The organism is uncultured Lutibacter sp., assembly GCF_947495725.1.
In the GTDB taxonomy this organism is placed as follows: Bacteria; Bacteroidota; Bacteroidia; order Flavobacteriales; family Flavobacteriaceae; genus Lutibacter.
Genome location: NZ_CANLZZ010000006.1, coordinates 1 through 57,671, shown reverse-complemented (window position 1 = coordinate 57,671; position 57,671 = coordinate 1). Strand labels below are relative to the sequence as shown.

The following is a 57,671-nucleotide window of genomic DNA, read 5'->3' as shown; positions in this document are numbered from 1 at the left end:
TTACCGTTCCGTCATGATTGCTGTAATCAAACCCTTTTAGTTTTGTGTATTTAAATTTGGTGTACAACTCATTATCTGCTGGGTGAATGGCACTATAATTATTAAAGCTACGCTTCATTGCAGCACTCATTTCAATATTTGCAGTTTGCTCTGTTACAGTATACGGAAATGGTTTAATCTCTTTTTTCTTTGTATTTTTTTCATTGGAGCAAGATGCTATTACAATTAATAAAACACTTGCTATATATGGTAAAGTGGTTTTCATTAGTATTTTTTAATTTAAGTTAATCTTGCCACTCTTTATAAACTTCTTGGAGTTGATAATAAGCTTTCTTTTTATTGCGTTTTTCATCAACAATTCCCCATTCTCTAAACCCAGATTCTGGAGTACCTTTATAATTGCTTCTATAATCATTATAACTCCAAATAGAAATCCCTGTTACGTATGGATAGTTTTTTAGATTCTTCATAAAATCAATCAAATCTTCTTGTAATTGCGCATCAGGTGCTGGCCCTATTTGCCCTCTTCCTATTTCAGAAATAAAAATGGGTTTATTAGGGAATTTCTCATAAACATTTTCTATTATTTTTATAGCATTTCCATAGCTATTTACACATAGAAAATCTAGATTTTCATAAGGTTCATTGCCTATTTCACCTCCTTGATATGAGGTATTACTTACATAGGTTTTAAGCCTCGAATTATCTAAAGAACTTGTATAATCAATCATTTCATTTACATACTCATATTGATCATTTGTAAGGTGTTGCATTCCCCATTTAGGCTCTGTAGTTCTTAATTCATTTCCAACACTCCACGCTACAACACTTGGGTGATTGTAATCTCGCTCAATCATTTCTTTCATCCATTTTTTTGTTAACGGATTATTAGGAATGGATTGAGGGTCATTTTCTCCCCAAACAGGAATTTCTTCAACCAATAAAAAACCAATACTATCGCAAAATTTCAATATATTTTTTGAAAGCGGAGCGTGCATTAATCGTGAAAAATTACAACCTAAATTATTTTTAATGTCTAACAAATCACTTTTTATTAAATGGTCTGGTTCTGTATTTCCATAATCTGGATGGTCGTGAACACGATTTACTCCATTCATTCTAACGGCTTCATTATTTAAGAAAAATTGCTCTCCATGAACTTCAAATTTTCGAACGCCAAATTTGTCAGAAACCGAATCTACTTTATTATTTTCAACTTTTACAATACTATTTAATTCATATAAATATGGATTATTAAAATGCCAAAGTTTTACATCTGTCAATTCTTTTTGAAATTTTATTGATGAAATAGCATTTGATTTCGCTTTAATTAACATTTCTAAAGAATCAACTTCTACACCATTAATATTGGAATAAACTTTTGCTGAAACTTCTTTATCTCCGTTATTTTCGAGTTTATATTTAATTGTATAATTTACTTTTTTATTAACGAAATCTGGTTCAGAAGTTATATGCTGATAAATTATTCTTACCTCTTCAGATGCAAATAAATTAACATCTCTACTTATACCTCCCCAAGCCCACCAAGCTCCACGTTTATAAGAATTATCTGCCATAACAACCATAGAATTTGAATTACCAGCAGTTACTTTATCAGTAATATTAAATTCAAAAGGTGTGTAACCACCAACATGTTTCCCTAAAAATTCTCCGTTTAACCAAACCTTAGCAGTTTCATAAACAGCATTAAATTTTAGATGAATCTGTTTTTTTTCCCAATTAGTAGGCACTTTAAACTGTTTATAATAATATCCCTTTCCTTCATATTCTGAATATCGCTTACGAGTATCCCAATTTCCAGGAACATGTATCGTGTCCCATTGAATATCCTTATTTTTTACAATGGAGTTTTCATTCAATTTATTAGATGCAATAAACTGCCAAGTACCATTTAATGATAGCTGATTATTAGAATTCTCTTCTTGAGAACTAGTACAAGCCGTAACTAAAAAAAGTAGTATGAGAATGTTAAAAAGTGCCTTCATAATTAAAATTTATTCTTTAGTAACTTTTAAAGGAATTTGAATGTTAAATGAATTTCTAACTTTATTCACTAACGTATCTGCTGCACACATTAAAGCAATTGCTTCTCCATTTTCAACCACAACTTGTGGACGTTCTAAATGTGTAAACTGTTGCTCTCTTCCATTTTCCCAAGTAACAATTCTATCAGAAATTTCATGGTATTTTGATGGTTTCCAATCCAATCCATCTTTTGAATCATATTGAACTAAAGAAAATACACGCTTTTTACCAACATGCTTAATTCTTTTTACAATAGCTCTGTATTTGCCATCTTGATGCCAGATATATGGATCTTCAGCTGGAAAACGTTCTCCTTTAATTTCAAAAGCTAATTTTTCTTGCTTTACAAACGGACCTGTTGGGCTATCAGCAATTGCAACCATATGAACAACCGGACCTCCTTGAGGTAATGGAAATTTTTTACCTACTGCTTTATAAACCATTAAAACTCTACCATCAGTCATTTGACAAACAGACGGGTTTGAAGTCATTAAAGCATCAGGAGCATCATCATTATTATACGTAATATCTAAAACTGGCTTATCGAAACGTTTCCAAGGTCCATTTGGAGAATCTGCAACAGCAACTCCAATACGTTGATTGTTACGGTGCATCCAGTTTATTTTAGCTTTTCCAGGAACACTTACAATTTTTTTATCGCCAAAATTACCCATATAGTACAAGTAATATTTTCCGTTCATTTTATGAACTGTAGGATTGTGTGTTGCCGAACCATCCCAAAATTTTTCTCCACGTTCGTCTAAAGCAATATCTACATGTTTAAATGGTCCGAAAGGTGATTTTGATGTTGCGTGTGCAACTTCAGAATAGTTTACCCATTCCCAACCTATTTTTTTTGGCCAACGTGCATATAACATATGGTACAAACCATCTTCTCCTTTTACTACCGAACCTCCCCAAATGCTTATTGAATCTCCACCGCTAAAAACTGACTTTGGAGATACTTTTCCAAACTCAATTTTAAAATCAACTTCCTTTTGAGGAACATCTTTTTCAACTGTTTTTTTAGATTTCTCTCCACAAGAAACTAAAACAATTAAAGCCACCAGTACTGTTGCTAATTTTTTCATGTTTTTACTTTTTATTTTTTCCTATTGCTTCTCTCTTTTTTCTTAAATTACCCAGACCTTGTTTAAAATAAACTTCTGGTCTGTGCCAAACACCCGTACTTTTTAACCAAGGTTCGTGAACATCTAAACTCAAATCACAATCAAAACGAGCAATTATAGAATGCTTTTTATCTTTTGATTGTGCTGCGTTTATAAAATGACAAACTCCCCAGGTAATTCCTTTTCCGAATGAAGTATTTGTAAATGCATCTGGTGTATAAGCTCCTGCTGCTGTTGGTGTTAATTCAACTGTTGCCGCAATTTCAAAGTTTGCACCGTCTTTTGCATATTGCATTGTTTGTGCTTCGTTCCCATCTTTTATTGCTAAGGCTGCAATTCCTTCTTTAAAAGGAAAATAGGTTGTTTCATGACCAGAATTCAATACAGGATTTAACGGATGTTTTTCAAATGGACCGAAAGGATCTTCGGCAATTGCTAGTCCGTGAGCCACTGCATATTTATCTCGTTTATCTGGCCATTTATTATAGGCTGCTTTATAATATAAATAGATTTTCCCTTTATAAACAATTGGATGTGGGTCTTGAGTTTGGTCTTGATCCCATTCACCTTTTTTACCGAATGGAACAACAGATTTTCCAACGTGAGTCCACGGACCGTTAGGAGAATCGGCATACGCCATAGAAATTGGGCACCAATCACCACGTGTTCCACTTGGCTCGTTAAACGCCTGGAAATACAAATGGTATTTCCCTTTCCAAATTAAAATATCTGGTGTAGCTACTGAACGCCAACCTAGTGCAGGCTTTTTAGGTCTTGGAACGGCAATTCCTTGTTCTTCCCATTTAAAACCATCTTCACTGGTTGCATACCAAATATCACACAAATCCCAATCGGTTGAAGGAATTTCATCAGTAGCTTCGTTTGCTCTATTCCACCCAATTGGTGGTACTTTTGTATGGCGTTTTGTATACCACATATAGTATTTCCCATCAATTAAAACAGGTCTTGATGGATCTCTACGTGTAATTGTTCCATCTCCACCATTATAATCCAATCCTTCTAAACGCGTATATTTAAATTGTGAAAACAATTCGTTATCCTGAACTCTTGGTGCTGGATAATTAAACATACGTTCCGCAGCTGAACTTAATGGATATTCCGGTTTTTCTGTTGGCATTTTATGCGGAAAAACTTGATTTTCTACTTCAGCTGTTTTTTTAACTGATTTCTCTTGAGTTTCATTACAAGAAACCAACAAAAACACTGTTAATACAATTGATAATAAATATTTCATTCTGTCTAAATTAAAGTAATTATATACTATTATTTGGTACGTTATACATTTTTTGAAGCTTGTTTAATTCCTTTTTTAAACGTGCTATTTCTTTTTTATATGTTGAATTTTTATATTCATTTTTCATTTCTGAAGGATCTTTCTTTAAATCATAAAATTCCCATTCACCAATTTCATAAAAGTATATTAGTTTATATCTTTTGGTTACAACACCTTGATGTTTATGAATATCGTGTCCTCCAGGATAATCGTAATATTGATAATACAAACTCTTTCTCCAATTTTTGGCTTTTACTTTATTTAGAATTGGCACCAAACTTTCTCCTTGCATATCTTCAGGAATTTCAACTCCTGCAAAATCTAAAATAGTTGGTGCGTAATCTATATTTTGAACCAATTGTTTACTAACTGTTCCTTTAGTTCGTATTGAAGGACAAGAAACAATAAGTGGTGTTCTAAATGCTTCTTCATACATCATACGTTTGTCATACCAACCGTGTTCTCCTAAAAATAATCCTTGATCCGAAACATAAATAACCAACGTATTTTCTTCCAAACCAGCAGTTTTTACATACTCCATTAATCTACCAACATTATCATCAACAGATTTTACACAACCTAAATAGTTTTTCATAATTCGCTGATATTTCCAACGAATTAAATCTTCTCCTTTTAAATTAGTCTTTAAAAAAGCTTCATTTTTTGGATTGAAAACTTTATCAAAACTTGCTTTTTCTTCATTACTTAATCTTCCATAAGCACGCTTCCAAAGTGTGCCTCCAAAATCTTCATATCTGTTTGGTTTCTCTTTCATTTCAGACCAAAGTTGACAATACCAACCCATTGGCATTTCTTCAATAGTCATATCTGTTTCTTTTACTCCTAACCCATTTCCTGAATGATCATCAAATAAATTGGTTGGTTCTGGAATTTCAACAGCATCAAATGTGGTTAAATATTTTACAGGCGGCAACCAATTTGCGTGCGGTGCTTTATGCCCAACAATCATCATAAAAGGTTTCTCTTTTTCTCTTTCAGCATTTAACCAATTTATTGCTTTATCAGTAATTACATCGGTTACATAACCTTCACTTCTGGTTATGCCATCTTTTGTTTTAAAATCTGAATTGTAATAATCTCCTTGTCCAATTAAAACATCCCAATTAGAAAAACCTTCTGGTTCATTTTTCAAATGCCATTTACCAAAAAAAGAAGTTTCGTATCCATTTTTTTGAAGAATATTAGCAATTGTTGGCTGACTTCCATCAAACTTTTCTTTTAAAGTTTTTATACCATTTAAATGACTGTGTTTTCCTGTAAGCATTGTTGCTCTAGATGGCGCACAAATAGAATTCCCTACATAACTTCTATCAAAACGAACTCCACTATTGGCCAATTTGTCAATATTTGGTGTTGGAGCAATGTTAGCCAAACGATTATTATAAGCACTAATTGCTTGGTAAGCGTGATCATCGGTTATAATAAGAATTATATTTTTTTGAGAGTTACTCTGACTTATTCCTAAAAAAGAGAAAGCGTAAAAAACAATTAACAAACTATATTTTAATATTCTTGTTTTCATTTATTCAATTTAATTTTTGCTATCCGCTTTATTGTTTTCTTCTTGAATTCTTTCAATTTGTTTTTTACTCAATCCCCAACGAAAATAATCTTCAGGGTTCCATCTATTATTGTGATGCTTCATTTCAGGATCATCAACATCAAGACTTAAATCACAATCAAATCTATATAATTCTGAATGCCATTTATCACTATTTTTCCCTTTAAAATTGATAAAGTGACCAATTCCCCAAGTAATTCCTCGTCCGTTTTTATTATCCAAAAAGGCATCTGGTATATAAGCATTTGGTCCAATTGGCATCATTTCAGTTATTGACATTATTTCAAAATTAACCCAGTCTTTAGCATATTGAATTGTAAAGTGCTCGGATCCATCACGAATTGTCATCGAAGCCAAGCCTTCTTTCCAAGGGAAAAAACAAATTTCGTGACCTGAATTCTGAACTGGATTTAATTCGTGTTTCTTAAACGGTCCTAACGGATCATCTGCTATTGCTAATCCTATTCCACTCCAAACAGTTCCTGGACGATTAAAGGCTGCTTTATAATACACATATATTTTTCCGTTATGAACCAAAGGTGTTGGAGCTTGTATCGCAAATTGATCCCATTCTCCTTTTGCTCCAGTTGGAATTACGGCTTTATTAACGTGTGTCCAAGGTCCATCAGGTGAATCTGAAAACGCTACACTAACAGGGCAATAATCTCCTCGTTTACCACTTGCTTCTGTAAAAGCCTGGTAATAGATATAATATTTCCCTTTGAATTTTAACACATCTGCAGTTGCTACTGCTCTCCAACCTGGAGTTGGATATGCAGGACGTGTAACTGCAACACTTTGTTCTTCCCAATGAAAACCATCTTTACTTGTAGCATACCAAATTTCAGCTAAATCCCAGTCTGTGGAAGGAATTTTATCAGTTGCTAAATGTGCATTTCTAGCTCCAACTGGTGGAGTTTTTGTATCTCGCTTGGTATACCAAACATAATATTTCCCATTTTCTTTAATTATTTTTGAAGGATCTCTACGCGTAATAGTTGCATCTCCATCATTATAATCGAACCCAGTAAGTTTTGTGTATTTAAACTGACTGTACAACTCATTTTCAGCATTAACATGTGACGGATATTGGTTAAAACTTCTATCCAAAGCAGCACTTAATTTTCGTTCCTTAGAATATTTTGTTACCTGATAAGGAAAAACGTTTGTACTTGATTTTGGTGTTTTTAAAGGAATTACTAACGAATATGATATTTCACTGTCTTTAGGTAAAATGGCAATAATTAATGCTTTTGGAATTCCATTATCCATATAAAACTTTGGCATATCCGCAGTACGTGCTGTTTTTGTAGTAGTACCATCTGTCCATTTAATTTCACCTGCTTTTAAAACTAAAAAGTTTTTGGCTGGTTTCCACTTTAATCCCAAATCATCACCTTCAAACAACATTGTTGAACCATTAGGGTAATCGCTCCAAGCACCACGTGAATCTTTTGCAATGCAATAGTAATTTCCGTTGTAAACCCATTCTAAATGATCATCTATTGCAAAACTTGCTGTTGGGTGCGTAATAAAAGGAACTCCCGTATCTACAAAAGGTCCCATTGGTGAATTAGAAAGAGAAGTTACGTGAACAACCTTTCCATTTTTAAATTTTTCGTTTGGTTCTACATATTTATATGCTAACAAAAACTTACCATCAGTACGTTTTGAAATAGTTGGTGTTGAAGTCATCATTCTATTACCTGTAACATCAATTAATGGTTTATCAAAACGTTGCCATTCACCATTTAAATCGTCAGCAACAGCTAATCCAACACGTTGATTATTTCTATTTATCCACCATTCTTTATCTGTATATTTTGGCATAACTGAGTCTGAAGTTTTATCCCAAAAACCACTTCCTTTGTTTCCCATATGATATAAATAATACTTCCCATTGTGCTCCAATACGTGAGGATTATGAGTACAGTCACCATCCCAATATTTTTTACCTCTAGGCGGTAATACTAAATTTTTAAATTTATAAGGACCTGTTAAATTATCGGAAACGGCGTGTGCAATTTCAGAATGTGTAACCCAACCTAAATGCCCTCTAGATTTTAACCAACGTGAATAAATTGCGTGGTATTTACCATCTTTTCCTTTTAAAATATTTGTTCCCCAAACATTATAATCTTCTTCTTCAATAATATTTGCTTTGTCAAATTTTTCAGGAAGCAACTCTTTAAAATCAAAATCTGCTTGTGCAAACCCAATAAAGGTTACAAAAAATGAAAAAACAGAAATTACTCCACTTTTAAGATTCATAATTTATTAATTTTTAGTAGCTTGAATTGGAGAAAAATCTTTCTTAATTTTTCCTCCTCCTTGTTTTACTCCATTTTCCCAATTCCAATCAATATCTCTAGTACTTTTATGGCGGTAATACCTAAAGAAATCAAAATCTACAGATAAATCGTTCATAGTATAAGTATTGGTTCCATTTTCAACTTTAGCTAATACATGTTTCGCAACAATATTTCCTAAATACCAAAACATTGGTTGTCTTGCTTTTTTTCCAATGGTACATATAGTGTATTTTCTTTCTGGGTTTGCTTCGGATTCTTCAACAAATTTTACAACTCTTTTCCCCATATGAACCCATTCTCCATTTTTCCATTCCCACAATTTTATATATTCTGGTGTATACTCTAAGCCAATAGTTTGCCAAACAGGGGCGTAGGTTTGAAAAGGACCTTTGGTCATAATTGCTTTTTCAGCGCCTTTTCCTTGAGTTACAACTTTACGTTTTTTCCCCTTGCTGTCTCTTATTCGAGAAGGAGCATCGCTACTCCAACCATTTGCTTTATTTTCCCACTCCATAAAATCAATTTCTGTCCAAAAAGCACTATTTTTTACAGAAGATTTTTTCTTTTCACCAGTATAATTCCCAATAGCACTCCAAACAGAAGGATGCCATACAGAACTTTTCTCTTTTACATCATCAGTATCAAAACCTCTAAATCTAAATTTCACTGTATAAAACCCATAAAAAGCTGACGCATTACTAACTAAACCAGCTGTTTTTGGGGAACCTTTTTCCGTAGTTCCTTTTATAGAAACAAACTTGGTTGTTACACCTTTATTAGTTTCCTTTTCCATTACAACTAAAGATTTGTCTGCAACATAATTTTCTATTGATGCTCCTCCAGTATTTCTTCTTCCCCATTTATTAGTATTCAATTTTTTACTATTAAATTCATCTGAAATACTATTATCTCTATAAGTTTCATACTGATTTCCATTTTTAGGAAGTTGCTGTGGTGTTTGAGCATTGGAAACTTGCCAAATACTTAAAAAAGCAATCAATATTTTTATAGAATTTTTCATTATTGTTTAGTTTTAATTGGAATTTGAACATTAAAAGATTGAAGAACACCCTTACTATTTTTTACATCTGAAGCACATACAAGAACTTTTGGAATTCCATTTTCTAAATAAACTTGGGGGCGTTCTAAATTAGCTACTTTTTGAACCGTTCCATCTTCCCATTTAATTTCTAATGTTGAAACCAATGCATTTTTAGATAATGTCCAATCAAATCCATCTTCAGATTCAAATAAAACCAACGCCATACCTGCATCTGTAAATGCTCCGTGCATATCTTTTAAAATAGCTCTATATTTTCCAGCTTCATACCAAATAAAAGGATCTTCAGCAGGAAAATCATGTCCTTCTGCTAAAAATACTGGTTTTCCATATTTAACAAACGGTCCTGTTGGACTGTCTGAAGTTGCGACACAATGTACCACAGGTCCTCCCCAAATTCCTTTTTTCTTTTTCCCAACAGCCTTGTAAACCATTAAATAACCACCATCTGGTCTTTTGGTAATTGATGGATTATTCACCAATAGCGCGTCAATAGCTGTGCTATCCTTACTCACATCAATTAATGGTTTATCAAAACGTTTCCAAGGTCCGTTTGGATTATCCGCAACTGCTACACCTATTCTCGCATTATTTCTATGAATAGGGTTTAGTTTTATTGTTCCGGGCTCTCCAAATACTTTTCCGTCACCCGTATTCCCCATATAATACAAGTAATATTTATTGCCGTATTTGTGAACTGTAGGATTGTGTGTACATAAACCATCCCACAATTTTGAATCTCGAATTCCCAAAGCAATATCTTTAAACTTAAATGGTCCAAAAGGACTTTCAGCAACTGCGTGTGCTATTTCAGAATGTGTAGCCCAAGCCCAACCTAAATCTTTTTTCCATCTAGAATAAAACATATGATACAAACCATCATCTCCTTTTGTAATGGAACCTCCCCAAACACTCATTGTATCACTTTCAAATTTAGACTGAAGCTTAACTTCTCCTAATTCAATTTTATAATCTGATTTTTTTATTTCTACAGTTTTTTTTGGCTGTTCTTTACAAGAAATTAACGCCATTAACAATATTAAACAATACCTCATAATTTTATTATTATTTTATAGATTTAATTGGAATTTGAACATTAAAGGATTGAAGAACACCTTTACTATCTTTTACGTCAGAAGCACAAACAAGTACTTTTGGAATTCCATTTTCTAAATAAACTTGGGGGCGTTCTAAATTAGCTACTTTTTGAACCGTTCCATCTTCCCATTTAATTTCTAATGTTGAAACCAATGCATTTTTAGATAATGTCCAATCAAATCCATCTTCAGATTCAAATAAAACCAACGCCATACCTGCATCTGTAAATGCTCCATGCATATCTTTTAAAATTGCTCTATATTTTCCAGCTTCATACCAAATAAAAGGATCTTCAGCAGGAAAATCGTGTCCTTTAGCTAGAAAAATTGGTTTATCGTATTTTATAAATGGACCCGTTGGGCTGTCTGAAGTTGCTACACAATGCACTACCGGACCTCCCCAAAGTCCTTTTTTCTTTTTACCTACTGCCTTATATACCATTAAATAACCACCATCTGGTCTTTTAGTAATTGATGGGTTACTCACCATCAATGCATCAATAGCTGTACTATCTTTACTCACATCAATTAATGGTTTATCAAAACGTGCCCAAGGTCCGTTTGGGCTATCCGAAACTGCTACACCAATTCGCTGATTATTTCTATGAATAGGGTTTAGTTTTATTACTCCTGGCTCTCCAAATACTTTTCCATCACCAGTATTTCCCATATAATACAAGTAATATTTATTGCCGTATTTGTGAACTGTAGGATTGTGTGTACATAAACCGTCCCATAATTTTGAATCTCGAATTCCCAAAGCAACATCTTTAAACTTAAATGGTCCAAAAGGACTTTCTGCAACTGCGTGTGCAATTTCAGAATGTGTTACCCAAGCCCAACCTAAATCTTTTTTCCATCTAGAATAAAACATATGGTACAATCCATCATCTCCTTTAGTAATGGAGCCTCCCCAAATACTCATTGTATCGCTTTCAAATTTGGACTGAAGCGTAACTTCTCCTAATTCAATTTTATAATCTATGTTTAAATCCTCTAAGTTTTTTTTAGATTCTTTTTTACAAGAACTTAAAAGAGTAACTGTTATTAAAAATAGTGTTAGAAATCTCATTTTGTGCTTTTTAATTAATGTAAATTTAAATTCTTATTGCTTCTTTTTATAATATCTCACATAATCTACCTTCATAGATTTTCCATCTATTTCGTCGGTAACTGAACCAGACCATTTTATAATGGCAAGACTTAACCAAATAGGAGTTTCACTAAAACAAAATGTATTTTTTTCTCTTCTAATTTCTTCTCCATTAAAATAAAATACAATCTCGTTTTCATTCCATTCTAAACCATACGTTTGATATTCTTTAGCAAAATTGCTGCTTTTCTCAACATCTAAAGTTGCAACATCTTTCCATTCACCATTATTAAAATATTGTAATTTATAATTGGATAATAAATCGTGCCAATTTCCCTTACTATTCCAACCATTAATAAATTGAATGCAACCAATTGTAATGTTTTCTTTCCATTCAAATTCAATCCACTTGTCTCCTTTTATTTGTGAAATCCAAGAAGTTTCAATTTTACCATCAGCTAAACCATATTCAGATTTTTGATTTTTAAATGAACCACTTGAAGTTATTTTCACATCATCACTTCTAACATAATTAACCAAACCATCCACATCATTATCTGCAGATTTAGACAGTGTTTCAGGAAAAGTTTCTGTTTGAGTTCCGTAAACTCTAAATTCTCTAATATGAAATTTTGAGTTGCTTTTAGAAATCAATCTAACTTTTTTTGTTTCAATAGGAATTTCTAATTGAAATGAATAATCTGGCTTTGCTCCATATGAAAATCCTTTATGGCTTGAAGGATGCGTTTTTTTACCATCTTGATTGTAAGTAAAATCTGACCAATTATGAATATTTGTGTTTACTTCATTGGGAAAATGTCCTTCGTTTATATCAATTTCAAATCTTTTTCCTTCAGTTGGCTCACCTCCTCTTGTCATTAACCAAAAAGAATTATTGGTTGCCGTTGCTCCTGCATACTTATATCGACATTCAAAATATCCATATTTGAATTTCTTTTTACTCCAAATATTACCTGCGGTCCATTCCTGTCCTCCTCTGTTTTCTTTTCGTGCCTGTAACTCTAAAACACCATTTTTCACCACTGCATTTTCTCTCCACCTACTGCATAAAATATGTCCACTTGGACCATTTTGAGATTCCCAATTTTTATCAAGTTTTTTATTACTATAATCAAACTCATCTTGCCAAACTAAATCCCATTTAGAATAGTCAAACCCTTCATTTTTTTGCGCTTCTGATTTCAAAATAAAAAACACACTAATTAAACTAAATACGATATACTTTATATTCATTTTTTTGAATTTATTTTTTTTGATAATATTTAACATAATCAACTTTCATACTTGTTCCGTCAATGGCGTCTGTTACTTCACCTGCATGTTCTAAAATGGCTAGACTCAACCATATATTTAAATCATCTGTACATTCTGTGTTAGGAAGTGTTCTAATTAATTTATTATCAAAATAAAATTTTACATTTTCAACATTCCAATCTACACCATACACATGATATTCTTCCGCATAATTATGTTTCGTCTCTACATCAAAATTAGCAAGTTCAACCCATTCTCCATTAACTTCTGCTTCAATCTTATAATCGGTAATAAATGCGTGCCAAACAGCATCTTTTTGCCACCCATTTATAAATTGAATGTGACCTATAGATTGTTCTGACGGCCAACTAAACTCCAACCATTTTTCTCCAGTTTTTTGTGACACCCAACTACTACTTAAACTTCCATCAGCTACAGAGTTTACTTTAAATTCATCTCTAAGCACACCGCTAGCAGTTATTTCAACATTGCCTTCAAGTGCAAGATTTTTTAATCCCGAAACAGAACTATCAGCATTATCTGAAAGTAAATTAGTAGGATAACAGTTGTTATTAGTTTCATAGATACGAAACTCTCTTAAATGAAAATGCGTTGAATTATTTGAAGAAAAACGTATACGTTTTGTTTTAATTGAATTATTAAACGAATGCGCATAAGCTGGTGACAATCCTTCAGTATAACCAAGCTGACCGTTATATGACCCACCACTTTGATGATGATGACGATCTGTGTTTACTTCATTAGGAAAATGCCCTTCATTAATATCAAGTTCGCAAACAATTTCTTCGGTATTTAAATTTACTCCTTGAGGCATTAACCAAAATGAATTGTTTGTTCCTGCTGCACCTGCATATTTGTATCTACTCTCAAAATACCCATAACCAAACCTTCTTTTTGTCCAAATATTACCAGCAGTCCATTCTTGTCCTCCTCTGTTTTCTTTTCGTGCCTGTAACTCTAAAACACCATTTTTAACAACGGCATTTTCTCTCCATCTACTGCATAAAATATGTCCACTTGGACCATTTTGAGATTCCCAATTTTGATCTAGTTTTTTATTACTGTAATCAAACTCATCTTGCCATACTAAATTCCATTCATTTAAATTGATTTTATTAGCTGTTTGTTGAGCTTTAAGTTGCAAAAAACTAAAAACTAATATAATTGAAACTATTACAGATTTTAAGTTCATACTAATTTACTTTAATTATTGCAGACCAATTTCCTTTTTGACCTTTAATTTCGCGTTGAATTTGAAAATAAATTTCACTTTCATTCTCTAAATCAATGGTCATCATTCCTCTTACATTAGATCTAAATTCCTTATCTAAATTATCTTTCGATGTCCCGTATTTTACTACGTAAAAATCGTCTTGTTTTTCACTGGTATAACCAATTACAATTTTGTTATCTTCAATAAAAGATTTCCAAACTTTTGGTGCTAACGGCTTTCCATTTGGTGTTCCTGAAATTGAATTTGGTTGTTTACTTTCCCCTTTAGCATTTAAGGATATTACACTAAAAATATACTCCTTATTATTTGATAAACTATCTATTTCGATAGCATTGGTAATGGTTTTAAATGATTCTACAGTTTTACCTTCATCATTTTTATAACGTACAACATATTCAGTAGCTCCAGGTACTTTTTCAAATAATACTCTTACCAATGTATCTCCTAAATTGATTCCCGTAATAGTTGGAGATTTTGGAGCTGCAAAAGGTATTACCTTTTCATATCTCACATAACCTGTTGGACTCACTAATTGAAGTCTCAAATCCAATAATTCAGTAGGTAATTTACCCCAAGAAATTTCACCTTTCCAAACTTTATCTGCGGGATTAATAATTGGTAAATCTTGAGATTTCTCTTCAATTACAGTTCCATCTAAACCTCTAAAATTCCATTTTAATTTATAACCTGTTAAACTATAACTTGGATAATCATCTAAACCTCTTATTGGTATAATTACTTCAGCTTTGTTGTTTGAAAGTTTTAAGTTTTTAACTTCAATATCCTTAATTGGGCTAAATTCTTTGGCTACTCTTTCAAACATTCTACGTTTTTGCCTCCAAACATTTATCAATCCCCAAACTCTATTTTCTTCTTGAGAAGTTGCCGCGTAACCACTTCTGTAATCGTTAAAAGTCCATAATGAACCTCCAATAACAAACTCATTTTTACCACGCCAATGCTCGTTCCAATCTGAAAATATTTGCTGATCGCCATCTAGAGAAGTTGTTGGGTAAGGATCAAAACCATATTCCGAAATAAATATTGGTTTTTCTGGCCATTCACTTCTTAACTTATCAATAATAACTTGTGGTTCTCCTTGCCAACGATACATATTATGCATAATAATATCTACCTCTGTATTTGGGTCAGTTTTACGATTAGAAAAACTTTTTTGACCACTATTACTTACACAAGTAACCAATCTGTTTGGATCCATTTCTCGCACATAGTCCATCGTAGTTTTTGCGTATTGGTAATGATCCGAAAGTTCATTTCCAACGCTCCAACCAATAATACTTGGATGATTCCAATCACGCTCCACCATTCCTTTAATCCAATACTTTGCTAAAGGATATTCTGGTGCTGTAAATTCAGGATTTGCTAAATCGCGAATATTTGCTTCTTCAAAAATTAGAATTCCTTTTTTATCGCATAACTCAATCAATTTTTCGTTTTGGGTTCCGTGCATAATTCGCATAAAATTAGCTCCAGCTTCTTTCATTAAATCAACGTCTTCTTCCAAAACTTCCAACGGTTCTGAAGATCCCCAATATCTATGTTCGCTAACACGATTAAATCCTCCTAAACGAACCGGCTCACCATTCAACAACAATTTAGAATCTGTAACCTCAACTTTTCTAATACCAAAATCATTTTGCTTGCTATCAATTTTCAATTCACCTTCTGAAATTGTAGTTTCTAAACTATATAATTCAGGATGATCAAAATGCCATAATTTTACATTTTTTGCTTCTAAATTACTTTCTAAAACAACTTCTGAAATTTTATTTGCTGCTACTTCAACAGTTTTATTTAATTCAGAGATTTTCCCTTCTTTTGAAATAATAGATTTAATTGAAATACTTTTCGCTTTATCCGAGTTGTTTTCAACTTTCACCTTCAACTTTAAAGCAGCTGTTCCATTTTCTAAATCCGGTGTTGCGTGAATATATTGGTTGTTAATTCTAACGTTATTATTCTTAACCAAATAAACATCTCTAATTATTCCACCCCAATTCCAAGTAGCACCAACTTTGTTTCTATTATCAACTTCAACAGCAATTACATTACTACCGTTAAAATTTAATTGATTTTCTACTTCAAAATCAAAAGGTGTAAAACCTCCACGGTGTTCTCCAATAAATTTTCCGTTTAAATACACTTTTGAAACGTGATAAACACCATCAAACTTTAGTCTAATTTTCTCGTTAGAATTTTCTTTCCAGCCTTCTGGCAATTGAAACTCTTTTCTATACCAGCCTAAACCATTGTAGTTTGAGTATGAGTTTATCATTCCCCAATGACCAGGAACTTTTAAATTATGCCAATCAGAATCGTTGTAATCAGTTAAATAAACTTGTTTTGGTTGTTCTTTAGCTTCGGTATATTTTTCTTCAGAAATTGGTCTAAATAACACAGCATCTGCAGCTACTTGACTTTCAGTAATAGCAGTTACTTCCACATAATTATTTTCTGAAGCATTAAATTTAAATATCCCCAAACTAATCCATTGTCCGCAATTAGTTCTTTGGCTCACATATTTTGAAGTTTTTCCATCTGCACTATTAATATTTATTTGTGCTGTTAAATGAGAAGCAAAAGGATAAATAACTAAAGCCTCATAATAACCCGTTTCATTTATTGTTGGCATAAAACGCACATAGCTATTTGCGGCTTCATTTTTCCCGAAATTATGAGTTAAATAATCTTTTCCATAAAAAACAGAACCTCTTCCTCCAACTTTTTTTGTTTGCCATTTTCCTTTTATTTCAACCTTTGTTTTATCGTTATTATCTATAACAATATCGTTAGGTTGTACGTGGATATTTAAAGGATTTGAACCCATACCGTAAATGGTATTGAACTTCCAATTTCCACTTAAAATTGCTGTATTTCCTTCGGAAGAAGTTTCTAGTACTTCTACATTTTTATCAGCATTACAAGCTATTAAACTACATATGATTACTATTGAAATGAATATTTTTTTCATAATTAACTACAGATTACTTCAAATATAGATGCAGGAACATTTCCTGATGGATGTTCGGCTTCTATAATTATTCCTTTTGTTTTTATTTTCGAATCCAATTTCCACGTATTTATGGTTTGGTAATTTCCTTCTTTTTGAACTAAAATTGTTCCGTTTAAATCTTTTATAGTATAATTTCTTACACAAAATGGAGCAACCTCTTCTGGATGTCCCATTAATGTACATTCTAACGGATGATCGTAATCTGGATCTAAAAACAATTTAATTTCTGAAAGTTCTTTTTCTGAATCCCACTCAATTTTTAATGTAGGATTTTTATCCTCTAAACTTGCACTCCAAGCGTTTACCGTTCCCCAAGGACGCACATATCCGTTTCCAATATTTGAACTATCAAAAGCTTCAATTGCAGGAGAAATTTCCATTGCTATATTAAAACCTTCTGGTCTTCTCTGCGGAATCCAAAATTCAAAAGTATCAACCCCAATTCCATCTGGTGGTGTTTGCTTTCCATTATTTGAAACCGCTTTGTTAACTCCGTTAAACACTGATAAAATACCTGAATAACGTTTGTTACTATTTTTTAAATACACTTTTTCGTTCGACATAAAAGTCACAAAAGCATACTTATTTTTAGTTACGGAACCTACAAATTCAAACTCAACTTCTTGTTCGCCCTTTTTAAGGTTAATTATTTGTTTTTCAATAATAACCTCTGGTGTATAATTTTTAGATCTTTTTGAAGTTCTTAACTGAACTTCAATTCTAGTATCTTCATCAGCAATCACTTGCACTTTAAACTTGTAATTTTCATTTGCTATAAAAGGCAATAATTGGGCAGCCGAAGTTGCTAAATTTGTCCATTCTCCATCAAAAGGAATTTCACTTAAATTTAGATTTGAAGAACTTGTAATTGTAGCTTCATTCACTAAATTACTTTCCGTTTGAATAGGAATATTTGGAATACTTTGACCCGTTAAATTCAATTCATTTTGAAGTGTTTTTATTAAACCGTTCTGTAAAATTTCAGCAGGTTTTACATCATTTTCAATACAAACAGCAGCGGCCATACCAACAGCTTGAGCACATAAACCCGTTGTTGCCATAACTCTTGTAGAACCAAAAGCAACGTGCGTAGCACTTATAATTCTTCCTGCCAAAAACAGGTTGTCAATATCTTTGCTTACAAACGAGCGATAAGGAATTTGGTACACACCTTTTGAATGCCATTGTGTACAACCAGACAATTTACTATAAACACCTTCTGCCGGATGTAAATCAATTGCCCAACCACCATGTGCTATGGCATCTTCAAAAATAGCCTGACCAATTACGTCTTGTTGCTTCATCATATACAATCCTTCAAAACGGCGACTTTCACGCTTTCCAGGAACTGTTCCAACCCATTCCAAGGTCATATTATCTACATCTTCAAATTCTCCTGAATTTTTTATATAATCCCAAACTCCATAAATTACTTTCCACAATTCGTATTTGATTTGTTCAGTATCATGAATGGTATCTCCATCTCCACCATATTCAAACCACCAAAAACGACACCCTTTATCGTCTTTTCCAATTGCTTTGTAACGAGGGATTTTTTTGATGTCTTTTAATGCAAAATCAGGAGCTACATACTTTACTGGCTTATCTGTATTCTTGCTATAAAAATACATTGAGTGCCCCAATAATTCTCCGTACGATTTATCTGGCGCAAATAATTCTCCAAATTCTCCTTTACTTTCTGCTCCCATTCTAAAAGAAGCTCCAGCTTTAAAAGCTACAATTCCATCACCTGATGCATCACAAAACAACGGTGCATTTATAACATACTCGGTTGAATTTTGAGGGTTAAAAGCCTTAACCGATTCAATTTTGGTATCACTCGATTTTGAAACATCGTACACACTTGTGTTTAGTAAAAGTGTGATGTTTTCTTCATTTAATACTTTTTCAAGTAAAACAGTATCGAAAATAACTGCGTTACCTTCTTTATTTCTATATAGGTTTTCAACTAAAATTTCATCCATTACACCACCTTCACGAGACCAACGATTGTTGTTTCCTAAATGTGACGTTGCTCCCAATATCCATAATCTAACTTCAGAAGAAGCATTTCCACCTAATACTGGTCTGTCTTGAACTAACACCGTTTTTGTTCCTTTTCTTGCTGCTGTTATAGCTGCACAAACTCCTGCTGTTCCTCCACCAACAACAACTAACTCACTTTGTAATTCTACAACCTTGTTAGATCTTACTTCTTTGTTAAAATCCTTAATTAACATTTATTTCTTTTTTTGAATTTTTTAAAATAATATAACTACCTAGCGCTAAAACTAACGCTCCCATTCCTGTAACTAATAGTGTTGGTTTTCCTTCTAAAAAGGAAATTATTACAACTAACAATCCTGTTAAAGCAACACCAATTCCTATAACTCTACCTCCTTTTTTATTTCCACCTTTTGATTCTTCTATATCTTGAGGCACTTTTGATTCCACTTTTTCTAAATAACTTGTATATTGAGAAGTATCTGTTTTTCTTGTTCTAAAATACACTTCAAAAATGATTAATAACAAAATTGGAATTCCAACACCTGCAGTCATCTCCATCGCTCTATTTAAACTATAGTCGAACATTGAAGGCATTACAAATTTGAAAAATGAATTGATAACCAACGAAACTATAGTTACAACCAATACACTTCTACCTGTTTGATATTTTGAAAATAATGCAACCAAAGGAGGTAAAAACATTGCTCCACCAGTTATGGCTGCTAAACTCATAACAACCTCAACAATTCCGCCCATATATGGCACTAATAATGCTACCACAATAGTAATTAAACCTAATATTATGGTTGAAATCCTTCCAACTTTCACTAATTTATCTCCTGAAGTTTCAGGAAAGAAATGTTTATAAACGTCATTCGACAGCACACCAGCAGAAATATTTAATGTAGTATTTACAGAGCTTGAAGTTGCGAAAATCATACCTCCCAGCATTAAACCGAGCATACCAACAGGTAAAACTTCTTTACACATTAATAAATACGCTCCTTCATCTGCTAAACCACCTAAATCTGGATTTAATACTTTATATATCATTGGTGGTAACATCCAAATTAGCGGACTAATTGTATATAACCCTCCAAATAACCAACCTACTTTTTTAGCATCTCTAGGTGTGGCAACACTTGTATAACGTTGAATATAAGCCCAGTTTCCTGCAATAAAAAACAAATTATATAAACCAAAAGTTACCATAAACTCCCATGAATATTCTGCATTGGTAAAATTGAAAAAGTTATCTGGTGCTTGAGAAATAAAATTGTCGATTCCTCCAATTTTATCAAATGATAACGGAACCACAATTAAAACGGCTGCGGTTAACACCACAAATTGCAACACATCGGTTACAATTACAGCCCATAAACCACCAACAGCTGTATAAATTAAAATTAAAACTCCTAAAAATATGATACTTGCTGAAATTGGAATTCCTGTTGAAACTTCCACAATTTTAGCTACAGGATATAAAAATGCTCCTGTTGTAAATACTGAAATTAAAAGAAATAAATAGGTGTATATTTTTTGAGTATTGTATCCCAATCTATCGGTAATAAATTCTGCCGCAGTTAAAGCTTTTGTTTTTTGCCATTTTGGAGCAATTACAAAACCTATAATTAAACCTGCAATACACATTGTCCATTGAATAGTAACGGCAACCCAACCGCTACTGTAGGCAATTGACCCCCAAACAACAAATGTTCCTGCCGAGAAAAAACTCATAAATAAGGATAAACCACTCATCCACCAAGGTAATGCTCCACCTGCGGCAAAAAAGGATTTCATATTTTTTCCAGACTTTGCAAAGCTCAATCCGCAAATAAAAACTAATAATGTAAAAATTAGAATTGTACCAATATCAATAGTGCTCATAATTTGTTTGTTTTCTTACAAAGTAAATTTAAGCAATACTTATTCTGGATTTAATTTTAATTATGGAAACACCCAACTAAAACGTTTTCGTTAGTGTTAATTTTTTTCGAGAACGTTCTCGAAATTTAGGGTTTATTCATACATTTGCTATTGTTAACATTCTTTCAATGAAATACATAACCATAAAAGACATAGCTAAAAAATTAAACACCTCTGTTTCAACAGTTTCAAGAGCATTTAATGATAAATCTGATATTAATGTAAAAACAAAAGAGCTTGTTTTAAAAACTGCGAAAGAGATGGGATATCGCCAAAATAGAATGGCAAAAAATTTAGTCCAAAAAAGATCTTTTAATATTGGCATTGTAGTTCCTGAATTTGTAAATAGTTTTTTTCCTGAAGTGATAATGGGAGCTCAAGAAATTTTATTTGAAAAAGGATATCAGGTATTAATTACTCAATCTAATGAATGTTATACAACAGAGTTAAAAAATGTACAATCGTTAGAAAATAGTATGGTTGATGGATTACTGATTTCTTTATCTTCAGAAACGGATAATATAGACTATTATCAAGATTTAGTAAAAAGTGGATTTCCTATCATTTTTTTTAACAGAACATATAAAGAAATTAATGCTTCAAAAGTATTATTTAACGATTATAAATGGGCTATGTTTGCAACTGAACACCTTATTAGACAAGGATATAAAAATATATATCACTTTCAAGGAATAAAAACACTAACACTTTCTAGAGAAAGACGAAGAGGATTTATGGACGCTCATAGAAAGCATAAATTAATAGTAGAACCACATCAAGTAATTACTTCTGGATTTTTTATGGAAGATGGAGAAAATATTGCAAAAAAATTGATTGAAAACAATACCATTCCTGATGCCATATTTGCGGCTAACGACCAACTTGCGATTGGCGCAATGAATATTTTTAAAAAAAATGGATATAAAGTTCCTAAGGATGTCGCTTTTATTGGCTTTTCAGAATCTAAAATGGGAAGTATTGTTGAACCACCTCTTTCTTCAGTAAAACAGCCTACTTTCGAAATTGGAAAAAAGGCTGCTCAATTACTATTAGATCACATTGAAAGCGGCAAAAACTACATACCACAAACAATTGTTTTAGACGGTCAATTGAACATTAGGGCATCTTCTCAAAAAATATAATCCAAGAGCTATATTTTTTGCATCTTACAGAATTGTATACCCAACTAAAAAAGATAAATTGCTATAATCTAACCTACTTTCAAAATTAACTATTTTCCAAGTGAGATTTGTTTTTATACCATATCTTATTTCTGCCGAAAACTTATCGTTGTACTTAAAACCTGCCCCTAAAACTGAATAGCTTATATTTCCAAACTTATACTCTTGATTTTTGAATTTTAGATTTGAATCACCCACAAAATCAAATAAATATATGTAGTTAAAATACAATTTCGATTTATTATTTAAATTTAAATAATGTCTTACTCCCATTGATAGTTCAACAGATGAATAATTCACAACCGCATCATTATATATTGGTAAATCTTCATAACCTCCTCTATATTCTTTAATTGAAGCTTCTGCATCGAATTTATGAAATGACGGCTCTACAATCATTGCCCATTTCCCATTATTAAATGGAAATACAAATTCCAATTCTACACCAACTTTTGTTGATAAATCAGCATCTAATGTGTGTTCTTTAAACTTTAGCATATTGCTTTTAACTCCAATTTTAGGTGTTAAATGAAATATGTATTTATTTGGTAATGCAACATAATTGGCATCCATACATTGATTATAATCGTCAAAAATATGTATAAGTGTATTATTATATAATTGATTTTCTAATCGTATAAGAGTTATGGCATCGCATTTTAAATTTAGCGATAATTGTTGTCTAAAATGATTATTATAAGAAACTGTTTTATGTTCTTTAGTATACATTTTATACACTAACTGCTCAATTTTCTGCTGCTGAGAAGTACTAAAAAAATACCTTTTTAGGTTTTTGTATTCATAATAATACAAATTGGCATCTCCATCTGCCAAAACTTTTAAATATAACGTATCTTTTACAAAATTCGGTTTTGAAGAAGTATCTAATAATTCAATATTATCAATTGTTTTATCAATATCAACAACTGCTCTAATAAACCTTAGATTTTCATTTACACCAAACTCTTTGAAGTTTTCAATACTCCCGTTTTCAACCTTTCCATCTTGTGTTCTTTTATATTCAAATTCTTTAGGAATATTTTTAAAATCTATATCTTTAATTAGACAGGAAATCTTTTCATTATTATTGTCAATTACATATCCTTTTATAAAAGAAACTTGAGCTTTAACGGTAAATAAAGCCAATAAACAGAAGGTAAGCGCACTAATCTTTTTCATTAAATATTTTTTTTAATTCTTAATAAATGTATTAATATTTAATGAGTGAGACTACTTATTTATTAGTTTTTTATTCAGAAAAATATTACTCTTAAACCCATCAATTACATCCTCAAAAACAATTGGTTTTCTTTCATCATTTGTAATAGTATTTAAATGAAAATTACTGATTGTTAACCCTTTAATATGACGTGCATAAATTCCCGATGCTGGCAACGTTTTTACCAAATAAAATTCGGGCCACCATTTACCAAGAACATCCAACGTATATTCTTTAATTTCTTTTGAAGCATCTTCTTTTGTACCTCCACCAGCAACTGTCATTTGAACATTATTAATTTGAATATCATTAATATAATGATTAGGCATTCCTGTTAAAAAGAAAGATGAATCCTTATCCAATTCTCTATTATCCACAATAAAATCACTAAAAATAAAACTATGCATTGCTTTCATTGGTAACATTTCCATTGGAGCATCAACTCCTGCTCGTTGTTGGCAGAAAGTCATAAACACCGGTCTTGGTACGTTACGCATAACTATATTTGTAAACGACATATTTTTCATTTCTGCTCCTTCATTCATTTGAATTTTGAACCCAGAATCTTGAATATCATGAAACGTACAATTTGAAACCGTTACCGAATCAAAATCTCCACGAGAAGACAATCCTATTCTTAAAGCTGCCCATTTACTTGTAAACACACAATTTGTTACTACAATATCTTTACAAGGCTTATCTGGTCTTGAAGTTTGTAAACAAATAGAATCGTCGCTTGTATCAAATGAACAATTTGCAACACGAACATTGGTACAACCATCAAAATCTAAACCATCACCATTACCATTTACTCTACTATGAATTTTAATCCCATCAACTACAATTTCATCGCAATACAACCAAGCCGAAGTCCAAGCTGCTGGATTAATCAATGTAATATCATTCATATGAATTTTCTTACAATTCAAAAAACGCATCATCATTGGTCTTCCAGTTTTTTTATTGAAATTCTTCATATGCCCATTTCCATCAATAGTACCATAACCTTCAAAAGCAAATGACTTAGCATCCTTCGCAAAAATTAAACAACGATCCATATGAGGCTCGTTTTTATACATATTTTTATGCGTATCTGTTGTATAATCTTCAATATCTGGACTTCCTAATAAAACTGCTCCATTTTCAATATGAAGTGTTACAAAATCCTTCATATAAATGGTTCCAATCATTACCGTTTTACCAGCAGGAATGATAACTTTTCCACCTCCATTTTTTGTACAGGCATCAATTGCTGCTTGTACAGCTTTCGTGTCTTTTGTAACTCCATCTGCTTTTGCTCCGTAATCTATAACGTTAAAATCGGTTGCGAAAACTTGCAACTGAAACCCGATTACCAATAAGAAAATTATTTTTTTCATTTTGTTTAATTTTTATTTATATAAAAGTATCTTATTCTACAAGCGTTCCCTTCACTTCTAGCATCTTTATTTTCTGAAATTTTAATTTCAAGTGTATGCTTTTCGTTGGATAATTCACTAGCTAATGTATAATACCAAGGTAAATGAACTTGCCCACTCCATTTGGTAAATAAGTTTTGTGTTTTCCAATCTCCTTTATCTATTCTGTATTCAATGATTCCAGCATCTTTACCGGCAGCAATTGCAATTCCAACTGTATTCCCTTCAAACTTAAATTTTAAAACTTTGCTTGCTTTATCACCAATTAACATTGGAACATCTACATAATTTGGTCTTGTTCTTTTACCATCATTCGGATTCCAAGAGGAATTAATAAACCAACCTTTTGGTAATTTTATGGTTGAAATATCTACAAGCTCACCATTTTCATATGAAAACTCATTTATTTTTTCTGGTAAGTCATAAGAGAAAACCTTATCATCTGCATCTAAGTGTTTTGAATATGAATTCTCTAAAAATTGAAGCATTGAATGCGAGTAAATACCTTGTCCAAAAGGCGATGGATGTAAATTCTTGAAATCTTTCTCCCAAGTAAACTCTCCATTATCAATTCTATCTGTTACTTCTTTGGCTAAATTTATGGTTGAAATTCCATAATGATTAGCAATTACATTATGATTTGTAATAACTTCTGGTACAACTCCTTTTCTGTAGTCTTCCATGTTATCCGGATCTACAAAATGCATCATAACTATATCCATTTCCGGATTCGTTTTTCTTAAATGCCTCACAATTCCTTCCATTCCTCTAATTTGCTCTTCTAAGGTTCTTTCGTTTGTGGAATCATTAACCGCAGCTTCTTCAAACAACAAATCTATTTTTCCTTTAGACAAAACATCTCTTTGCAACCTAAATGCGCCCGGCGTACTTCCCATTGAAGGAATACCGGCTGCAACAAATTCAAATTTAGTTTGTGGAAATCGTTTTACTAGAAAAGCTGAAATACTATCTCTCCAACCTGGATTATATGTTATTGAACCTCCTAAAAATGCTACTCTTCCTACTTTTTCTCTTTCAAACTTGATGTAACTGTTAGCAATTCCTTTTCTTTTTAAATGATAATTAGATGAATTTAATTTCCCTTTTTGAATAGAATTGTACTTAATAAAATCGATAACCAATTGAGGGTTGTCAATTTCATAATGATGCCCTTTTAACTTTTGAATTCCTTTAGAACATGGTAAAATAGAAGCTGGCGCACCTAATTCAATATATCTTTGAATCAGTTTTAACGAGTTTTCGTTTGGAGGGACAATTTTATCTTGGTTACTTATGGAGTGTAAAATAGGAACTCTGTTTTTAGCTAATTCATCTAAATTATCAATGGGATTATTTAAATAAGCTATAGCCTCTTCATCATTTTTAAAACCATATACTTGTTTCAAAAGTTTCCATTCATTCTTACTTCCATCGCCAGCGCCAAATCCGGCTGGCCAACTTTTAAAATCGCACACAATTGCATCAGCATAAATACAAGCAACTTTTTCTGGATTAACTTTCGCCCAATTGTATGCAAACAAACCTCCTCGACTATGACAATGAATAGCTACTTTTTTTTGAAGCTTATAATTTTTTACTAAATATTTATAAAACTTATTCCAAATTTTAACAGCGTTTGGACTTCCAAATTTATTATCTGTATTTATGTATGCAATATGAAATCCTTCGGCTACTAAAACACTATCTATCTCGTTATGATACTCTGGAAAACGAGCTCTCCAAACCCAAGGATTTCCATTTAATGACTTTTTTGGAATTACCAACCTAGCATTACAATTTTCCACTTCAAAATTTATTCTTTTAAAACCTTTCCACTCTGATTGCACTAACTTTTGAGCTGAAACGTCTACCACAAAAAATAGTATAAAAACTGAAACAATAAATACGACAAATTTTATTTTCATTTTAAAAATTTCCAGAAATTTTAACCGTATCACCTACTTTTTGCTGCCAATCTTTTAATTGGTTTAGTAATTTTTTCACTTCGGAAGTTGATGATTTTTTATTCACTAAATTAGTAGTTTCCCAAGGATCTTTATCCAAATTATAATATTCTATATCGCCCGTTTTAGGATATACAATTAGTTTTTTATTCCCAGAAACCACTCCTCTTTGATCATCAAACATTGCCAAGTAAATAGACTCTCTTCCTTTCACTTCTTTATTAATTAAAGGTGTTAAACTTTGAAAATCGATATTTTTTGGACCATCTAGCCCTAACAAATCAAACAACGTAGGGTTTACATCTTGTAAATAAACACGTTCTTTAATTTTAGTATTCGGTTTAATTTTTGGAGCTTTAATAATTAATGGAGCTGTTACACTTGGCTCATACAAACATACTTTACCTGCAACGCCGTTTTCACCAAAATTAATTCCGTGATCAGACATAAATACAATAATTGTGTTATCATAAACACCTTTTTGTTTCAACGCCTTAATAATATCACCTACTCTATCATCCATATGTGTAACCATTGCATTGTTCTGTTGAACTCTAGATTGCATTGTTTTAGAACTTAAAGGATCGTTTGTGTATTGATATTTTACATTTTTATTTAATGGTTTTCCATTTACAACACTTGGCGGCAACACCATATCTTTTGCAGGATATAAATCGTAATAATTTTGAGTGGTTTGTCTTGGTACATGAGGAGCGTTAAAAGCTACATACATAAAAAACGGCTTCTCACTTTTGTAATTATTTATATAATCCACAGCTTCATTACCTGTAATATCAGTTACATGTCCGCCAGTTGTATTGTATGTTTTTAATTGTCCTGGTTGAATACTTCCTAATTCATCAAAAATATTTTTTGGATTTTTCCCCCAAGCGTGCCATTTACCAGTCATAAATGTCGAATAACCGTTTTCTCTTAAAATTTCAGGAAATGCAATTGGGGCATTTTTACTAGTTATTTTTTGAGATTTCCAAATATGTTGCCCGTAAAACAACATTGTTCTACTTGGAATACAAACCGCAGGAGACCAACAACCCATATTATAAGCTGCAGTAAACGATACTCCTTCTTTTGCTAAAGCATCTATATTTGGAGTAACCATTGCCGAGTTTCCATAAGCACCGACTGCTTGATTACTTTGATCGTCAGATTCTATAAAAACAATATTTGTTTGAGCGTTTATTTGAACACCCAAACAAATTTGTAGTACTATAAATAGTAGTTTTTTCATTGGTATAAAATTTATTTACTTCAATAAGTGCTTCGACTCCGCTCAGCAACCGGTCATTAAGCGGAGTCGAAATGCTGGTTCTCATTAAATTAGTAACCATTAGAATGAGATTCTGAAACAAGTTCAGAATGACGGATTTAATATTTGAATGAATGAAAGGAAATGAAGAACCTCTATTTTTTAATTTTTCATGAGATTGCCACATTCCGCTGCTCTTCATTCGCAATGACATTTTATTATTAATGTCCTCCTTTTGGATGACTGTCATTTGTATATCTTAACACTTTAGGTTTCCCAGTTCCTCTAGCGTTTGTGATTTCTACTTTCCAAACTTTACGTAAATTTTCTAAAATAGTTTTATGTTCTTCTTTTGAAGCTAAATTATGTAATTCGGCAGGGTCATTTTTCAAATTATATAACTCTTCATAAACTGGTTTTTCACCTTCAACAGGAGCATCTATATAACTTCTATAAACAGCAATTGCAGGATCGTGAACAGCATACAACATTTTACTTACAGGAATCCCCATCATTTTAGCAGTTTCAATTTCTTTTGTAGCTGAAAAATTGTTGTTTTTGTAATATCTAATATATTTCCATTCTTTATCTTGAACAGATTCACAACGTGGATTTCCAAAATGAGTTGACCATAAGTTTTCAGTATAAACATACTCTCTAACTTCAGCTTTTTCACCTCTAATTAATGCTGAAATATCTTTCCCTTGAAAAGAAGCTGGTTTTTCAATTCCTGCCATTGCAACCATCGTAGCTGCAACATCAATACTTTGCACTAAAGCATCGCTTTTAAAACCTCTTTGTTTTTTCTTTAATCGTGGATCTAAAACAATCATTGGAACGTGGGTAGTTTTTTCGTAGCATAACGATTTACCTCCTAAACCTTGTTCACCCATAAACAAACCGTGATCTGAAGTAAAAATAATTACCGTATTTTTATCTAGTTTTAAATCTTTTAGCTTGGCTCTTAAATTTCCAACTAAACGATCAATACCTGTCATAGCTTGTAACTGACGTGTGTAACGTTCAATAGTTCCTTCAGGAGTATCAGAATAATCATAACCTGTTTGTCTGTCTTCGACCTTATGAATTGAAGCCGGTAATTTAGGTGTTTTAATATCCTTTTTAGCAACATAATTCTTTGGTAAAGGAATTTTTAAATCGCGATACAATGTTTTGTAAATTTCATCATCATCTTTTTTCATTTTCATAGTACCTGTACTAGCACCATGTGGTAAATTGAAATTTATTGACAACATAAAAGGCTTGTCTGAAGGTCTTTCATCTAAAAACTTAATAGCTCCTTTTAAATTACGTTCGTTCGGGTCAATAAAATCATCAACAGCTTCATTTAAAATTTCAGGTTGAGTAAAAGCTATAGCATCATTAAATATTTTGTGACGATCTTTTGGGTAAAAACTTAAATGACCGTGACCAGCATACCAATAATCAAAACTATTGTCCATTAGCCCACTTGTATATCCACCTTCTCCAATAGGAGCGTGATTTTTACCAATCCAACCCGTAAAATAACCAGCTTTACGCATTACCATTGGGTAAGATTGTTCCCAAGCTTCATCAGAAACACTGGTTCCTGAATTAAAATTTACACCGTGTTTACGTTCGTATTGACTTAACAAAATTGAGATTCTACTTGGTGTACAAATGGCGCTTGTAATATGCGCATTTGTAAACAATACACCTTCGCTTGCCATTTTATCTATGTTAGGCGTCTGTACAATTTCATTTCCTGTACAACCCAATAAACCATAAGACTGGTCATCGGTTAAAATGAATACGATGTTTGGACGTTCTTGAGCACTTAACTTTAAAAAGCTTGTAATTAAAAGCGCTACTATTAATAAAATTCTTTTCATTTTTATTTTATAATTTATTTTAATTCTTGAATTCTAACATTTCTATACGTTAACTCTGCTCCTTCAGCTTGCAAACATATATTTCCTTTAGATAATGGTTTTCCGTTTTCATGAAAGAAATTTTTAATTTCATTAACCAAATGACCATTTACAAAAAACTTAGCTGATTTCGATCCTCTAACTTCAACTCTAACTGCATTCCAACCTTCAATTTCATAATTAGCATATTTTACATTTTGTTGGTAGGCTTTTATTTTAGAGTCTAATACTTTTTCATTTCCATCTTTTTCAACAACCGTTACTTTTGGGCCTTTTATTACCCATAAATCTGCTGTATCATCTTCTTGAATTTGACATTCCAAACTAGTTGGCCATACCTCTTTTTTACCTTGAACGTGAAATAAAATTCCCGCATCACGTTTAGCTTCATCTCTAGGTTCAAATTTACGCTCACCCCATTTATATTCTAGTTCTAAATTAAAATTGCTGTACTCTTTATTAGTTGTAATTATAGCAAATGGCGCTTTTTTACCTTTCCACTTCTTAAGTACTTCAATACTGTTTTCTTTTACTTCAAAATGTTTATTCCCTAATTCATTCTCTTCTTCTGAAGTTGTATAAACTGTTCCTAAACCATCTTTTGGGAAAGGATTTTTCCAATCAACTTTATTTGCTTGTTTTTGTTCAGTTGTTTCTCGCACCCAAATGTTTCTATATTCAACAGGATCGTTATGATACTGCAAATAAATTGGTCCTTTAGCAGGTAAATTATCCGGATAAGAAGTTACCTTTCTATATAATGTTGGCCCTTCATACACTTGATTATTTTGTACTAAAACACCATTATGCAAAACTGTAATGCAAGCTTTTTCTTTCATTTTACCATTTTCATATACAGGCGCTTTAAAAATAATATCATAGCTATTCCAGTTTCCTTGTGGAGTTGATGCATTTACCAAAGGTGGAAACTGCCCGTATATAGCTCCTGCTTGTCCATCAGCATAGGTCTCATTTACAAAGCTCTCCAAAATCTGAACTTCAAACTTACCCATTATGTAAATTCCACTATTACAACCTTTTTGACCCTTTACTTTTAAAGTATCATTCACTCTCCATTCAATATGCATTTGCATATCACCAAATTCTTGTTTTGAAGAAAGTCCTCCTTTTCCCGCAACCATATATGAATTATCAATAATTTTGAAATTCCCAGGTTTCCAAGCATCTAAATTACTTCCATCAAAAAGAATAATTGCATCAGAAGGTGGTGCGGTTCTTGTTCCTTCACCCGGAATTACTCTAACTGGTTTTTCTCTAGTTACATCGTGTAACCTATCTTTCAAATACAAACGCTTACTTTCCTGAGCATTGCTTAAAAAAAATAAAATTAAAAATGCTCCTGTTATGAATGATTTTGTTTTATTGAATATCATAATTTACTTTGTTGTTATTGAAATATTTGATTCTTGTAATCCTTCTGAAGTTGCTTTAATTGAAATTGAGCCTGCATTTTCAGTTGATTTTACAACTAGTAAACACATACCATTAAACACCTTTCTTTTTGGAACTTGAAACCCTTCTAAAGAAGTTTGATCTCCACTTCCAACAGCCGCCAAAGTTCCAGCTCCTTCAATATCAAAATTCACTAGATTATCTGCTAATGGACACATATTTCCATTTTCATCCTCAATTTTAACTGTAATAAAAGATAAGTCATTTCCATCAGCGTCAATTTCTGTTCTATCTGCTACTAACGAAATTTTAGCTGGTTTACCTGCTGTTTTTATTTCTTTAGTTACAATTTCTTCTCCATTATTATAAGCAACAACTTTAATGCTTCCTGGTTGGTAAGGTACATTCCAAGATAAACGATATTTAGATTTGTACATTCCTTTATCAAACTCATGATATTCTGCAGGAATCATTGTAAAATCTTTTCCTTTAACTTTTTTACCATAAGATTTTCCGTTTACAAATAATTCAACTTCTTCACAATTTGTGTAAGAATAAACCGGAATTGTTTCTCCTTCTTTTCCTTCCCAATTCCAATGTGGCAATACATGTACCATTGGCTCCGTAGTCCACTGACTTTGGTATAAATAATATCTATCTTTTGGGAAACCACATAAATCTACTGGCGCAAAATACGATGAACGTGATGGCCAATCGTCGTTCCAATAACCGTGTGTTGAATTGTCTCTACCACCATAAGGTGTTGGCTCTCCAATATAATCGAAACCTGTCCACATAAACTCACCTAATGATTTTGGGCATTTTTCTTGAGCATCGAACTCAACATCTGGAGGATATGCCCAAGGTGGTCCAACAATAACATCGTAACTAGAAACGTGATTTGTTGAATGTCTTTCAGTATATTCAATTGGTAAATGATATACACCTCTACTACTTGTTAATGAAGAAGTTTCAGAACCATACAAAATCATATCAGGATTTGCTTCCAAAATTTCGTTGTAATTTTCTGGCCAATAATTCATTCCAACAATATCAACTTCGTAGGCTAATTTATTCTTAAACGGAGCTGGATAATAGTTAAATCCTACAGTTGTAGGACGCGTATTATCTTCATCGTGACAAATATCGTTTAGCATTTTAGCTACTTTCCAACCATCTTTTCTGCTTTGCTCTAAAATTTCATTTCCAATACTCCACATAATAACCGATGGATGATTACGGTCACGCTTAATCATATCACGTAAATCACGCTCGTGCCATTCGTCAAAAAACTTATTGTAACCGTTTTTCACTTTCCCCATTTTCCACTCATCAAAAGCTTCAACAATAACAACTATTCCTAATTCATCACAAACTTGTAAAATTTCTGGTGAAGGCGGATTATGACTAGTACGTAACGCATTTACCCCCATACTTTGCATAATTTGCATTTGACGTTGTTTAGCTCTATAATTAATTGCTGTACCTAATGGACCTTGATCGTGATGCATACAAACTCCATTTAATTCAACAGTATTTCCATTTAACAAAAACCCTTTGTCTTTATCAAACTCAATGGTTCTAATTCCAAATTTTGTTTCGTACTCATCAACAACTTTATTGTTAACTACTACTTTACTAATTGCAGTATATAAAACAGGATTTTTAATATCCCATAAGTTTGGATTTTCAACGTTTAAAGCAATATTTATTTTTTCTTCTGAAGATGAATTAACTTCAATTTCAGAAGTATTTTCAACAACTACAATTCCTTCAGCATTAAAAATACTTGTTTGTAATTGAGCTTTTGAAACTGAAGTTCCTGCATTTTTTATTTTTGTTTCTATAACAACTTCAGCATTTGCTTCTGTTATTTTAGGTGTAGTAATATAGGTTCCGTATTGTGGAATATGTACTGAATTGTTGATTTTTAAACGTACATTTCTATAAATTCCGGCACCTGAATACCAACGCGCCGCCAAATCTTCAGGAGACAATTGAACAGCAATTACATTCTCCTCTCCAAATTTAATGTGCTTTGTTAAATCTAATTCAAAACCAATATAACCGTAAGGTCTTTCGCCAACATACTCGCCATTTAACCACACTTTAGCATTATTCATAGCGCCATCAAATTCAATAGAAATTTGTTTTTGGTTAAATTTACTATCTACTGTAAAATGTTTTCTGTACCAAGCAATTCCGTGAACAGGTAATCCTCCAGTTCTAGCGTTGTATTTATTACTAAACGGACCTTCAATTGCCCAATCGTGTGGTAAGTTTAGTTTTCTCCAATTACCATCGTCAAAAGCTATAGATTTTGCTTCTTCCGGAGCCTCTTTTTGAAACAACCAATCTCTATTAAAGTTTTGGTCTGCAATTGATTTTACTTCATTCGAATTACATGAAATAAAAAGACCTCCTAAAAACAATGTAAATAGAAAGTTGTACCATTTAAATGAATTCATAATTATATATATTATTTTAAAAATGATTAATCATTGTAAATATAATAGAAACTAGAGCTTACCTAAAACAATCTACTAGCTATTTTCTTTGAAAAATCATTTGTTCTATATTTTAAATCAAAACTCCGCATTTCGCTTATAATTTATTAGTTTTATACCTTAATTATTCTAAAAAAATGAATACTAAAACCATTTGTATTAAACCAGTAATTACGTTTATTGGCATATTACTTATTAGCTTTCAACTATATTCTCAAGAAATATTAATTGAAACTGAAAGCTTTACCGATAAAGGAGGTTGGGTTGTAGACCCTCAATTTGTTGAACAAATGGGTTCGCCATATTTAATGGCCCATGGAATTGGAAAACCTGTTGAAAATGCTAAAACAACATTTAGCATCCACAAAAAAGGAAACTATCATATTTGGGTTAGAACTATGAATTGGGCTCCAGGAAACTGGGAAACGCCTGGTAAATTTCAATTAAAAATTGAAAATAATACGTTCTCTAAAGTTTTGGGAACTTCAAAAAAATGGGATTGGGAATATGTAGGTGAATATGAGTTTTCTAATAAAAAAACCTCAATAGAACTTATAGACTTAACTGGATTTAATGGTAGGTGTGATGCAATTTATTTTTCAAAAAATAAAATTACTCCACCCAGCAAATCTATTGAATTAAAAAAATGGAGAGAAAAACTTACAAAATCTAACAAACCACCTAAAAAAACCGAAAATTTCGACTTAGTAATAGTTGGTGGTGGAATTGCCGGTTGCGCTGCGGCTATTAGTGCTGCTGAGCAAGGTTTAAATGTTGCTTTAATACATGACAGACCTGTTTTAGGAGGTAATGCAAGTGGCGAAATTAGAGTACACACAGAAGGAATTTATGGGTATTTTGAACGTATTCTTAAAATGATTGATACAGATCATTACCCAAATGGCTCATCAGAAGCTTACGATGATGATGATAAACGAATGAAAAATATCAAATCTTATAAAAACATTCATCTTTTTCTTAACTGGAGAGCATATGATGCAAGTTCTAAAAACAATTTAATAAAATTTGTGGATGCTAAACATACAAGTACTTCTGAACGTATAAGATTTAAAGCTCCTTTATTTGTAGATTCTACAGGAGATGGTTGGGTTGGTTTTTGGTCTAATGCCAATTTTATGTATGGCCGTGAAAGTAAATCAACTTTTAATGAAGGCTGGGAAAAACATGGGGAATTATGGAGCCCAAAAATAGCAGATAATTTTGTAATGGGTTCATCTGTTTTATGGGGCAGTAAAGAAATGGAATTTACAAGTAAATTTCCACAAGTTCCTTGGGCTTTAGAAGTTGCAAAACAGCATGCTGCTGCAAATGGAGAATGGAAATGGGAATTTTCAAGAAATGATTTAAATCAAATTGATGATGCTGAACAGATTAGAGATCATATGCTAAAAGCAATTTTCGGTTCATTTTATAATGAAAAACAAAAAGAAGGGAATGAAAAATTAGCGTTAGAATGGGTGAGTTATCTTGTTGGAAAAAGAGAATCACGAAGACTTGTAGGAGATTATATTTATACATTTAACGATGTAAAAAATCAAACCAAATTTGAAGATGCTGTTGTTTTAGAAAAAAGATCTGTAGATGTTCACTATCAACAAAAACTAAACAACCCCGAAAAACCTAATTTTTTATCCGAAGCATTATTTTATAGAACAACTGGCTATCAACTCCCTTACAGATCGTTATATTCAAAAAACATTAACAATCTATTTATGGCTGGAAGAGATTTTAGTTGTTCTCATATTGGTCTTGGAGGCCCAAGAGTTATGAATACAACTGGGCAAATGGGTGCTGCTGTTGGTTATGCCGCAAGTATTTGTAAAAAGTACAACACAAACCCCAGAGTTGTTTATGAAAATCATTTAAATGAATTAATGAAACTTGTAAAGTCTTCTTCAAAACAAAAGCAAAACAATTAATTATTTATGAAAACTTACATTTTTAAATTTAGCGTACTTATTATAATTTTTGTTACTGCATTATCGTCTTTTAATAGTAATTACGACCCTAATTGTAAAAAAGTTCTTGAGCTACCTAGCTTAGATGGTTCTTTTACGAATGATGTATATTTCTGTAAAAATGAAGCTAAAGAATCCTTTTTTTATAGTCAAATTGAAACAAGTGTTTGTAATGATACCTTATGTAGAATTGTGAATCTAAAAGTATATTGGGATTTAGCAGGAAACTTCAAAAAGTTTGACACAATTCCCGGAAAACAACTTACTAAAAATGACCATAATGATTTTACTTCTGCAGATTATAGTAAACTTCATAAAACGCTTAAAGATAATTACGCCGTAATTGGGAAAAAGCATGTTGGGGCCTTTATTGATAATAAACAGTTTCGAAAATCAAACAAAATTGATGGTGTTTCTGGAGCAACAAAAAGAGAAATTAAAGAAGAAGTTGTTGATGGTGCGTTATACTCAACTCATACCCTTTGGAAATTAATTAATGGTAGAATTAAGGAACAAATTAAAGAGTACACCCATACTAATTACAATGAACAATTTGAACAACAACTACTAAATTCAGAAAATGGTAGTACAAACTTATTTGTACTTCAAAAATTTAAAGATGAGGATTATGTAAATAAATTTAATTTGGTAATTGAAGTTATGAAAAGAAAACATAGTTTAATTAACTTTTACATTTCAAAAGCTCTACCAGAAACAATCTTCAAAAACAATATACAAAAACAACAATTAAAAGACATTTGGAGTTACTTGGATGAAAACTCAAAATCTGTTTTATCTAAGAAATTGAATTAAAAGCACCTCTTTTACTAGAATAAATTGCAATTTTTTTTATTGTTAAATTGTAAATTTAAAATTTCAATTAATAATAGTAACATATGATTAATTATATACCATAATAAACCATTTACATTAAAAACAATATTTTAAATATTAATTTTATGATAAATAAAAAAGTATCATGAAAACACTAATATTTATTGGAATTCTGTTATCTGTCCTGTCTATAAAAGCTCAAAATCCAATAACTCCACCCGGAATGTATATTGCCGATCCTGAAGCACATGTTTGGGAAGATGGAAAATTATACATTTATGGATCACGTGATGAGAGTGATGAGTATTGGTGCTCATATTCACATCACGTTCTCAGTTCTTCCAATTTAAAAAACTGGGATGTTACCGAGAACGCTTTTTCTTCAAAAGGAGAAAATGATCAAGTTAAATTTCACAACAATTTATTGTTTGCTCCAGATGCTGCCTATAAAAACGGTACATACTATCTATATTTCTGCTCTCCAGGAAAACCCAAAACCGAAGGTGTTGCAACTAGTAAAAATCCAAACGGACCATTTGTAAACGGCAAGCAAATAAAAGGAGCTTATAGTATTGATCCGGCTGTTTTAATTGATGATGATGGTCAGGCTTATTACTATTGGGGACAAGGAAAACCAAAAGTTGCCAAACTAAAAGAAAATATGACTGAAATTGATGAGTCCACAATTACTCATCCTTTAGATGAAAAAGGAAATATAGCATTTCATGAAGGCTCTTCAATAAGAAAAATTGGCAATTTGTATTATCTAGTATTTGCCGATGATAGCCGTGATAATAGACCAACCTGTTTAGGTTACGCTATAGGAAAATCGCCAATGGGGCCATTTACTTATAAGGGTGTTATTATTGATAATGTTGATTGTGACCCTTCTAGTTGGAACAATCACGGTTCTATTGAAAAGTTTAAAGAACAGTGGTATGTTTTTTATCATCGTTCAACAAACAATTCTCAAAAATTTAGAAAAGCTTGTATTGAACCTATTTATTTTAATGAAGATGGAACAATTGATGAAGTTGAAATGACTTCACAAGGCGCTGGCGAACCTTTAAATTCAAAAGAAAGAATTGAGGCCGAGTGGGCTTGTGGTTTAAGTGGAAATGTTAGAATTGCCACTATTGAAAAGAAAGATTTAATTTCAGAAGGTTTGAATGAAATTAATAACAACGACACTGCTATTTACAAATACCTTTCATTTAATGGTAATGAAACTATTTTTGAAGTAAAAACCAGTTCTAATTCAAAAGGTATTATTGAAATAAGGCTAGACAGTGATAAAGGTAAATTATTAGGAATTTTATCTATTAATTCTTTATCAAATAATACTGCTTATAACATTACAAAAGGTTCTCTTAAAAAAATTAAAAAAGGGAAACATGCCTTACACTTTACTTTTAAGAAGAAGCCCGAAAATAAACTAACCTTAGATTGGTTTAAATTTCACTAAAAAAGGCGGGTGTACTTTAATTACACTCGCCTTTTTTTATATATTAATTTAATTATTACTTCTTTTTTACATATACATAATAAGCTGTATTTTTTTCTCCTTTTTTATTAAATAAACTTGCCTCTAATTTTGTATTTCCTTTTTCAAGTTTTAAAGTAAATTCAACAGACGTAGCATTTTCATCGAACTTCACTTCATTTTCTTGTCCTTGAATATTTATTGAAGCTTTCACAAACTCTAAATTCTTTCCTTCAGGAATGGTTTTCTCTAAACCAGGAACATCGTTAGGAGTAATTTTTGGTGTTGTTGCATTAATTTTTAAACCAGATTCTATTGGATATCTTCTTAATGAAAATTCGTACTCACCAGCTTCTGCAACATCAATACTCCAAAATCCTTCAGCAACATCTCCATTTCTAATATAAATTTGGTTCCAAGCATAATACTCCTTCTCCTTCATTGAATGTAAATCGTGAGATGTTAAGGTTACTGGATTTTCAAAATTAGTTCCAATAGGAATATAAACTTGCTCATCTCCTTGAACCGATACTTGTTTCCACCATTTTTCATAGAAATCGCGCATTTCTTTTAGTTTCTCTGGATTTTGTTCTGCAATATTATTTTTTTGACCTTTATCGTTTTCTAAATTGTATAACTCTTTACCATTAATTAAACGCCATTTGTTTTGCATTACTGAAGAGTTTCTCCATTTAACCAATTGTTGTAAACGTTGAGAATCTGTAACTAACATTCTGTTATTTTCTAACTCTGGATTTTTAAACATTGGAACAATACTTTCTCCATCTATTGGCATTCCTCCTTTTGGCATCTCAATTCCACATAATTCAGCTAAAGTTGGCATTATATCTAAATGAGCGGTTAACTGATTAATATCTTTTGAAACATTGATATCTCCATTTTTCCAATGAATAAAAAACGGTACTCTGTGACCTCCTTCATAGGCACTTCCTTTATTTCCTTTCATACCTGCATTAAAACCAGTTGTAATCTTTTTTTCTTTATTGTACTTGTAACCGGCCGCAGTACCGTTATCAGTCATAAAAATTAAAATAGTATTATCTGCTATATTTAATTCTTTTAATGTTTTACGAAGTTTTCCAAAGTTATCGTCAACATTGGTAATCATTCCATAAAAACGTTTTTGAGTATCAGACAATTGATTCTCATCAATATCTTTGTACATATTGTAATACTCTAGTGGTACATTATATGGACCGTGTGGAGCATTAGTAGAGATGTAACAGAAAAATGGTTCATCTTTATTACTTTTTATAAACTTGGTAGCTTCGTCGAAGAAAACATCCGTACAATATCCTTCATATTTTTGGGGTATTCCATTTTTAAAATAAGTATCGTTAAAATAAGTATTACCCCAATAATCTGGTGTTTGATAAACTCCACCACCACCGTGCATAACAGTTTCTTGAAAACCTCTATGTTCTGGTCTAAACGGATAATTATCTCCTAAATGCCATTTTCCAAATCCTCCAGTTTTATAACCTGCTTGTGTAAACATATCAGCCATTGTTTTTTCTTGCTGTCTCAATAAACTCCATCCACCCACAGTATGCCAAACACCTACACTATTTGCATAACGCCCAGTCATTAATCCTGAACGGGTTGGCGCACAAGTTGGCCCAACATGAAAATCGGTTAGATGATAACTTTCATCATAAAAATTATCAATATTTGGTGTTTTTATTAGTGTATTACCATGAACTGCTAAATCACCATAACCTTGATCATCGGTTATAACCAAAATAACGTTTGGTTTAGCTTCAGATTTTGCTTCACTTTTTTTGGCTTCTTTGTTACTACTACAACTAATTGTTAGCAGTGCTACCAATAAAACTAATTTAATTGCTTTCATTTTTCTTTTTTTATACTTTATTAATTAAATATTTTATTTACAAATTAATTCACTTAAAGCAACGCTTTCATCCGTTACATCATTTATATTAATTCCACTTTTCACCATCACAAATCTGTCTAATGCATGGTGTGAAGACCTTGCTGAAATTTCCATAATATAATCACCGGCTTCATCAAATTTCACATAAATTCCATGGCCATCATTATCACTTGTATTCGAAGCCCATTTCCACGTACCGGCACCACTCATATACACTTTAAACCAACCTTCTTTACTAGATCCGTTTGGTCTTGGTGTTTTACCAGTTCCTCCAGGATATACAATATGGTCTCCTTTTTTACCATAAAAATCATCTGCATCTGCAAACCTTAACCACGTATCGTTGTGTTCCGTTCCATCATTACCATTTGTAATTCTAGATCGCCACATAAACCTATAAGTACCAGGAGTTGAAATTCTTATGGGGTATTCTAAAATTCCAGTTCCTGGAGCACCAAAATATTGTGAACCTTTCCAAACTATATAACCTAATCCTTGAAAACCGTCAACCGAAGTTTCTGAATCCCATCCGTTAAAAGCTGCTAAACTTTCAAAATCAGCTTTAAGAATCCCATCTTTTTCGATATAGATTATTCCTGTTGTACATTCTTCAACTACCTCTTCCTCTTCAACTACCTCTTCCTCTTCAATTTCTTCTTCCTCCTCTTCAACTATTTCAATTACCTCATCAGTTACATCATCTGAATCATCACCACAAGAAACTAATAAAAAAATTACAAAAATAACCTTTGTATATAGTAAAAATTCTCTTTTTAATTTCAGCATAATATTTTATTTAAGGTTTAAATTTTTAATTGTCTCAATTAGAACATTAGCAATTAATTGATGCTCTTCAACTTTTGGATGTCCTTTTGAGTTTTTATAAGGAGTGAAACTAGTATAAACTTTATCATCTTTTAGACTTTTTACTGCACTTTCTACGTACCCAGGCCATTTTGAACCTACTTTTGTGATATTCATATTACCCAATACACAAATAATTGGAGTATTTGGATATTTACCTCTAATGGTTTTTATGAAATTAGCATATGCCAAAATTGTTTTTTCTTCGGAAGGTTTTTCGGTTCCAAAGCGTCTTTTAAACTCTTCATGTTTTGGTCTATTTACAATCCAAGAGTCATTTTGAAATAAATTTACCACAACTACATCTGGCGTTTTTTGAGTAAAATCCCATTTGCTATTTTCATCACTTGGGTTTAACCTGTAATACATTTCAGGCATTATCATATTAAACCAACTTACCATAATTCCAATTCCTCCACGAGCAATACAGCTATATTCAGCATTAAATTCACGAGCAGTAATTGCGGCATAAGTGTTATAATTGTTAGTTACATTTCCATCAGGTTTATCGTTCCCACTATAATCCTCATTTCCGTGACCTGCTGTAATAGAATCGCCATAAAATTCAAAAAATAATTCTTTTTTAGGGTCTTTATCTAAAAGTTTTCCTTCAATTTCAAAACCATAAAACAAGGTATTACCAAAAGTCCATTCATTTCTTTTAGTTAATTCAATTGAGTGCTTTCCTTTCTTTAGGTTTTCAGCTAAAACATAACTGTTTTTACCTTTGTTCAGTTTTAAAGTTTTAAATTTGGAACCGTCTATTATTACATTAAAATAATTTTTTCCGTTTTCATCATCTAAAATTATTTTTGCGGTTTTTCCTTCAAAATTTATTTTTATTGAAGTACCAGACCAATATATTTCTGAAGCTGTTCGTGTTTTGTTAACACCAACTCGACCTTCATAGGCTATGTTTTTATTAGAATGTTTCACAAAAGTAGTAGCCGAATCAACAACTAGTGTTTTGCAACCAACAACTAAAAACAGTAATAACGTATATCTAAATAGGTGTTTCATTATAATTTTTCTTATTTCAGTTTCCAAGCTCTAAAATATTTTACATGATATTCACCATCTAATCGATTATCATCAGGTAATGCTCCAAACCATTTATTAGACTCACAATTAAAATTAACTTCTAATGGTTGATGCCAATGTGTATTTTTTGCTTCTCTAAACAAAATTCCATCAATATAAAAACGAATAAACTCTGGTGTCCATTCCAATCCCCATACGTGATAATCGGCCTGTAATTCTTCTGGGAAATAATATTTTTTTGTTCTTGAAAAATGTTTTTTTACATCACCTTTATCTTTTGGCGCTCTAAATACGTGAATATTTGAATTTAAATCGTGACGATTATAGTATAAACCTGGAGCATTTTCACAAATGTCAATCTCGGTCCACCAATCTTTACTAACATTAGTCATCCAAAAACCAGAAACCCAAGGTGCATCCATAAGTTTAACTTCAGCTTCAAAATAACCATATAAAAATTTGTTTTTACTTTTTATAAACCCCGTAGAATGTGTAAAATCTTTTGGCAAAGTTTCATTTCCGTGCTTGTTAACTCTTATTACCAATTCATCATTTTCTAAGCTAACATTTGAACCATGGAAATATGTAGGCGGTCTCCCTTTCCATTTTGGGTTATTTGGATACCAACGTTCTTCATTTAACTCACTTCCTTTAAATTCATCTGAATATTTTTTAAGAAGCTTCCATTTTTTTGAATTTGATTGATCTGAAAGTGGGAATTTATTGTTAATTCTTTTAACAGCTCCATCTATGTTTACTGAATCAACATAATTTTTGGGTGGAATAGTTAAATTTTGAGCAAATAATGAACCATTTGCTATTAAAAATAAAACTACCAAAACCTTTAATTTATAATACATACATTGCTTATTTTAAAAAATTAAATTTACTATTTGTTCAACACGTATTAAAATTCAATTGTCCATAATTGTACTACATATGATTTATTATTTAAAATCTCTTACAAATTAAAAAGAGGGGTAAAATTTACCCCTCTTTTAGCTTATATATTGATTAAAAACAATTATTTTTTAGCTTTTGGTCTTAATGCCCTATTTCTTGTTGTCTGAAATCTCTTTTCTTCTTTTAATACATTCTCTGCGTGAGGATCAAACCATTGTGGAGGGATATTTTTTGAATCCCATTCTTTATAAGCTAATTCTAATTCAGCCATAATTTTTGGGTGTTTATCCGAAATATCATGACGTTCATAAGAGTCCTTTTCTAAATCAAATAACAACGTTTTATTTTTATAAGAACTTTTATACAACTTAAAGTTTCCTTTTCTAACTGCATATTCAAATCCACCAACTGAACGCCAAAACATAATTTCGTGTGGCTTATTTGTAACTTCTTTATTTATAAATGGTAGTAAATCTTTTCCTTCCAATTGTGTTTCTTTAGAAGCGTCTCCTCCAGCTAAATTTAACAAAGTTGGAAATAAATCTAAAGATATAACTGGCTCGTCATACACTTGGTTTGGTTTAATTCCGTTTGGATATGTAATATAAAACGGAACTTTAATTCCACCTTCAAACAACATTCCTTTATGTCCTCTATAAGGTCTATTATCTGCGTGTTCAGTTCTACCTCCGTTATCACTTAAATAAACAATAACAGTATTGTCTTTCATTCCGTTTGCTACCAATGTAGAATCAATTCTCCCAACACTATGGTCAACTCCATTTACCATAGCACCATAAATACTTCTACCAGCATACTCAATGTGTTTTGTTTTCTCTAAATACTGTTTTGTAGCGTGATCTGGTGCGTGTGGAGCATTATATGCCAAATACATAAAAAATGGCTTATCATCTTTTTTTGTGATAAAATCTATCGCTTCATCTGTAAAATCATCTGTTAAGTATGTTAATTCATCTTCTGGTACAGCTTTTCTATCTCTATAAATGGTTTGAATTTTATTTTTTGAAATTCCCCAAAAGTTCATTCCTCCTCCCGGAAAACCAAACCAATGGTCAAAACCTTGTGCTGGTGGCCATAAATCTTCGTGATCTCCTAAATGCCATTTTCCAATTGCACTTGTTCTATAACCTAATTCTTTAAATGCTTCAGGCATCATTTTTTCAGATAAAGGGGTACCAACGGTTGCGTCTCCTTCCATATCATATGGCATATTACAATCGTGACCAAAACGTGCTTGGTAACGACCAGTTAGTAGACCAGCTCTTGAAGGACTACAATATGGGTGTGATACATATCCGTTTGAGAAAATAACTCCTTCTCCAGCCATTTTATCTAAATTTGGTGTTGGAATATCTGTACAACCATTAAATCCAACATCAGCCCAACCTTGGTCATCAGTTAAAACCACAATAATGTTTGGTTTTTCTGAACTTTTAGTAACAACTGTTGTTTCTTCTTGTTGTTTTTCTACACAGGAAAAACAAATGATTGCTAGTAATAAAATAGCTAGTTTAGATTTCATAATTAACCTTTAAAATTTAAAATTACAACTTATCAAATTCAAAAGTACTAGACTTCTAATATAAAATCCTATACATTTGTTCACATAACTACTACATATGTTCTATTTCATTAAAATTTTATTTTTTCGGCTTTCACTTTTGATGAATAAGGAACTAAGTAAAATGAATACTTATAATCTCCTGGTTTAATTAAATATTCTTCGTGCGATTCTGCTCTCTTTGACCAAGTGTCGTCTCCACCAACTCCAGTTTGTTTTAAATCTACATTCACAGTTAAAACATTTCTATCAATTAACTCATTGGTATGTTTTGCTTCTTGTAAATTTTTAGTGCTATATGGCACTACACTAAAACTCAATTTATCTTCTCCTTTTACCAAAACACCTTTTCTATTTAAGCTTTCCAATTTAAACCAACTAGTTTCAGTATGATTTCCAAATTCTTCAGGATAAACATATTGATAACTCATAGTTTTTGCTTTTCCAGAATATAAACCAATATGAGAACCATAGTTTCTATCGGCATAATTTGGATGTGGTCCTTTACCTAAATATGTTAACTTTCCATAAGCATCAGAAATATCGAATTGCATTCCAATTCTTGGTGCATTTGGCGAACCTTCTGCAATTTCAACATTGTAATCTACCTTTACTTCACCGCTTCCTAAAATGGTATATAATAAATTAACCGTTGTTTTTGGATTCGCTATTTCACCTTTAACAGAAACTATTACTTTTCCTTTTTCTGAAGAAACTACGGTCACATTTTCAACATTTAAGTTATCGCCTGCATTCATCCAATCTAACTCATTTTGTTTTTTCATACTTTTTCTGTAAGCCTCATCGTTTTCAGTTTCAGCTCTCCAAAAATTTAATTTTAAAGGTGAAGCTATAACATTGATTCCTTTTGATTTATATGAAGAAATATAACCAGTAGATTTATTAACCTTTACTATAACTGCTTTATTTTTTACAGTTATTTCCTTACTATTGTCATCAACTGTTAATGTTGAATTACTCTTTAAGTTTTCAGCATTTTTTACCGAATAGTTTAATTTAAACTGCTCTTCAAACACTAAATAACCTTTGCTTTCCCATAAAGCATCTTCTTTCAACTTCCCTTGAATATTGATAAAGTATTCGCTAGCAGTTTTCAATTTTGGCTTTTTAAAGTCAATTCTTAATTTATCTGATTCAAATGGTTTAGTACTTAAACTTAATACATTTCCTTGTTGAATTATTTTTCCGTTTTCAGTGATATTCCAAAACAAATCGTATTTAGATAAATCAGTAGCGTGGTGACGATTTAAAATTTCGAATTCACCCTTTAAAGCATTTACAGCCGAAATAACTATTGGCTGATTTACTTTTTTACACTCGTAAGTTGCTGGTTTTGGAGTTCTATCTGATGCTATTACACCGTTAATACAAAAACTACCATCGTTTGGTGTGTCTCCATAATCACCACCGTAAGCTAAAAACTCTTTTCCATTTTCGTCTTTTTTCAATAAACCTTGATCAATCCAATCCCAAATATAACCACCTAAAGCTCTGTCGTTTTTATAAATAACATCCCAATATTTTTTCATGTTTCCTGTTGAATTCCCCATTGAATGCGCATACTCACACATTACAACTGGACGCGAATCAATAGGACTAGTATGGTCTATTAAACTTTGTAACTCTGTTGGCGATGGATACATTCTACTTATCATATCTACCCAAGCTGGATCGGTTGGGTTTCCCTTACTATGAGCTTCTTTAAAATTAGGCGTGTAATTTTTATGATTTGGAACACCTTGAGCCCCTTCATAATGTACATAACGAGTTGGATCAAAAGTTTTAATCCAAGTTGCCATCGCAGCGTGATTTGGTCCCATTCCTGATTCGTTTCCTAAACTCCACATAACAATACTTGGGTGGTTTTTATCTCGCTCAACCATTCTAACTGCACGTTCTAAATACGAGTTACTCCATTCTGAAACATTTGACAATTGACCACGAACACCGTGTGTTTCTAAATTTGCCTCATCCATTACGTAAATTCCATATTTATCACATAAATCGTAAAAATAAGGGTCGTTTGGATAGTGTGAAGTACGTACAGCATTAAAATTGAACTGCTTTAATAACCTTACATCTTCTTCCATATCTGCTCTTGAAAGTGCTTTTCCGTTAGTCATATGATGATCGTGACGATTAACACCAATCATTTTTACTGGATTACCATTCACCAAAAAGCGTCCTCTTTCATCAACTTCAACCTCTCTAAAACCAACTTTTGTACTTGTATGTTGAATAGAATTTCCTTTGTCATCTTTTACTTCTAGTAAAAGTGTATATAAATAAGGATCATCTGACGACCAATGTTTTGGAGACTTTACTTTAGTTTCAATCAATCCAAAATAAACGTTATCTCTTTGTGGATAAAACTCGCCAAAAAACGCCCCTAATTTAAATACATTTTCTTTTCCTACCTTTTCACCTTCAGCATTAACTAATTTAGAAGTTAATGTCCAATTATCAACTGTAGTTTTTAATGGAGCCGTACCAAAATGCCCAACTTTTTCTACATATTTATTTGAAATGTTTGCAATAAACTCGGGTCTAATTTGCAACAAAGCATCTTCGTAGTTTTCATCAAAATCCGTTCTAACAAAAAAGTTAGAAAGTCTCACTTTTGGAACAGCTTGCAAATAAACCTCTCGCTCAATTCCACTCATTCTCCAGTGATCCTGCGCTTCCATATAACTTCCATCACTCCATCTATACACTTTTACAGCAACCTTATTTTCTCCTTCAACTAAATGTTCTGTAATATCAAATTCAGCAGGTAATCTAGTATCTTCACTATAACCAACAAATTCACCATTTACCCAAACATAATATGCCGAAGAAACGCCACCAAAATGAAGAATTACATCTCTATTTTCCCAAGAAGCATCTACATTAAAAGATTTAATGTAATGCCCAACTGGATTATCGTGATGATTTATTTTTGGAAAATCACTAAAAAACGGATATGTTGAATTTGTATAAATTGGTGTTCCATAACCTCTCATTTCCCAATTTGAAGGAACATCAATTACATCCCAACCAGAAGCATCAAAATTACTTTCTTGAAAAGTTTTAGAAGCATCAGATGGTTTTGCAACCCAACTAAATTTCCAATCACCATTTAATGATTTATAATATTTTGAAGACTCTCTTTCTCCAGAAATTGCTTGAGATTCATTTTCAAAATTATAAAAAGTTGCAACAGATGGCAATCTATTAATTTGATTAACATTTGGATTTTCCCAATCGTTTTTTAGTTGAGAAAATACAAGCGTTGTTAAAAATAAAGCGATAAAAGTAAGTGTACTATTTTTCATTTAAAATACGATAAAATTTATTAAAGGTAAAAGTAATATTGATTTCGATACTTATCTATCAGAATTGATTTAAAAAAGATTACAATTGGTTTATTTACAAAAAAAAGCCGCAAATAAATTGCGGCTTTTTTGTTTTAGTTTTTATAAAACTTATTATAAATACCTGATATATCGAGTGGATCGTCCATTTCTTTTTGAAGAACAAGTAATTCATCAAACATTGTTTTAATTTTTTCTTTATTTGCTGAATCCCCCGCTAAATCATTCATTTCTTCAGGATCATTAATTAAATCAAATAATAATATTTTATTTAATTCTGGATAAACCAATAACTTGAAACCATCTTTTCTAATCATACGACTTACACTTAAATAAGCGCCATAAATGGATTTGTAATGACTTTCTTTTCGTTTACCTTTTGCAATATCTAAGAAACTATTGAACTCTACATATGCTGGTTTTTCTGCCCCAGAAATATCAAGCGCAGTTGCCATAACATCTTGTAAATATACATCTACATTTGAACGTTTATCTGCAGGAATATCAGGTCCAATAATAACCATTGGCGGACGAATACTATGATCGAACAAACTTTGTTTACCTAATAACCCATGTCTACCCATTGCCAAACCGTGATCAGCGGTATAAATAATATACGTATTATTCATTTTACCCGATTTTTTCAAAGTTTCTATAATAGCACCTATTTGGGCGTCAACATGAGTTATACTTGCATAATATTCTTGGGTGTGTACCTTAACAGCATATTCTGTTCTTGGAAATGGAGCCAAAGCTTCATCCCGTAAATCATCTCCATTTGCAATATTATGTCTGTAAGGATATTCTGGTAAAAAACTTTTTGGAACAGAAATATTTTCTAATGGATACATATCTACAAACTCTTGCGGAGCTTGTCTTGGATCGTGTGGCGCATTGAATGCTAAATACATAAAAAACGGATTGTCTTTTTCTTTCGCTTGATTAATAAAACCAATTGCATCATCCTTTAAAACTTCACTCCAGTGTTTTCCACCTTTCCAAAAACCACCTTTTGAAGTATCTGTTGGCGACCAAGATTTGTCGTTCTCACTTAAAGGTCGGTTATAACCGTTTGGCATAATATCAGCAGAATTTGCTCCTTTTATTTTAGATAGTGAATCAAACTTTTTAACCATTGTTGCGTGATCCCAAGCATCTTTAGGCATTCCTCCTCTAATATTAATCGTATTTTGAAAAACCATTGAAGCCGGAGCATCTACATGCCATTTACCAGTCATATAAGTATCATATCCGTTGGCTTCCATTAATTTACTCCAAGTTTTACTTAAACTAACACTATCTTTTTTATACCAATTTTTTCTGAATTTATTTGCTCTCCAAACAAAACGCCCAGAATTTATCATTGCTCTAGAAGCAGCACAAACTGCTCCACTCCAAGATCCCATATTATATGCGTGTGTAAAAGTTGTTCCTGCTTTTACCATAGCATCCATATTTGGAGTTATAATTTCTTTATTTCCCAATGCATTAATAGACGAATAGGTTTGATCATCAGTAAAAATGAAAACAATGTTTGGTTTTTCATTTTTTTCTGCAACTTCTTTTTTAGTTGTTTTATTACAACTTACTAATACTACTAGCAGTAACACAAAATAATTTTTTAACATGGTGCTTTTGTTTTTATTACAAACAATGCTCGTTTTTTACACGAGCACTGTTTAACCTTATTATTTAATTCAAAAAATCTATTTTACAAAGTTGCTTTATTAAAATCAATAATTTAAAAACGTATGAATTTTATAGTGCAACAAATGTTTTTATTTAAAATTATCATTCTTCAAAGCCTTTAAACTAACCCCTAAAAGCTTTTTTGCTATGTGCTCTAAATCTGTCATAGGTCCTTCAAAATGATATGTATTATGCCAATGAATGTTCCTTTCTCCGTTTTTTAATACTTTTGCTGAAGCAGCACTTTCTAACTCGAAAAAAGTTGAAACGTTATTTTCACTAGCATTATTATAACAACTTACAACATCACCTTTGTAAAGCTCACTGTGATTATATTCATCACAATTTAAATAGTTTCCTTTATTGTTAAACTTAAACGTAATAATTGTTAACACTTTATTTTTAAAATCTATGTTTCCAAAGATAGGTTTCGCATTAATTTTATTAATTCCTATTTTACTTCTATAAGCTCCATCTGTTTTATAAAAAACTGCACTATCCGAACAAACTAATTTATCCTTATCTATTTCAGCTAAATATTTTTGAATAGTTAATGAATCATTTTCTTTTTTATTAACAGGAAATATTCCTATAGATTTATGTGTGCCTTGAAACATCCCTAAAATCCAGGGTGCTATAATTCCATTTTTTTCAATCCAATCATTTCCAATATTTTCAATACTATTTTTAGATTGAAAACCTACAACTTTTATATTTTTTGAAATTTCAATTTCTAAATCTTTTTCAATTTCAGAAATTGAAAATAATTTAATTTGTCTATTTAACTTTATATTAAAATTGGTATTAATATTATTTACAAGTTTTAATTTCTTTTCAAATTCTATTTCCGAAGTTGTTTTTTTAACCACATTATATGTTTCAATATCTATAGCTTTTGGAACGTACCAATTATCACTTTCTATTTCTTTTCCATTATAATATAATGAAAACTTACTTCCAATTGGTCCTAACCAAAAACGATCTTCACCTCCAAAGCCATTTCCTCCAACTCTAAATTTTTCACTTTCAATTAATTTATAATTAAGCCAGCCATAACTTTTGCCAAACATTCCATTTGAAGTGCTACTTAATACTCTTCCTTGAAGCTTAGGAGATACAATAATTTTAGAGTTTGAATTAGATAAAATAATTGGATCAATATGTTTTTTTAAGAAGCTAAAATCGTATCCAAAGGTTCCTTTTTGGTATTCTGTATTAGATTGACAACTCAAAACAAAGAGTAACAAACATATAATAAAAAACAATTTTTCTATTTTCAATTTTAAATGATTTTTACTATTTATCTTCAATTAAATTCTCAATTGTTTCTTCACTATTATTTCTCTGTCTAATATATTTACTAGGAATTACACCAAATTGTTTTTTAAAACATTTGGAAAAATAGGACGCTGTATTAAACCCTGTCATATACATAATTTCTTTCACCGACATATCGCTTTTTTCCAATAACTGTACAGCTCTTTTTAATCGAATGTTTCTAATAAATTCACTTGATGACAACCCTGTTAATTCTTTTATTTTTAAGTACAGATTACTCCTACTCAAGGACATTTCTTTTACTAATTGCTCAACGCTAAAATCTGAGTTCATCATATTTTTCTCAACAATTTCAATTGCTTTATGAAGAAATATTTCATCTGTAGAAGTTACAGTAACTTCTTTTGGTTGCAAGGTGGTATCTCTATTAAACCTTTTTCTTAATTTATCTCTGTAGTTTAAAATATTAGACAATTTTAACTCTAAAAGCTCCATATCGAAAGGTTTTCTTACATATGAATCTGCACCAATTTTTAAACCTTCTTTTTCCCATTCTGGTGATGTTTTGGCTGTAAGCATAACCACTGGAATATGGCTTGTTTCTTGCGTAGTTTTTAATTTTTCACAAAATTCAATACCATCCATTATTGGCATTAAAATATCTGTAATTATAATGTTTGGAATTATTTTTGAAGCCAGTTCAAAACCTTTCACCCCATTTTCAGCTTCATAAATTTCATATTTTTCTTCTAAACCTAATTTTATAAATGATCTAATATCCGCATTATCATCAACAATTAATAAAATTGGGTTTTTAGATCTTGTTTTTGAATAATTTTGATCCACAATTTCATCAAAAACACCAACTGCGTATGATTCAGCATTTTGTTCATTTATAAATGTTTCACTTTCATTATCATCACTAAAAGTTATATCTATATTATCTTCATAATACGATTTATTTTTAGGTAAATAAATTACAAAACTTGTTCCTTTTTTTTGTTCACTTATAACATCTATACTTCCTTGATGTAATTCAACCAGTTTTTTGGTAAAAGCCAATCCTATACCTGTTCCTTCCGAATTAACTCTTCTAACATCTCTATCTACATAAAAACGTTCAAAAATAAACTTAATCCTGTGCTTTGGAATTCCTCTTCCCGAATCTTTCACTTCTATAACCACAAAATCTTCTAAATTATTTTTTTGTTCTAATTCTTTCGGCACTTCAAAATCTGCTCCATCGCTAATTAATATTGAGATATTTCCTTGACTTGGTGTAAATTTAAATGCATTGGATAATAAATTATTCATTATTTTCTCAACAGCATCTGGATCAAACCAGCATTTTAGAGATTTTAGCTTCGATTTAATTTTAAAATTAACTGCTTTTTTCTTACTTAAAAATTGAAATGGTTCTCCAACAACTTTAATAAACTCAATTAAATCGCTATTACCAACCTTTAGACTCATTTTCCCTTTGTCCATTTTTCTAAAATCTAACAATTGATTTACCAGTCTTAAAAGGTAATTTGTATTTTTATGCATTAAATTATATTGCTCCTCTACCTTAGTTGGATCTACATTTCTCCAATTCTTTTGTAAATATTCTAAAGGGCCCTTTATTAAAGTTAAAGGAGTTCTAAATTCATGTGAAATATTCGTAAAAAACTCTAGTTTTAATCTATGTATTTCTTCGTGTTTTTCTTTTTCAAAATGCTCCAACTCAAGCTGATGTTTCTTCGTAGAGCGAATAATGGTAAATCTTCTAAAGCCAATCATAGCCAAGAAAAACAACAATATATAAATACCGTTGGCTGTATTTGTTCTCCAAAATGGTGGAATAACATTAATTTTTAATTCTATAGGAGTTTCATCCCAAAGCCCATCGTTATTTGATGCTTTTACCTTTAAGGTATAAATACCAGGTTCTAAATTTGTATAAGTTGCAAATCTTTTATCAGATGAAGTAAAAACCCAATCTTCATTAAACCCTTCTAATTTATATGCGTATTGATTTTTTAGAGGAGCCGCATAATGTAGTGCCGCAAATTCAAATGAAAAACTATTTTCACTATATTTTAAATCTATTTGGTCAATTTCATTAATTGATTTATTTAAAATAACACGTCCGTTAATTTCTTCATTAATTCCTATTGGTTTATTAAAAATTGAAAAGCCTGTAATAACTGTTTCCGCTTTAATTGAGTTGTCCTTTATTTTATCTGGAAAAAACGTATTAAAACCACTAACTCCTCCAAATATCATTTCGCCATTTCTTTTCTTAAAACGAGCTAATTCACCAAATTCGTCATTTTGTAGTCCATCATTACTATCGTAATTTTTAAAAACTTCTGTAGTTGGGTTAAATTTAGACAAACCTTTATTTGTTGAAAGCCATAAATTTCCTTCATCATCTTCCAAAATTCCTTTTATTACATTATTTGGAAGACCATTTTTTTCAGAATAATTTTTAAAATAATCTCTTTCTGGATTGGACGAGGCAATTAGTTTATTGAGTCCACCTCCAAAAGTTCCAATCCAAATATCACCTTTGCTACTTTCAAAAATGGTTAAAACATAGTTATGACTTAAACTAGTACTATCGTTCTTTTTGTTTTTATAATTTATAAATTCAGGATTTTTCTTTAATGCTTCGTTTTTTGTTAAGCGAGATAAGCCATTACCTGTTCCAAACCATATATCTCCTTTACTGTCTTCAAAAATATCTCTAATAATGTCATTTGCAATGCTATTAGGCTGATTTATATTATGAGAAAGTATATCTCTTTTATACTCGTAGTTGTTTCCATAAATTAAACACCTATAAACACCTCCACTATAAGTACCAATCCATAAATTTTTATTGCTATCTTCTAACAAAGAAAAAACACTTGGTATACCATTAAAAAACCTAGTTAAATCGTTTTCAGAAAAACTTCTAGGTTGCGTAATATCAATCTGAAAAATTCCAGGTGAGCTTTGCCCTCCTACTAAAAGCAACTTTTTATTTCCCTGCGCTATTTCTGTAATTGCAAAAGGACGATTTATTTTATTAAGGTTTGTAAATTTATTATAATTATCATTATCTTCTTTTTTTAACATATTTAATCCTCCACCTTCTGTGCCAATCCATAAGTAACCATTGCTATCTTCAAATATTGCTCGAATATTATCATTACTTAAACTACTTGGATTCGAATTTTTTTGAACTAAATTAAACTGCTTACTCTCTGGGTCAAATATATTAACTCCTCCTCCATTTGTTCCTATCCAAACTATTCCGGTATTATCAATAAATAAGGATGTAACCAAGTTTTTACTTAAACTACTAATAGAACTTTTTGGATCATATTTAAAATGATTTAAAAGTTTAGGAACAGCGTTTTTATCGTCATTCTTAAAGTAAAACAAACCCTCATTACCGCCGATCCATAAATTTTCACCATTTTCAATAATATAATTAGCGCTGGTTAATGGAATTTTATTTTTTTTTGGCTTTTCATTATTTAAATAAGATATATGCAAATTATTTACAGTAGCAATTAACAATCTTCCAAAGGAGTCTTCGCTAATGTCTCTAACCTGAATATTGTTTATTCCAATTGATTTATTTATAACCTGAAAATAATTGGCTCCCATTTTATCTCTCGATAATTTATAAATTCCTCTAGCCCCTCCAACTAGTATTCTATCTTGACTATCTTGAAAAATACAGGATATGGCATTACTTCCTTGGTTTTCTATAAAATTATCTAGATTAGGTTTAAAATGATGAAACACTAAAGAGTCATGATTTTTTGTAACATCAATCATGTCTAAACCTTCTTTAGTTCCAATCCATAAACGATTTTGCCTATCTAAATATATATCTCTAATATAATCACTACTTAAACTATTAACATCATCTTCATTATGTCTAAATTGCCTAAATTTCTCTGAGGACTTATCAAAATAGTTTAATCCATAACCCGTAGTACCTATCCATAAATTATCATTTTCATCGCCCGTAATTTTCCAAACCAAATTACTATTAATACTAAACTCATCATTTGGATTAGGTTTAAAAACTGTAAACTTATAGCCATCATAACGGTTTAAACCATCATGTGTTCCAAACCACATAAATCCTTGATTGTCTTGATAAATAGCATTGACATCATTTTGCGAAAGTCCATTTTTTGTAGAAAGGTGATCAAATGAAATTCCACCTTGAGCAACACAAACTCCAATAGAAACAACGTTTATAATAAAACTTATTACAAAACTCTTGATATTATATTTTGATAATCTGTATTTCATAATTAGTAAAAATATTAACAAAAGATATTAAAAATTTGATTAAACAAATAATTGCCTTTTTCAAATCTTTAATATTCAAACAAACATAGTCATTCAAAACCGAACTATTCTCTATTAGATGAATCTCTTACAATTAACTCAGCATCTACTATAATTTTATTTAAAGTAGTTTTTATTGATGGATTTTCAATCCTATTTAAAAACGCTTCAGCTGCTAGCTTTCCAATCAACTCGCTTTTTTGATCAATTGTAGAAATTGATGGTTGTACAAATGAGGTAAATGGCTCATTACTAAAACCTACCAAAGCTATATCGTTTGGAACATTAATATTATTTTCTTTTAAAACTTGTAAAGCTCCTAAGGCAGCATAATCACCTGCGGCATAAACTGCATCGGGTCTTTTTGGTAAATTTAACAATCCCTCCATAATTCGCCTACCATCTTCTATTCTCAAATTACTTTCAATAATTAAATCTTCTTCAATAGGTAAATTATATTCTTTTAGAGCATCTCTATAGCCCGAAATCCTATTTTTATATATTCTAGAATGACTAAAACCTGCAATATGAGCAATTCTTTTACATTTTTGAGATACTAAATGCTCAATAATCATATGACTCGATAAATAATCATCAATACCTACATAATCCACATTTAAATCATTTTCACCTCTATCAAATAAAATTAAAGGAATTCCTTTCGCCTTAATTTTCTCATAATATTCCAAATTAACCGTTTCATTTGCCAAAGAAGCAATAATACCATCAACCTGAGTGTACAATAAAGATTCTATATTATTACATTCTTTTTTATAAGACTCATTAGATTGAGTAATAATAATATTATAACCTTCTTTATTTAAAACTTCCTCTATATTTTCTAACACAGAAGAAAAGAAATTACTATTATTTCTAGGAATAATTACACCCACCAAATTACTTTTCCCTTTTCGTAAAGCACTTGCTAAATGATTTGGTTGATAGTTTAAATTCTCTGCAACTTGTTTTACAGCAATTTTCGTTTTATCACTAATTCTAGGATGGTTGTTTAACGCTTTAGAGACAGCCGAAGGCGTCAACCCTAAAACATTAGCAATATCTTTTATTGTAGATTTTTTTTTAATTCCCAAAATTTTTATACATTTGTTCAATCGATTGAACAAAGATAGACTCTTTTTTCTAAATGCCAAATAAATAAATTAATATTTTTCTTTATTTTACTGGGGTTACAGAGAGATATAAACAAAAAGATTTATTTTAAATCTTTATTTTTTTAATAAATTGTTCAAACGATTGAACTAAACCGAATTTAAAAAATATTTATAATGAAATACATTGTTTGCGAAAAACCAGGAGACTTTCAATTAAAAGAAAAAGACGCTCCAGTTAGAAAAGAAAATGAAGCTTTATTACAAATAAATAAAGTTGGAATTTGCGGAACCGATATACACGCCTATGGTGGAAATCAGGCGTTTTTCACCTACCCAAGAATTTTAGGTCATGAACTCGCCTCTGAAGTATTAGAGATTGGAGAAAATGCTCGTGGAATTAAAGCCGGAGACAAGGTTGTAGTAATGCCGTATGTTAGCTGTGGAAAATGCATTGCTTGTAGAAACGGAAAAACTAACTGCTGTACAAACATAACAGTATTAGGGGTGCACGGTGATGGTGGGATGCAAGAACAAATTACGGTGCCTGCAGATATTTTATTACCAGCTAATAATTTATCTGATGATCAAATGGCAATAGTTGAACCTTTAGCTATTGGAGCTCACGCTGTAAGAAGAGCCGATATAAAACCAGGTGAAACTGTAGTTGTAGTAGGTTGTGGTCCAATTGGAATTGGTATTATGAAATTAGCTCAAATTGCAGGAGCAAAAGTTATTGCTCTTGATATGAATGACCAACGATTGGCTTATGCTAAAGATAAAATTGGTGTAGATTATGTTGTAAACGCAGGAAATAATCCTATTGAAGCTATTTCTGAAATTACTAATGGAGATTTAGCAACTGCTGTTTTTGATGCATCTGGAAATAAATTTGCTTTGGAAGCTTGCCCAGATTATATGGCGCATGGAGGACGATTTATACTAGTTGGATTATCTAAAGGAGAACTAACGTATACACATCCAAAAGTACACGCTAAAGAAATGACATTAATGTGTAGTAGAAATGCTACTACTGAAGATTTTGAACATGTAATTAGTGTTTTAGATCAATTCCCTACAGATTCATACATCACTCATAATGTCCCTTATACTGAAATGATTGCCAACTTTGATAGCTGGTGCGATTTAGAAACTGGTGTTATGAAAGCAACCGTAGACTTTAAACTATAACTATACATAATAATACAGACTAAATGAAAAAAGTAGTAACATTTGGAGAAATCATGTTAAGATTGGCTCCACACGGATTTTTAAGATTTTCTCAG

General features: G+C 31.4%; 36 protein-coding genes (1 of these 36 running past the window's edge). 5 read left to right on the top strand and 31 right to left on the bottom strand.

Annotation, left to right across the window (positions count from 1 at the left end; genetic code table 11):
* The 14 genes in view from Q0776_RS14095 to Q0776_RS14030 are tightly spaced (at most 34 nt apart) and all read right to left on the bottom strand, a layout consistent with a single transcriptional unit that may run on beyond the window.
* A protein-coding gene (locus tag Q0776_RS14095; protein ID WP_298369563.1) for a glycoside hydrolase crosses the window boundary here: on the bottom strand, positions 1-265 show its 5' portion. It extends 992 nt beyond the left edge of the window; the window shows 265 of its 1,257 coding nt (coding positions 1-265); it begins with the start codon at positions 263-265; its stop codon lies off the left edge, out of view.
* A gap of 19 nt (positions 266-284) precedes the next feature.
* Positions 285-2,006, bottom strand: a complete 1,722-nt coding sequence (locus Q0776_RS14090; RefSeq protein ID WP_298369562.1) for a glycoside hydrolase family 2 TIM barrel-domain containing protein — start codon at positions 2,004-2,006, stop codon at positions 285-287.
* A gap of 9 nt (positions 2,007-2,015) precedes the next feature.
* The gene (locus Q0776_RS14085) at positions 2,016-3,137 is read right to left on the bottom strand and encodes a glycoside hydrolase family protein (RefSeq protein WP_298369561.1); all 1,122 of its coding nucleotides are present in this window, start codon (positions 3,135-3,137) and stop codon (positions 2,016-2,018) included.
* Positions 3,138-3,141: 4 nt separating this feature from the next.
* Positions 3,142-4,431 (bottom strand): glycoside hydrolase, encoded by a 1,290-nt coding sequence (locus tag Q0776_RS14080; RefSeq protein WP_298369560.1) that lies wholly within the window; start codon positions 4,429-4,431, stop codon positions 3,142-3,144.
* Between the two features lie 19 nt (positions 4,432-4,450).
* Positions 4,451-6,013 carry a sulfatase gene (locus Q0776_RS14075; RefSeq protein ID WP_298369557.1) on the bottom strand — a complete coding sequence of 521 codons (1,563 nt, stop codon included), beginning with the start codon at positions 6,011-6,013 and terminating at the stop codon, positions 4,451-4,453.
* Between the two features lie 9 nt (positions 6,014-6,022).
* Complete coding sequence (locus Q0776_RS17830; RefSeq protein ID WP_366139407.1) at positions 6,023-8,323, bottom strand: hypothetical protein; 2,301 nt, start codon at positions 8,321-8,323, stop codon at positions 6,023-6,025.
* Between the two features lie 6 nt (positions 8,324-8,329).
* The gene (locus Q0776_RS14065) at positions 8,330-9,385 is read right to left on the bottom strand and encodes a hypothetical protein (protein WP_298369554.1); all 1,056 of its coding nucleotides are present in this window, start codon (positions 9,383-9,385) and stop codon (positions 8,330-8,332) included.
* Positions 9,385-10,455, bottom strand: a complete 1,071-nt coding sequence (locus tag Q0776_RS14060) for a glycoside hydrolase family protein (protein WP_298369552.1) — start codon at positions 10,453-10,455, stop codon at positions 9,385-9,387. The genes Q0776_RS14065 and Q0776_RS14060 overlap by 1 nt, the downstream gene beginning before the upstream one ends.
* A gap of 34 nt (positions 10,456-10,489) precedes the next feature.
* Positions 10,490-11,593: a glycoside hydrolase family protein gene (locus Q0776_RS14055; RefSeq protein WP_298369549.1), complete on the bottom strand. Its 1,104-nt coding sequence runs from the start codon at positions 11,591-11,593 to the stop codon at positions 10,490-10,492.
* 33 nt (positions 11,594-11,626) lie between these two features.
* Positions 11,627-12,868 carry a family 16 glycosylhydrolase gene (locus Q0776_RS14050; RefSeq protein ID WP_298369546.1) on the bottom strand — a complete coding sequence of 414 codons (1,242 nt, stop codon included), beginning with the start codon at positions 12,866-12,868 and terminating at the stop codon, positions 11,627-11,629.
* Positions 12,869-12,878: 10 nt separating this feature from the next.
* The gene (locus Q0776_RS14045) at positions 12,879-14,102 is read right to left on the bottom strand and encodes a family 16 glycosylhydrolase (RefSeq protein WP_298369544.1); all 1,224 of its coding nucleotides are present in this window, start codon (positions 14,100-14,102) and stop codon (positions 12,879-12,881) included.
* Position 14,103: 1 nt separating this feature from the next.
* Positions 14,104-17,136, bottom strand: a complete 3,033-nt coding sequence (locus Q0776_RS14040; RefSeq protein ID WP_298369541.1) for a glycoside hydrolase family 2 TIM barrel-domain containing protein — start codon at positions 17,134-17,136, stop codon at positions 14,104-14,106.
* 2 nt (positions 17,137-17,138) lie between these two features.
* Positions 17,139-19,418, bottom strand: coding sequence for an FAD-dependent oxidoreductase (locus tag Q0776_RS14035; RefSeq protein ID WP_298369539.1), 2,280 nt, complete (start codon positions 19,416-19,418; stop codon positions 17,139-17,141).
* Positions 19,408-21,072: a sodium:solute symporter family protein gene (locus Q0776_RS14030; RefSeq protein WP_298369536.1), complete on the bottom strand. Its 1,665-nt coding sequence runs from the start codon at positions 21,070-21,072 to the stop codon at positions 19,408-19,410. Before Q0776_RS14030 ends, Q0776_RS14035 begins: the two co-directional genes overlap by 11 nt.
* 167 nt (positions 21,073-21,239) lie before the next feature.
* Here Q0776_RS14030 and Q0776_RS14025 point away from each other — a divergent pair, with 167 nt between their 5' ends.
* Entirely contained in the window at positions 21,240-22,253 is a 1,014-nt protein-coding gene (locus tag Q0776_RS14025) for a LacI family DNA-binding transcriptional regulator (RefSeq protein ID WP_298369534.1), read from the top strand.
* Between the two features lie 24 nt (positions 22,254-22,277).
* On the opposite strand, the gene Q0776_RS14020 is transcribed toward Q0776_RS14025, so the two are convergent.
* From Q0776_RS14020 to galB, 7 genes are all read right to left on the bottom strand, one after another.
* Positions 22,278-23,471 carry a hypothetical protein gene (locus tag Q0776_RS14020; RefSeq protein WP_298369533.1) on the bottom strand — a complete coding sequence of 398 codons (1,194 nt, stop codon included), beginning with the start codon at positions 23,469-23,471 and terminating at the stop codon, positions 22,278-22,280.
* 51 nt (positions 23,472-23,522) lie between these two features.
* Entirely contained in the window at positions 23,523-24,890 is a 1,368-nt protein-coding gene (locus Q0776_RS14015) for a glycosyl hydrolase family 28 protein (protein WP_298369531.1), read from the bottom strand.
* A gap of 5 nt (positions 24,891-24,895) precedes the next feature.
* A complete protein-coding gene (locus Q0776_RS14010; protein WP_298369529.1) occupies positions 24,896-26,854 on the bottom strand; it encodes a GDSL-type esterase/lipase family protein in 1,959 nt (652 codons plus the stop codon).
* A 1-nt stretch (position 26,855) separates the two neighbouring features.
* A complete protein-coding gene (locus tag Q0776_RS14005) occupies positions 26,856-28,142 on the bottom strand; it encodes a sulfatase-like hydrolase/transferase (RefSeq protein WP_298369526.1) in 1,287 nt (428 codons plus the stop codon).
* 239 nt (positions 28,143-28,381) lie between these two features.
* Positions 28,382-30,034: a sulfatase-like hydrolase/transferase gene (locus Q0776_RS14000; protein ID WP_298369524.1), complete on the bottom strand. Its 1,653-nt coding sequence runs from the start codon at positions 30,032-30,034 to the stop codon at positions 28,382-28,384.
* A gap of 14 nt (positions 30,035-30,048) precedes the next feature.
* Positions 30,049-31,467 (bottom strand): DUF1080 domain-containing protein, encoded by a 1,419-nt coding sequence (locus Q0776_RS13995; RefSeq protein ID WP_298369520.1) that lies wholly within the window; start codon positions 31,465-31,467, stop codon positions 30,049-30,051.
* A 3-nt stretch (positions 31,468-31,470) separates the two neighbouring features.
* A complete protein-coding gene (gene galB, locus Q0776_RS13990; RefSeq protein ID WP_298369517.1) occupies positions 31,471-33,954 on the bottom strand; it encodes a beta-galactosidase GalB in 2,484 nt (827 codons plus the stop codon).
* A 176-nt stretch (positions 33,955-34,130) separates the two neighbouring features.
* Between galB and Q0776_RS13985 the strand changes: the two genes are divergently transcribed.
* From Q0776_RS13985 to Q0776_RS13975, 3 genes are all read left to right on the top strand, one after another.
* Entirely contained in the window at positions 34,131-35,933 is a 1,803-nt protein-coding gene (locus Q0776_RS13985; protein WP_298369514.1) for an FAD-dependent oxidoreductase, read from the top strand.
* 6 nt (positions 35,934-35,939) lie between these two features.
* A complete protein-coding gene (locus Q0776_RS13980) occupies positions 35,940-36,785 on the top strand; it encodes a hypothetical protein (RefSeq protein ID WP_298369513.1) in 846 nt (281 codons plus the stop codon).
* A 166-nt stretch (positions 36,786-36,951) separates the two neighbouring features.
* Positions 36,952-38,271 (top strand): family 43 glycosylhydrolase, encoded by a 1,320-nt coding sequence (locus Q0776_RS13975; RefSeq protein ID WP_298369511.1) that lies wholly within the window; start codon positions 36,952-36,954, stop codon positions 38,269-38,271.
* A 55-nt stretch (positions 38,272-38,326) separates the two neighbouring features.
* Here Q0776_RS13975 and Q0776_RS13970 read toward each other — a convergent pair whose 3' ends face one another.
* The 10 genes from Q0776_RS13970 to Q0776_RS13925 form a co-directional block, all read right to left on the bottom strand.
* Complete coding sequence (locus Q0776_RS13970) at positions 38,327-40,162, bottom strand: arylsulfatase (protein ID WP_298369509.1); 1,836 nt, start codon at positions 40,160-40,162, stop codon at positions 38,327-38,329.
* A 33-nt stretch (positions 40,163-40,195) separates the two neighbouring features.
* Positions 40,196-40,990 carry a hypothetical protein gene (locus Q0776_RS13965; RefSeq protein ID WP_298369507.1) on the bottom strand — a complete coding sequence of 265 codons (795 nt, stop codon included), beginning with the start codon at positions 40,988-40,990 and terminating at the stop codon, positions 40,196-40,198.
* A gap of 6 nt (positions 40,991-40,996) precedes the next feature.
* Positions 40,997-42,088 (bottom strand): SGNH/GDSL hydrolase family protein, encoded by a 1,092-nt coding sequence (locus Q0776_RS13960; protein ID WP_298369504.1) that lies wholly within the window; start codon positions 42,086-42,088, stop codon positions 40,997-40,999.
* 11 nt (positions 42,089-42,099) lie between these two features.
* The gene (locus tag Q0776_RS13955) at positions 42,100-42,969 is read right to left on the bottom strand and encodes a family 16 glycosylhydrolase (protein ID WP_298369501.1); all 870 of its coding nucleotides are present in this window, start codon (positions 42,967-42,969) and stop codon (positions 42,100-42,102) included.
* A gap of 164 nt (positions 42,970-43,133) precedes the next feature.
* On the bottom strand, positions 43,134-44,555 hold the full coding sequence (locus Q0776_RS13950) for a sulfatase-like hydrolase/transferase (RefSeq protein ID WP_298369498.1): 1,422 nt from the start codon (positions 44,553-44,555) through the stop codon (positions 43,134-43,136).
* A 110-nt stretch (positions 44,556-44,665) separates the two neighbouring features.
* On the bottom strand, positions 44,666-47,929 hold the full coding sequence (locus Q0776_RS13945; protein WP_298369496.1) for a glycoside hydrolase family 2 TIM barrel-domain containing protein: 3,264 nt from the start codon (positions 47,927-47,929) through the stop codon (positions 44,666-44,668).
* Between the two features lie 134 nt (positions 47,930-48,063).
* Positions 48,064-49,596 (bottom strand): sulfatase-like hydrolase/transferase, encoded by a 1,533-nt coding sequence (locus tag Q0776_RS13940; RefSeq protein ID WP_298369493.1) that lies wholly within the window; start codon positions 49,594-49,596, stop codon positions 48,064-48,066.
* A gap of 150 nt (positions 49,597-49,746) precedes the next feature.
* Positions 49,747-50,937, bottom strand: coding sequence for a DUF6786 family protein (locus Q0776_RS13935; RefSeq protein WP_298369490.1), 1,191 nt, complete (start codon positions 50,935-50,937; stop codon positions 49,747-49,749).
* A 16-nt stretch (positions 50,938-50,953) separates the two neighbouring features.
* Positions 50,954-55,237, bottom strand: coding sequence for a two-component regulator propeller domain-containing protein (locus tag Q0776_RS13930; RefSeq protein WP_298369488.1), 4,284 nt, complete (start codon positions 55,235-55,237; stop codon positions 50,954-50,956).
* 104 nt (positions 55,238-55,341) lie between these two features.
* Positions 55,342-56,367 carry a LacI family DNA-binding transcriptional regulator gene (locus tag Q0776_RS13925; protein WP_298369485.1) on the bottom strand — a complete coding sequence of 342 codons (1,026 nt, stop codon included), beginning with the start codon at positions 56,365-56,367 and terminating at the stop codon, positions 55,342-55,344.
* 195 nt (positions 56,368-56,562) lie between these two features.
* Here Q0776_RS13925 and Q0776_RS13920 point away from each other — a divergent pair, with 195 nt between their 5' ends.
* Positions 56,563-57,576, top strand: coding sequence for a zinc-binding alcohol dehydrogenase family protein (locus Q0776_RS13920; protein WP_298369483.1), 1,014 nt, complete (start codon positions 56,563-56,565; stop codon positions 57,574-57,576).
* Positions 57,577-57,671: the final 95 nt, after the last annotated feature.

Bases quoted from the DNA above. Each gene is read 5' to 3' on its own strand.
- Q0776_RS14090 (WP_298369562.1), bottom strand. From the start codon at position 2,006: ATGAAGGCACTTTTTAACATTCTCATACTACTTTTTTTAGTTACGGCT.
- Q0776_RS14085 (WP_298369561.1), bottom strand. From the start codon at position 3,137: ATGAAAAAATTAGCAACAGTACTGGTGGCTTTAATTGTTTTAGTTTCT.
- Q0776_RS14080 (WP_298369560.1), bottom strand. From the start codon at position 4,431: ATGAAATATTTATTATCAATTGTATTAACAGTGTTTTTGTTGGTTTCT.
- Q0776_RS14075 (WP_298369557.1), bottom strand. From the start codon at position 6,013: ATGAAAACAAGAATATTAAAATATAGTTTGTTAATTGTTTTTTACGCT.
- Q0776_RS17830 (WP_366139407.1), bottom strand. From the start codon at position 8,323: ATGAATCTTAAAAGTGGAGTAATTTCTGTTTTTTCATTTTTTGTAACC.
- Q0776_RS14065 (WP_298369554.1), bottom strand. From the start codon at position 9,385: ATGAAAAATTCTATAAAAATATTGATTGCTTTTTTAAGTATTTGGCAA.
- Q0776_RS14060 (WP_298369552.1), bottom strand. From the start codon at position 10,455: ATGGCGTTAATTTCTTGTAAAGAACAGCCAAAAAAAACTGTAGAAATA.
- Q0776_RS14055 (WP_298369549.1), bottom strand. From the start codon at position 11,593: ATGAGATTTCTAACACTATTTTTAATAACAGTTACTCTTTTAAGTTCT.
- Q0776_RS14050 (WP_298369546.1), bottom strand. From the start codon at position 12,868: ATGAATATAAAGTATATCGTATTTAGTTTAATTAGTGTGTTTTTTATT.
- Q0776_RS14045 (WP_298369544.1), bottom strand. From the start codon at position 14,102: ATGAACTTAAAATCTGTAATAGTTTCAATTATATTAGTTTTTAGTTTT.
- Q0776_RS14040 (WP_298369541.1), bottom strand. From the start codon at position 17,136: ATGAAAAAAATATTCATTTCAATAGTAATCATATGTAGTTTAATAGCT.
- Q0776_RS14035 (WP_298369539.1), bottom strand. From the start codon at position 19,418: ATGTTAATTAAGGATTTTAACAAAGAAGTAAGATCTAACAAGGTTGTA.
- Q0776_RS14030 (WP_298369536.1), bottom strand. From the start codon at position 21,072: ATGAGCACTATTGATATTGGTACAATTCTAATTTTTACATTATTAGTT.
- Q0776_RS14025 (WP_298369534.1), top strand. From the start codon at position 21,240: ATGAAATACATAACCATAAAAGACATAGCTAAAAAATTAAACACCTCT.
- Q0776_RS14020 (WP_298369533.1), bottom strand. From the start codon at position 23,471: ATGAAAAAGATTAGTGCGCTTACCTTCTGTTTATTGGCTTTATTTACC.
- Q0776_RS14015 (WP_298369531.1), bottom strand. From the start codon at position 24,890: ATGAAAAAAATAATTTTCTTATTGGTAATCGGGTTTCAGTTGCAAGTT.
- Q0776_RS14010 (WP_298369529.1), bottom strand. From the start codon at position 26,854: ATGAAAATAAAATTTGTCGTATTTATTGTTTCAGTTTTTATACTATTT.
- Q0776_RS14005 (WP_298369526.1), bottom strand. From the start codon at position 28,142: ATGAAAAAACTACTATTTATAGTACTACAAATTTGTTTGGGTGTTCAA.
- Q0776_RS14000 (WP_298369524.1), bottom strand. From the start codon at position 30,034: ATGAAAAGAATTTTATTAATAGTAGCGCTTTTAATTACAAGCTTTTTA.
- Q0776_RS13995 (WP_298369520.1), bottom strand. From the start codon at position 31,467: ATGATATTCAATAAAACAAAATCATTCATAACAGGAGCATTTTTAATT.
- galB (WP_298369517.1), bottom strand. From the start codon at position 33,954: ATGAATTCATTTAAATGGTACAACTTTCTATTTACATTGTTTTTAGGA.
- Q0776_RS13985 (WP_298369514.1), top strand. From the start codon at position 34,131: ATGAATACTAAAACCATTTGTATTAAACCAGTAATTACGTTTATTGGC.
- Q0776_RS13980 (WP_298369513.1), top strand. From the start codon at position 35,940: ATGAAAACTTACATTTTTAAATTTAGCGTACTTATTATAATTTTTGTT.
- Q0776_RS13975 (WP_298369511.1), top strand. From the start codon at position 36,952: ATGAAAACACTAATATTTATTGGAATTCTGTTATCTGTCCTGTCTATA.
- Q0776_RS13970 (WP_298369509.1), bottom strand. From the start codon at position 40,162: ATGAAAGCAATTAAATTAGTTTTATTGGTAGCACTGCTAACAATTAGT.
- Q0776_RS13965 (WP_298369507.1), bottom strand. From the start codon at position 40,990: ATGCTGAAATTAAAAAGAGAATTTTTACTATATACAAAGGTTATTTTT.
- Q0776_RS13960 (WP_298369504.1), bottom strand. From the start codon at position 42,088: ATGAAACACCTATTTAGATATACGTTATTACTGTTTTTAGTTGTTGGT.
- Q0776_RS13955 (WP_298369501.1), bottom strand. From the start codon at position 42,969: ATGTATTATAAATTAAAGGTTTTGGTAGTTTTATTTTTAATAGCAAAT.
- Q0776_RS13950 (WP_298369498.1), bottom strand. From the start codon at position 44,555: ATGAAATCTAAACTAGCTATTTTATTACTAGCAATCATTTGTTTTTCC.
- Q0776_RS13945 (WP_298369496.1), bottom strand. From the start codon at position 47,929: ATGAAAAATAGTACACTTACTTTTATCGCTTTATTTTTAACAACGCTT.
- Q0776_RS13940 (WP_298369493.1), bottom strand. From the start codon at position 49,596: ATGTTAAAAAATTATTTTGTGTTACTGCTAGTAGTATTAGTAAGTTGT.
- Q0776_RS13930 (WP_298369488.1), bottom strand. From the start codon at position 55,237: ATGAAATACAGATTATCAAAATATAATATCAAGAGTTTTGTAATAAGT.
- Q0776_RS13920 (WP_298369483.1), top strand. From the start codon at position 56,563: ATGAAATACATTGTTTGCGAAAAACCAGGAGACTTTCAATTAAAAGAA.